Raw genomic sequence first — 56,778 nt, 5'->3', positions numbered from 1 at the left:
CAGTGGTCGCCACTGACCCCGCCGACGTAGCCCAGCGGCATGCCGTTGCCGTCCAGCAGCTCCTGGAACTGCTCGTTCGGGCCGACCCCGTACAGCTTCGAGATCAGCGGAGCGGCGAGCGCGATCACCATCAGCACCAGCAGCACCGCGCCGCTGACCACCGCCGTGCGGTCACGGCGCAGCCGCGCCCAGGCGAGCTGGCCGGGGGACCGACCGACGACCTCGCGCTTCGCGACGCCGTCGCCGTCGGTCGCCGGGGCGATCTCCGCCCGGACCTCACCCTCCACCGGGGACAGGCTCATCGCGACACCTCATTCGGTACGGCCACCGCGTCGCCGGTCGACGCCAGCGGCCCGGTCTCGGGGTGGTGGCAGGCGGTGGCCTGCCGGCCGCCCGCCCTAGGCACGAGGGCGGGGATCTCGGTGGCGCACCGGTCGGTCGCCTTCCAGCAGCGGGTCCGGAACCGGCAGCCCGACGGCGGGTCCAGCGGCGTGGGCACGTCCCCGGCGAGGCGGATCCGACCCTCCGCCCCCTGACCGCTCACGTCCGGCACGGCCGACAGCAACGCCCGGGTGTAGGGGTGCTGCGGGCGCTGGTAGATGTCGTCCCGGTCGCCGATCTCCACGATCCTGCCGAGGTACATCACCGCGACCCGCTGGCTGAAGTGCCGCACCACGGCCAGGTCGTGGGCGATGAACACGAACGCCAGCCCCAGGTCGCGTTGCAGCCGCCGCAGCAGGTTGACCACCTGCGCCTGGATCGAGACGTCCAGCGCCGAGACCGGCTCGTCGGCCACGATCAGCTTCGGTTCCAGGGCGAGCGCGCGGGCGATGCCGATGCGCTGCCGCTGGCCGCCGGAGAACTCGTGCGGGTACCGGTTGTAGTGCTCCGGGTTGAGCCCGACCAGTTCCAGCAGCTCCCGCACCCGGTTCCGGACCCCGCCGGGCGGCTTGATCCCGTTGACCTCCAGCGGCATCGCCACGATCCGTCCCACGGTGTGCCGGGGGTTCAGCGACGCGTACGGGTCCTGGAAGATGATCTGAAGGTCCTGGCGCAGTCGGCGCAGGTCGCGGCCCCGCGCGCGGGTGATCTCCTGTCCGGCGAAGGTGACGCTGCCGGCGGTGGGCTCCATCAGGCGCACCAGCATCCGGCCGGTGGTGGTCTTCCCGCACCCGGACTCCCCCACCAGGCCCAGGGTCTGCCCCGCCTCGACGTCGAAGTCCACGCCGTCGACCGCCCGCACCACGCCCGAGCGGCGCAGGCCCTCCCGTACCGGGAAGTGCTTGGTCAGCCCGGTCACGCTCAGCAGCGGCTCGCCCGGGCTGCTCGTCGGCGCGCTGGCCGGGCCGGTCGTCGTGCCGTTCGTCGGGGTGCTCATCGCGCCACCCCCACGCGCTCGGCCTCGTCGGCCCAGATCCGCGCCCGCTCGGTCGCCGACAGGTGGCACGCCACCCGGTGCCCCGACTCGTCCACCGGCACCAGCTCCGGCACCTCCGTGCGGGACCGGCCGTCGGTCCGGTCCGCCCACCGGCACCGGGGGTGGAACGCGCAGCCCGACGGCAGGGCGATCAGGCTGGGCGGGTTGCCGGCGATCGGCCGGAGGTCCGCGTCCGCGTCGCCGTGCAGGGACGGCACGCTGCCGAGCAACCCCCAGGTGTACGGGTGCGCCGGCGAGCGCAGCACCTCCGTCACGCTGCCGTACTCCACCGCCCGGCCCCCGTACATCACCAGCACCTCGTCCGCCACCTGGCTGACCACGCCGAGATCGTGGGTGATCAGCACGATCGCCGAGCCGAACTCCTGCTGGAGGTCGGCGAGCAGGTCCAGGATCTGCGCCTGCACCGTCACGTCCAGGGCGGTGGTCGGCTCGTCGGCGATCAGCAGCTGCGGGTCGTTGACCAGCGCCATCGCGATCATCGCCCGCTGCCGCATCCCGCCGGAGAACTCGTGCGGGTACTGCTCGGCCCGCCGCCCCGGCTGCGGGATCCCGACCCGGTCCAGCATCTCCACCGCCCGGGTCCACGCGGCACGGCGGCCCACCCGGGGATGGTGCACCCGGTACGCCTCGGCGATCTGCCGGCCGACCGGGTAGAACGGGTGCAGCGCGGACAGCGGGTCCTGGAAGATCATCGCCACGTCCCGGCCGCGCATCCGGCGGACCTCCGCCTCGGGCAGGCCCACCACCTGCCGTCCGCCGACCTCGATCTCTCCGGAGACGGTGGTCCGGCGCGGGTCGTGCAGGCCCAGGACGGCCAGGGAGGTCACGCTCTTGCCCGACCCGGACTCCCCCACGATGCCGAGGGTCCGACCGCGCTCCACCGCGAACGACACCCCGTCGACCGCCCGCACCACGCCGTCCTCGGTGTCGAACCGCACCCGCAGGTCGGTGACCCGCAGATACGGCCCGCTCGCGGTACGCTGCCGGGGCGCGTCGCGGCGGTCGCCCGGCTCCTCGGCCGGCATCGACTCGGGTCTCTTCACGACCGACCGCCCCCCTGGTTGACGAAGAGAACTTGCAGCGGTTCCCAGAGGGTGAAAATAAGCTACAAGCAGCCGTCCTGTCAGCGGTCGATCCCGTAACGAGTCGGCATCGCCCCCCGGACGACCCACGACGCGAGGCCGAGCGGCTCCCCCTCGGCGGTCCCGCCGACGCTTACGCCGAACGGGCTGCGCCGGCAGCAGCCTGCCAGCACAGCCCGTTCGCAGTTGGAAAGATCACCTCGTGGCGCACCCGGCCGGACGACCGGGAGTCACGCCAGGGTCACGGCTTCCGCCAGGGGTCGACGTAGGCCACCGTGGTGAAGTCGATCTCCGGCTCCCAGGGCAGCACCCCGCCGGTCACGCTCGACCCGGTCACGAAGATCCGGACCCCGGCGTCCGGAGTGCTGTCCACGACGACCCCGTACGCGTTGTCGGCGCCGCCGCCGGGCATGCCGTCGTACCGGCCGGTCCACGTCACCTTCCCGCTCGCGGTGTCGTACGCGATCGTCAGGTAGTCGTCGTCGACCATCACGGAGCCCGCACCACCGGTCTCGCGGTCGGCGCTGCCGCCGGTGACGACGACCCGGCTCCCGTCCGGGGTCACCGCCAGGTCCCAGGCGGCGTCCACGCCGTCGATCTGCCCGTTGTGGCGCTGCACCCACGACCGCTTCCCGGTGGCGGTGTCGTAGGCGAGCGTGACGAAGTCGGCCTTCGTCCCCTCGCCCTCGCTGTCACCGGTCACGAACAGCTGGCGGCCGTCCGGGGTGAGCGCGAGCGCGCGGGGGGTGTCCGTGCCGTGCCCCGGACCGTCGTAGCGGTCCGTCCAGAGCTCCCTGCCGGTGGCCGGGTCGTAGGCGATGGTGACGAGGTCGTTGCCCGTGTCCGTGGTGCCGCTGCTCCCGGTGACGAGGACCGCGGCGGGGGACGCCACGACCTTGCTCGGGATGTCGATGGCGTTCGACGTGCCGTTGTGCAGGGCCGTCCAGAGCTGCGCGCCGGTGCCGGCGTCGAACGCCACGGTGCCCCAGTCGGTCAGACCCGTGTCCACGCCGCTGGTCTGGCCGGTGACGAAGACCTTGGTGCCGTCCGGGCTCACCCCGATCGCCCTGGCGTCGTCGGCGAAGGGCCCCGGCCCGTCGTAGGTGGTCAGCCACTTCCGTTCGCCACTGTCGGCGTGGTACGCGATCGTCAGGTAGTCCAGCTCGTTGCCGGCCAGCGTCGTGTATCCGGTCACGTAGACGCTCTTCCCGTCCGGGCTGACCGAGATCGCGTTCCCGGTGTCCGCGCCGTTCGCCTCCGTGCCGGTGTACCGCGCCTCCCAGAGCTGCCGCCCGGTGGCGGTGTCGTAGGCGAGGGTGACGACGTCACTGCCCGACCCCTGCGCCTCGCTCACCCCGGTGACGAAGAGCTTGGAACCGTCCGGGCTCACCTCGATCGCCGTCGGCTCGTCGTACGTGGCGGCGGGTCCGGCGTAACTCGCGCTCCACAGCCGGGCCCCGGTGGCCGGGTCGTAGGCGACGGCGACCAGGCGCGGACTGGGCATACCCCAGAGCGCCTGGTTGCTCGCGCCGACCACGTAGAGGCGCTTGCCCTTCGGGTCCAGGGCGACGTGCTGCGCGATGTCGTCCAGGCCCTGGGCCCCGTAGCTGGCCGCCCAGGTCTCGGGCACCGGACGCACCACCACCGGGACGCGCACCCGGTGCCGACCGTCGGACCAGGTCAGCTGGCCACCCTGGAAGGTGCCCAGCGGCGCGCTGGTGCGGGTGAACGTGACCGTGAAGGACTTCGTCTGCCCCGACTTCAGCGTGAGCCGCTCCGGGCTGACGGTGGCCGTGACCCCGTCCAGCCCCGAGATGGCGGGGGTGTAGGTGGCGGTCGAGCGGCCGACGTTCGTCACCTCGCGGGTCACCGTACGGGTGCCGGACAGCCGGCCGACCGAGATCGAGGGCACGTTCAGGTCACTCGGGTCGAGGGACCGGCCCGACTTGGCGAGCCCGTCGCAGGTCTCGGTGGAGACGCCGTCGGTCGTGCCGCAGAGGAAGGCGAGCCAGTCCTCGGCACCGCTGTCGTAGACCAGGCCGGGGTCGGTGGCGCTGGTCGGGGTGACGTGCCCCGCCCCCTGCTTGAAGATCACGGACGGGTCGGTGTTGGGCCCGTCCCGGACGTCGGAACCGCTCGTCATCAGCGCCGACTTGATCGCCATCGGCGACCAGTCCGGGTGGAGGTCCTTCAACAGTGCCGCGAGCCCGGCGACGTGCGGGGCCGACATCGAGGTGCCGCTCATGATGCCGAACTCGGCCCCGTTGGCGGCGGGTGGCGCGGTGGCCGCCAGGATGTCCTGTCCGGGGGCGATCAGGTCCGGCTTGAGCAGGTTGCCGCCGCCGGCGTACAGCGGCCCGCGCGAGGAGAACTCGGCGACGTACGGAGCCGGGGCGTCGTACCGGAGCGTCGCCTGGCCGATCGACGCCGTCGCGCCGTCGCTGGCGGCGTAGGTCTTCACGGCCTGCCGGTCCGAGTCTGCGAGGTGCACGGTGGGCACCGCGTGCAGGTCGGCGTTGAGCGAGTTCGGGTCCACGTTGGTCAGGACCACGCCGACGCCGCCCGCCTGGGCGACGGCGAGACTCTTGTTGCCCCGGGCGTTCCCGCCCCGGTCACAGAGCACGATCCGGCCCTTGACCTTCGCCGGGTCGAGCACCGCCTTGCCGTCGTTGTCGCTGGCCGCCCGGCACTGTGCCACGGCCACCGGGTCGGCGCCGGGAAGCGCTGCCGCGGTGGCGTCGACGAGGGGCGCAGGACCGACCGGCGCCGACGCCAGCGAGGCCCCGGTGTACACAGCGCCGTTGCCGAGCGTCACCGACGCCTGTCCGGTGCGGTTGTGGGTGCCGGCCGCGACCGTGGTCACCCATGGGGACGGATGCGCCACGGTGGCGGTGGCCGGTCCGTCGTTCCCCGCCGAGGCCGCCACGAAGATGCCCGCCTGCGCGGCGGCCAGGAACGCCATCTCCGCCGGGTCGAGGAAGTCCGTGGAGGTCCCGGAGACCGAGTAGTTGATGACGTCCACGCCGTCCGCCACCGCCTGGTCGATCGCCGCGACCAGGTCGGAGTTGAAGCCGCTGGCGGTCGATCCGTCCCGGGTCGACCAGAGCGCCTTGTAGGCGGCGATCCGGGCTCCCGGCGCCACCCCGCTGACCGTCCCGAACATCTGCGCCGCCCCGGTCGCGGCGACGCCGTGGTTGCCCGCGGCCGTGGCGGCGGTGTGCGTGCCGTGGCCGTTGTAGTCACGCGGCGACAGGAACTCCCACGGCAGCTCCTGCTTCACCGCGTCGTCGCCGCCCCATCCGCCGGCGAAGTGCCGCGCCGCGACCACTTTCCCGTTGCACATCGTGCGGTCCCAGGAGCCGTCGGGGGCCGTCCCCTGGCAGCTGCCCTCGAAGCCCCGGACCGGCGGGAACGGCCGGCCCCGGCCGTCGGTGTCGGCGAAGCTCCCGCTGGTCGGCCAGATGCCGCTGTCGATCACGCCGATGACGATGCCGTCACCCACGCCCGTGCTCTTGCCCCGCCCCTTGACGCCGCCGAGCTGGTCCCAGAGGCCCCCGCGCGCGTCCAGGCCGAGGAAGGACGGCGTCGAGGACGTCTGCGTCGACACCTTCCGGTCCTCGGTCACCGAGACGACGTCGGGCATCGTCCGCAGCCGGGCGACCTGGGAGTCGGTCAGCTCCGCGGCGAACCCGTCGTAGGTGTAGACGTACTCGTAGAGCTTCCGGCCGCCGCCCACCTTGCCGAGCGCCTTGTCGTGCCGGCCCCGCAGGTGGTCGGCGTACTTCTTCACCGGGGCGGAACCCGGGTCGATCTTCTGGCCGCGCTGCGGCTTCGTGGCGGCCAGCCCGGCCACCTTCCCGTCGTACGTCGCGACCGGGTCCAGCGCCATCTGCACGAGGTAGGTCTTCCGCTCGTCCGTACGGCCCTTCTCCGGGGCGGCCCACGCGGCCGGGCCGTGCCACACGCCCCCGGCCAGCGTCAACGCGGCCACCGCCGTCGCCGCCGTCAATCGTCGCTGTCTCAGATCCATCCCCGCCCCTTACCGCGCTCGTGCATGTGGCGGTCGACGCTAGTGACGGCGGGCCGGACCGGGCTTCCGTACCGGATACCGATTTTTGACCTGTCGGTGTGGAGACCGGTAACAGAAGACTCAGTACCCTGAACCCGCAGGTGAATCGGGTTGACGCGGGCAGAGGGGGGTGGCCGGATGCCCTTGGGACCGCCGCACGTCGCCCGGTCGGACTCCCGGTCGGCGGTGCTCGTCGGCCGCCGGGCCGAGTTGGCCACGCTGCGCGCGGCCGTCGCCGCCCCGCCGTCCCTCGTCCTGGTCGAGGGCGAGGCGGGGGTCGGCAAGAGCCGCCTGGTGGGAGAGCTCCTCGCCACCCCCGACCTGGCCGGTGTGCGCCGCCTGGTCGGCCAGTGCGAGCTGCTCCAGGAGCCCCTGCCGCTCTCCCCCCTGCTCGACGCCTTCCGTCTCGCCGGCCCCGACCTCGCCCTGTCCCCGCCGGGCAACCCGGTGGTCGGGGCGCTCGCGCCGCTTCTCCCCGAGGTCGCCGAGCACCTGCCCGCGCCCCTGCCCGCGCTCTCCGACCAACTGGCGGAGCGGCACCGGGTGTTCCGGGCGGCCATCGCGCTGCTCGACCACCTGAGCCCGCTGGTCCTCGTCCTGGAGGACGTGCACTGGGCCGACGGCGGCACCCAGGACTTCCTCGCCTTCCTGGCCACGTACCAGCCGAGGGAACTCTCGGTGATCCTCACCGTCCGCAGCGGGGCCGGGCCGCTGCCGGTCCGGGAGGCCTTCGCCCGCGCACCGTCCGGGCCGGCGCGGTCGATCCGCCTCGCCCCGCTGCGCCCGCCCGAGGTGGAGCAGCTCGCGAGCAGCATCCTGCGGACGGACGTGCCGGCGGCCTTCGCCACCTCGCTGTACGAGAAGACCGGTGGCATCCCCTTCGTGGTGGAGGAGGTGCTCCGCACCCTCCCGGAGCACCTGCCCGCCGGCGAGATCCCCGGCCGGCCCGACGTGCTCGCCGACCTCGCCGTGCCGACGGTGCTGCGGGACGTGCTGCTCCAGCGCCTCTCCTCGCTCGACCACGGGGCACAGGAGATCCTCCGGGCTGCCGCCGTCGTCGGCATGACCCCCGACGAGGGGATCCTCGCGGAGGTCACCGGTCGCGGCCCGGCGGAGATCGCCGAGGCCCTGGCGCAGGCGCAGGCGGCCGGCCTGCTGCACGAGCACGACGGCGGATGCCGGTTCCGGCACCGGTTGGCCTGGCAGATCGTGTACGAGTCGGTGGCCACGTCCAGCCGGCGCTGGCTGCACCTGAAGACCGCGCGGGCCCTCCAGTCGGCGGGCGGGCCGAAACCGCTGGCCCAGCTCGCCCACCATTTCCGGCTCGCCGGGAGCGCCGCCGAGTTCGTGGCGAACGCGGAGGCGGCGGCGGACACCGCCCTCGCGCACGGCAACGACGCCACGGCGGCGCGGTTCCTGTTGCAGGCGCTCCAGCTCGGCGAGCCGGCCGGTGAGGTGCGGGTCAGGCTGGCCGTCAAGCTCGGCAAGGCGGCGGTCGACGGGCTGGCACAGACGCAGGCCGTACCGATCCTCGAACGCCTCCTGGCGACCGAACCGCTCCCCGCCGGCCTGCGCGGCGAGCTGCGCTTCGCCCTCGGACGCCTGCTGCGCCAGCACGGCGCGGCCCGGGCGGGCTACCTCCAGATCGAACAGGCCGTCCCCGACCTGGCCGACCGGCCCGGACTGCTCGGTCGGGCGCTCGCCGCGCTCGCCGCGCCGGAGACCGTGGTGGACCGGCACTTCAGTGAGCACGCCGTCCGGTGCGACCAGGCCGAGGAGGCCGCACGGCGCAGCGGCGAGCGGGGCGTCCACGTCGCGGTCCGCATCGCGCGGGCCTCGCTCCTGCTCGAACAGGGCGACCCGGCGAGCTGGCGGCTGATCGACGAGCTGCTGCGGGACGACGCCCTCCGGTCCGCGCCACGGGAACACGCCCGCGCCTGCCTCAACTGGGCACAGGGCGCCCTCCACATCGGGCAGCTACGGCGTGCGGAGACCCTGCTGGCCGAAGGACGCCGGACCGCCGACCAGGCTGAGTACCTCCGCCTGGCGGAGGTCGTCGAACTCGTGGCCGCCGCCGTCGACCACGCCCTCGGACGCTGGAAGGGGCTGACTGACCGCCTCCGCCGACTGAGCGGCTTCCACCCGGCCCTCCCGCAGCCGTCCCACGGCACGGCGTCCCACTTCGCCGCCGCCTCCTTCGACATCCGGTTGCTGCACGGCGCGTTGCTGGCGGCCACCGGCCCGGCCGAGGAGGCCACCGCGAGCCTGGGTGACGTGGTCGCGGTCACCGAGCGGGTCGGTGCCGTCTGGCCGCTGATCTCCGCCCGGACCACGCTGTCCCGGCTGTTGCTGACGCTGGGCGACGCCGAGGGCGCGGCCTCGGCCGCCACCGCCGCGCTCGCCGACGTACGCGCCAAGGGGAACTGGGTGTGGGGGGCCGAGTCGGTGCTGTGCCTGACGGACGCCCTCGACGCCGTGGGCCGGACCGACGAGGCGGGCCCACTCGTGGACGAGCTGGGCGCCGGGATCGGCGACGCCGACGCGCCACTCGCCCAGGCGGCCCTGCTCAGCGCGCGGGCTGTCCTGCTCCGCGCACGTGATGCCCAGCAGCAGGCCGATCGGCTCCTCGTCGCGGCGCACACCAGGCTGGGCGAGGCCGGGCTGCGCTACCAGGAGGCCACGGCCCGCGAGCGCCTCGGACGCTGGCGCTGCGAACGGGGAGCCGCCGACGGCGGGCGCATCCTGGAGGACGCGTTGCGCTCCTACGGGGAACTCGGCGCGGACCGGGACATCGCGCGGATCTGCCGGACCATGCGGAGCAACGGCGTGGCCATCCCGTACCCGTGGCGCGGTGGACGCCCGTCCCACGGCCGGGTGCTGTCGTCCCGGGAACGCGAGGTGGCGTTGCTGGCGGCGAACGGGCGGACGAACCAGGAGATCGCCGAGGAGCTGTTCCTGTCCCGGCGTACGGTCGAGAGCCATGTCGCCAGCGTGCTGCGCAAGCTCGGCTGCCGGTCCCGCCGAGAACTCCCGGCGATGATGCCGCTCCCGGTCGACGGCGACTGACCGCCCGACGTGGTGGCCGATGAGCCCAGCTCGTCGCACCCGAGGTGCGACGATGGGGCAGGCGATCACGAGAGGATTCCCGCCGGATCGAGATGGAGGTGACCATGATCGCAGCGCTGTTCGACCACCACGGACCGTGGACGGAGGAGGAGTACCTCGCCCTCGGCGAGACGCACCACCGCGTCGAACTCTTCGACGGGAGCCTCCACGTGACCCCAGCCCCCACGCCCCAACACCAGAACATCTCCGGTGAACTCCGCGCCGCCCTGCGCCGACCGGTCCGCGAGGCCGGACTGCGCGTGCTGGAAGGGGTGAACGTCCGGCTCCGCCCGGACCGCATTTCGATTCCGGACCTCGTCGTCACCGATCCGATCGACCTCGACGACCCCTACGTCGACGCGGGCGACGTACGACTGGTCTGCGAGATCATCTCGCCTGGCAACGCCGCCACGGACAAGGTGCTGAAGATGCACTACTACGCAGCCGCCGGGATCGAGTGGTATCTGCTGGTCGAGCAGAAGACCCTCGTCGCCCAGTTGTACCGACTACAGGACGGCCACTACGTGGAGCACTCGACCGCCGGCCCGGGTGGGGTGCTGAAGCTGACCGAGCCGGTGCACGTGACGATCCGGCCGGAGGCGTTGCTGGACTGACAAGTGTCGGCGGGCTCGCCTAGGGTCGAGTCCATGACCGAGTTCGACGCGGCGACGCTCGCCGTGCAGGCCGCGCTCGACGCCGGTGCGCGGTATGCCGACGTCCGGGTGATGCACCGCCGCTACGAGTCCATGTCGGCCCGCAACGGCGAGATCGAGGAGCTGACCCAGGACTCCGACCTCGGGCTCGGGGTGCGCGCGCTGGTCGGGTCGAGTTGGGGCTTCTACGCCGTCCCCGACCTGGCCGACGCCGCCGCCCGCGACGCCGGACACCGCGCCGCCCGGATCGCCGCGGCGAGCGCCCGGGTGCCCGGCCCACCGGTCGAGCTGGTGCCGTCGACGCCCACCACCGCCTCCTGGTCCTCCCCCTGTGAGGTCGACCCGCTCGGCGTGCCGCTCAGCGGCAAGGGCGACCTGCTGGTCGCCGCGACCGCCACGATGGCCGAGCACGGGGCGGATCTCGCCGAGGGGCTCTACCAGGTCTGGGACACCAGCAAGTGGTTCGTCTCCAGCGAGGGGCACCGCATCGACCAGCACATCCGTGAGTGCGGGGCGGGCATCTCGGCCACCTCGATCGGCGACGGCGAGACCCAGCGCCGGTCCTGGCCGAGCTACCGGGGCCAGTACGGCACCACCGGCTGGGAGCTGGTCGACTCGCTCGACCTGGTGGGCAACGCCGCCCGGATGGCCGAGGAGTCCCGGGCCCTGCTCACCGCCCCGCTCTGCCCGGCCGGCGAGACCGACCTGATCCTCGGCGGCGAGCAGCTCGCGTTGCAGATCCACGAGTCGGTCGGGCACGCCATCGAGCTGGACCGGATCCTCGGCTGGGAGGCCGCCTTCGCCGGCACCTCCTGGCTGGACCTGCGCCAGCTCGGCTCGCTGCGCTACGGCTCCGAGCTGATGAACGTCACGATCGACCCGACCATCCCGGGCGCGCTGGGCAGTTTCGGCTTCGACGACGAGGGCTCCCCGGCGGTCCGCCGGGACGCGGTCCGCGCCGGCCGTTGGGTGGGGGTGCTGGCCGGCCGGGACTCGGCTGCCGTCGCCGGTCTGGGCTACGGCGGCAGCGTCCGTGCCGACGGTTGGGCCCGGCTGCCGATGGTGCGAATGACCAACGTCGGCCTGGAGCCGGGACCGCACACCCTGGAGGAGATCGTCGAGGCGACCGACGACGGGGTGCTGATGGACATCAACCGTTCCTGGTCCATCGACGACAAACGCCTCAACTTCCAGTTCGGCTGCGAGATCGGGTGGGAGGTCAAGAAGGGCCGGCGCGGCCGGATGCTGCGCAACCCGACCTACACCGGGATCGGGCCGGTCTTCTGGCGTTCGATGGACATGCTCTCCTCCGAGATCGTCCCCTGGGGCACGCCCAACTGCGGCAAGGGCCAGCCGGGGCAGGTCGGGCACACCGGCCACCCGGCCGCCCCGGCCCGTTTCCGCAACGTCCGGGTGGGGGTGACCGCGTGAGCGCGAGGAATGAGCGAGCGCAGCGAGCGAGTCCCGCAGTCGCGAACGAAAGGGCCGCAGCGTGAGCGAGCAGGAGATCGCCGGGCAGGTGGTGGAGCTGGTGGGCCGGCTCGCCGGCGCGGGCGCGCAGGCCGAGGTGACGGTGACCCGGTCGGACGCGGCGCTGACCCGGTTCGCCAACTCGTTCATCCACCAGAACGTCGCCGAGTCGACGGTGTCGATACGGTTGCGGCTGCACGCCGACGGGCGTACGGCCACCGGCAGCGGCAGCCTGGCCAGCCCGGACGGGCTCCGTGAGCTGGTCGAGCGGACCCTGGTCGCGGCCCGGCTCGGCCCGCCGGACCCGGGCTGGCCGGGGCTGGCCCCGCCCGCCCCGGCACCGGCCGCCCCGACGCCCGACGAGGCCACCGCCCATGCCGAGCCCGACGAGCGGGCCGCCCGGGTCCGCGCCTTCGTCGACGCGGCCGGTGGGCTGGAGACGGCCGGCTACTGCCGTACCTCCCACCATGCCGCCGCGTTCGCCAACACCGCCGGGCACACCGCGTGGGGGCGGATGGCCGAGGCCGCCATGGACGGCATCGCGCGGACCGGCGGGGTCGACGGGATGGCCCGGCTCGCCGCCGACCGGCTGGGTGACCTGGACGGCGCGCTCCTCGGGGCGCGGGCGGCGGCGAAGGCCCGCTCCGGTGTCGACCCGGTCGAGTTGCCGCCGGGGCGGTACGAAGTGGTCTTCGAGCCGGCCGCCGTCGCCGACCTGCTGTCGAACCTCGCCATGTACGGCTTCAACGGCAAGGCGTACGCCGAGCGGAAGTCCTTCGCCGAGCCGGGCGCGGCCCAGTTCGACCGGACGGTGTCCCTGGTCGACGACCCGCTCGCCGCCTCCGGGCTGCCGGTGGACACCGAGGGGACCGCCCGTCGCGCGCTGCCCCTGGTGACCGCCGGCAGGACCGACGCGGTGGTGCACGATCGGCGTACAGCCGCCGCCACCGGTGCCGCCTCGACCGGGCACGGGTCCCTCGAATCGCCCACCTTCGGCCCGTTCCCGCACACCGTCCGGCTGCTGCCGGCGCAGGGGCCGGCACCGACGGGCACGGTGTCCGGGCCGGTGGTCGACCCGGACACGGCCGCCCTGGTGGCGGGGGTCGGGCGGGGGCTGCTGGTGAGCGACCTCTGGTACACGCGGGTGCTCGACCCGAAGGCCCTCACGGTGACCGGGCTGACCCGCAACGGGGTCTGGCTGATCGAGGACGGCGTGGTCACCCGCGCGGTCCGGGACCTTCGCTTCACCCAGGCGTACCCCCGGGCGCTGGCGCCTGGGGCGGTGCTGGGGACGGGTCGGGTCGCGCTCCGCCAACCGGACCGGACCGCCGGCGCCTGGTGGAGCACGCCCCCGCTGCGCCTCGCCGAGTGGAACTTCACGGGTGGCGCCTCCGGGTGAGCTGCACCGGGCCCCGGATCGTTGATCCCATGGGCCCGGATCCTCCCCCGACGTGAGGTTCTTAACATCGGACAGCGATCGGAGCGCCACAGCTTTCCAACCGGCCGCGTACAAGCGACACTCCCTGCGCGAACGGCTCGTACCGGGCGGCGTAACGTGTGTCACTTAGCTGCGTCGGTACGCCCCGGCGTGGTGGTGGGTGTGCGCAGGGGGACGTGGCTGCGAGGGGCGGTGCGCCGGCCCGCGTGCCCGGCCGGAACCGATCCGTGCCCGCGAGGGCCCCGTCAGGGAGACAACTGGAATGACTTCAACGGCAACGAGGCCGCGGGGTGCGCGAGCGCGCGCCGCCATCGCGGCGAAGACGTTGCGTACCGACCGCTGGTGGTTGGCGCCGCTGATCACGGTCATCGGCCTCGGCGCGTGGGTCACGTACGCGACGGTCCGGGTCTTCATGCACAAGTGGTACTGGGTCGACGACTATCACTACCTGACCCCGTTCTACTCGCCGTGTGTGACCGACCGGTGCGTCACGGAGGCATCGCACTTCGGGCAGTTCCTGCCCGGCTGGTGGATCATCCCGGACGCCGCGATGACCCTGCCGTTCCTGCTGTTGTTCCGGTTGACCTGCTACTACTACCGCAAGGCGTACTACCGGTCGTTCTGGCTCTCGCCGCCGGCCTGCGCGGTGCCGGACGGGCACAAGACCTACTCGGGCGAGACCCGCTTCCCGCTGCTCGGCCAGAACCTGCACCGGTACGCCTTCTACGCCGCCGCGATCATCTCCCTGATCAACACCTGGGACGCGATCCTCGCCTTCCACTCGCCGAAGGGCTTCGGCTTCGGGCTCGGCAACGTGATCCTGCTGGTCAACGTGATCATGCTGTGGGCGTACACGATCTCCTGCCACTCCTGCCGGCACATCATCGGCGGCCGGCTGAAGCACTTCTCCAAGAACCCGCTGCGCTACCGCGCCTGGACGGGCGTGTCGTGGCTGAACGTCCGCCACATGCAGCTCGCCTGGATCACCCTCGGCACCCTCGCGCTGACCGACTTCTACGTGATGGCGCTGGCCGCCGGCTGGTTCAGCGACCTGCGGTTCATCAACTAAAGGGCCCTGACACAGATGACTACGCGAATCGAACGACACCACTACGACGTCGTCGTGATCGGGGCCGGTGGCGCCGGCCTGCGCGCGGCGATCGAGGCCCGCCTGGCCGGCAAGAAGACCGCGATCATCTCGAAGTCGCTCTTCGGCAAGGCGCACACGGTCATGGCCGAGGGCGGCGCCGCCGCCGCCATGGGGAACGTGAACAGCCGGGACAACTGGCAGGTGCACTTCCGCGACACCATGCGCGGTGGCAAGTTCCTCAACAACTTCCGGATGGCCGAGCTGCACGCGAAGGAGTCGCCGCAGCGGATCTGGGAGCTGGAGACCTACGGTGCGCTCTTCGACCGCACCAAGGACGGCAAGATCTCGCAGCGCAACTTCGGCGGGCACGAGTACCCCCGGCTGGCGCACGTCGGTGACCGGACCGGCCTGGAGCTGATCCGCACCCTCCAGCAGAAGATCGTCTCCCTCCAGCAGGAGGACAAGAAGGAGTTCGGCAGCTACGACGCGCGGATCAAGGTCTTCGCGGAGACCACGATCACCGAGCTGCTGCTCGACGGCGACCGGGTCGCCGGGGCCTTCGGCTACTACCGCGAGTCCGGCGAGTTCGTCCTCTTCGAGGCCCCGGCGGTGGTGCTCGCCACCGGCGGCGTCGGCCGGTCGTACAAGGTCACCTCGAACTCCTGGGAGTACACCGGGGACGGCCACGCGCTGGCGCTGCGCGCCGGGGCGACCCTGATCAACATGGAGTTCCTCCAGTTCCACCCGACCGGCATGGTCTGGCCGGTCTCGGTGAAGGGCATCCTGGTCACCGAGTCGGTCCGGGGTGACGGCGGCGTCCTCAAGAACTCCGAGGGCAAGCGGTTCATGTTCGACTACGTGCCCGACGTGTTCCGCAAGCAGTACGCGGACAACGAGGCCGAGGCGGACCGCTGGTACAAGGACCCGGACAACAACCGGCGTCCGCCGGAGCTGCTCCCCCGGGACGAGGTCGCCCGCGCGATCAACAGCGAGGTCAAGGCGGGTCGGGGTACGCCGGCCGGCGGCGTCTACCTGGACATCGCCTCCCGGCTGCCGGCCGAGGAGATCCGTCGCCGCCTCCCGTCGATGTACCACCAGTTCAAGGAGCTGGCCGACGTCGACATCACCAAGGAGCCGATGGAGGTCGGGCCGACCTGTCACTACGTGATGGGTGGCGTGGAGGTCGACCCGGACAGCGGGGCCGCGTCCGGCAACGTGCGGGGGCTCTTCGCCGCCGGCGAGGTCTCCGGCGGCATGCACGGCTCCAACCGGCTCGGCGGCAACTCCCTCTCCGACCTGCTGGTCTTCGGCAAGCGGGCGGGCGGGCACGCGGCGACCTACGCCGACCAGCTCCCGTCCCGCCCCAAGGTGTCGGTGGACGCGGTCGAGGCTGCGGTGGAGACCGCGCTCGCCCCGCTCCAGCGGGACACCGGCGAGAACCCGTACACCCTCCAGCAGGACCTCCAGGCGGTGATGGGCGACCTGGTCGGCATCATCCGGCGGGAGGGTGAGCTGGCCGACGCGCTGGTCCGTCTCGCCGAGCTGCGCGAGCGGGTGGCGAAGGTCAGCGCGGCGGGTGGCCGGCGCTACAACCCGGGCTGGCACCTGGCCCTGGACCTGCGCAACATGCTGGTCGTCTCGGAGTGCACCGCGAAGGCCGCCCTGGAGCGGCAGGAGTCGCGGGGCGGCCACACCCGGGAGGACTTCCCGAAGATGGACCCGACGTGGCGCCGGGTGAACCTGGTCTGCTCGCTCGACGGCGACACCGTGCGCCTGGAGCACAAGCCGCTGCCGAAGATGCGCGCGGAGCTGATCAGCCTCTTCGACCGGGCCGAGCTGGCGAAGTACCTGACCGACGAGGAGCTGGCCGACTTCGACGCCCTCGTCGCCGACGCGCACGCCGAGGAGGCGAAGTAAGTGGGCTCGAAGCGCCAATTCCGCATCTGGCGGGGTGACGAGAACGGCGGTGACCTCCAGGACTACACCATCGAGGTCAACGAGGGCGAGGTCGTCCTCGACGTCATCCACCGCCTCCAGGCCACCGACGCGCCGGACCTGGCCTGCCGGTGGAACTGCAAGGCCGGCAAGTGCGGGTCCTGCTCGATGGAGATCAACGGCAAGCCGCGGCTGGGCTGCATGACCCGGATGTCGACCTTCGAGGAGAACGAGACCGTCACGGTCACTCCGCTGCGGACCTTCCCGGTGATCCGGGACCTGGTCACCGACGTCTCGTTCAACTACGAGAAGGCACGGGAGACCCCCGCGTTCGCACCGCCGGAGGACCTGGCCCCGGGCGACTACCGGATGCAGCAGGTCGACGTGGAGCGGTCGCAGGAGTTCCGGAAGTGCATCGAGTGCTTCCTGTGCCAGACGGTCTGCCACGTGATCCGGGACCACGAGGAGAACAAGCAGGCGTTCTCCGGTCCGCGCTACTTCATCCGGGCCGCCGAGCTGGACATGCACCCGCTCGACACCAAGACCGACCGCAAGGAGTACGCGCAGGCCGAACAGGGCCTCGGCTTCTGCAACATCACCAAGTGCTGCACCGAGGTGTGCCCCGAGCACATCAAGATCACCGACAACGGGATCATCCCGATGAAGGAGCGGGTGGTCGACCGCAAGTATGATCCCCTCGTGTGGCTTGGTAGCAAGATCTTCCGTCGGGGTCAGAACGAGCAGGTCAGGGCCGGTGCCCAGCCGCAGGTCGGGGTGCACCACGGCCTGCACTCGCACGCGGGCGGGTCGCACGACCCGGGTGCCGAGGCACAGGCGCAGCGCGGGCTCAACTGGAACCGCGAGGTGCCGCACCCGACCGCCCCGGCCGTGGACGAGCGGGGTCGGCTGCCGCTGAGCGAGCTCACCTTCGACCGGCCGGCCGCGCCGTCGCCCTTCGGTGACGACGTGACGTTCCCGCTCCCCACCGAGCACCTGAACTACGCGCACCCGGAGCAGGACGAGAAGAAGAAGCACTGAGCGACACAGCGAACGGCAACGGGGGTCGTGCGGCGCGAGCCGCACGACCCCCGTTTCGCTTCGACCGGCGGTGGTCAGAGCCGGGCGAGGAGGGGACGGAGAGCGGCCACGATGGGGACGTCCGCAGGAAGCCAGTCGACCGTGTCGAGTTCGTCGGCGGAGAGCCACCGCATCTCGGCGTGCTCCAGTGCCCGGGGCTGGTCGTCGCCGAGCAGCCGGGCCGCGTACACCCGGAGCACCGCGCGGCCGTGCGCCATCCGGACGTCCCGCCCGACCCGGTCGCCGACCTCGACGCGTACGGCGAGTTCCTCGGCGCACTCGCGGACCAGGGCGGCGGTCTCGCTCTCCCCCGGTTCGACCTTGCCGCCGGGGAACTCCCACCGGCCGGCGACCTCCGGCGGGGCGGACCGGGCACAGGCCAGCACCCGCCCGTCGGCGACGATGGCCGCGCCCACGACCACCTTCACGTCCCGGCGTTCGGCCTGCCCGTCACCACTAATCCGTTCGGTCCGCACGGCTGACCAGCGTGCCAGATCAATCGGCGGTTTGGGTACCGTCGTCAACCGCTAGGCCAGGAAGAGAGGGAAGTGTGGGCGTGGACACACCCCCCGCATGACGACAGACTAGGGAACACCAACGGGACACAGGATGGCGACGATTTGGCCACGAGCCGGCAACGACGCCTGGGAGGTGCGGTAATGCGCGCGCTGTTCCGCAGCCGAACCAAGCGCGACTACCTCAGCGACGCCCTCGCCCTGCTCTCCGGGTGGACCCGTGAAGGGGAGCAGATCCGGCGCACGCTGCTGATCGACGACTCCCAGCATGCGGCACTGACCGAGCGTGTCAAGGTCGTCGCGGACGCGCTGCACCTGCGCCCCGAGATCAGCCGATCGGCCGACCGCACTCTGATCCGGGTCGGGCACGGCGACGACGAGCCGCTCGGCGAGGGCGAGGTCCTGCTGGCCGCGCGGATCGAGGACGCGTACCGCGCCGTCACCGGCTCCTGAGCGCCCACGGAATTGCCGGACGACAAGTGTTTGCTCGGAAGGCCCCACGGGTAGCTAAAGCAGTACGGGCCGGACAAGCCCCTTGAAAACCCGCAAAGAACCAAAAAGCCGCTGACCCCCGGCGGCGAAAGGGCCCCGTCGACCGACCACACCTCCCCCGTGGTCGACCGGCGGGGCCCTCGCACGCCCGCCGACACCTCGGCGAGCGTCCGACATCCATACTCGTCGCATGCGGGTGCTGCACGTCGTCGTACCACTGCTGTTCGTGGTGTTGGCCGCTATCGCCCTGGTGGCGACCGTCCGGGGCAGGTTCTCGATCTTCCACGACCTGTCCCGCCCGTACTTCTGGCTGCTGGTCGCGCAGTGGTTCTTCCTGGCCGGCGACGCCGCGCTCGGGGAGAACCGGCCGACGTTCGAGCGCGCCTGGAAGGGCGCGATCGCGGTCCTGTTGGCCGCGAGCTTCGGCATCGACCTGTGGCGTCGTCGCCGCGCCCAGGCGGCCTCGCCCTCGCCAACCGACGCCTGAGCGGCGGGGCAGGCTGGCATGCCCCACCTACCGTGGGAATCATGGCGAACGCGACGTACGACCGGAAAGAGCAGTACAACCAGATCTCCAGCGGCCTGCTCCAGGGCGAGCAGATCATCGCCGTCTACGACGCCATCGGCACCGGCACCGGCTTCATCGGCCTGACCGACCGGCGCGTGATCATCCAGGACCGATCCTTCGTCGGGAAGAAGTTCGCGATCACCAGCATCCCGTACTCGAAGATCACCAGCGTCAGCGTGGTCAGCAACAAGTCGTGGGGTGGGCAGTTCTTCTCCACCGGGGCGATCGCGATCCACGTCGGCACGCACACGTACGAGGTCGAGTTCCGTGGCTCGGACAAGGCCCACCACGTGCACAACGTGATCCTGCACTACATCTCCTGACCCCGAGCAAGATCAGGTCTCGCCGCCCGCTGGAATACTGGATCACATGCGGCGACGGCTGGCGATGATGATCGGGACATGGCGGGCGGCGGTCCGGGCCGTACCGCGCTGGCTGCGCCTCGCCGTCGGCCTGGGGGTCGTCGGCGCGGTGCTGCTGACCGCCGGCACGGTGGCCAGCGTCAACTGGATCCGGCGGGGCGCGGACGGGCATCTCTTCACCGCGGCGACCGTGCCGGAGGCGCCGGTCGCCCTGGTGCTCGGCACCAAGGTCCAGCCGGACGGCGAGCCGTCGCCGTTCCTCGCCGCCCGCCTGGAGATCGCCCGGCAGCTCTACGCCTCCGGCAAGGTCGGTGCGATCCTGGTCTCCGGCGACAACATCCGCCCCGAGTACGACGAGCCGACCGCGATGCGACGCTGGCTGGTCGAGCGCGGCGTGCCAGCCCACAAGGTGGTGCGCGACTACGCCGGCCTGGACACCTACGACTCGTGTGCCCGCGCCAAGCGGATCTTCGGTGTGGACCGGGCGACCCTGGTGACCCAGTCCTTCCACCTGCCGCGCGCGGTGACGGTGTGTCGACGGCTCGGCGTCGATGCCAACGGGGTCGGTGACGAGACCGCCCGCGCGTACGAGCGGACCTGGCGGATCAGCTCCAGCCGCGAGCACGGCGCCGCCGTGAAGGCCGCGCTGGACGTCCTCTCCGGCCGCGATCCGGCCCACCTCGGCCGCCGCGAGACCGGCGTCGACGACGCCCTGCTGGCCGGCTGAGACCGACTGCCGCTTTGTCGGGACGGCCGGCCCGTCGGTCGGCCGTCCGCAGGCGAAACAGGAGGGTGCAGGCCGACAGCGCGCCGGGCGGCAGGAAGGCGTCGTGCGTCCTTTAGAGCTGCCCGCACAGACGGGGCAGCGCCGCCGGCCGGGCGTCCTTTGGAGCTGCCCCATCGGCGGGACGGGGATGCGGCTACGCGCTCCGGGAGCCGGTCCTGCGGACCAGCATGTACCCGTACGCGGGCTCCGACCCTTCCGGTGGGGTGCTGCCCTGGAAAATCGTCGCGAACCCGGCGGCGGCGAACCGGTCCTCCATCTCCCGGGCCGGCAGCCAGTACCGGTCGAAGTCGATGCCGAGGCTCTCGACGACACCGCCGGGGGCGTTACGGCGCGCGGTGCCGTCGCCGTGCTTGAAGGCCGTCACCAGGTAGCCGCCCGGCTGCACCACCCGGGCGAGTTCGGCGAAGGCGGGAACCCTGGCGTCCGGCGCCAGGTAGATCAGCGAGAACCAGCACACCACTCCGGCCAGCGATGCGTCCTCGAACGGCAGCTCGCGCAGATCGGCGACCTCGTACGCGAAGCCCGGGTTCTCCCGCCGTGCCACCTCGACCATCCCGGGCGAGAGATCCACGCCGCGAGGCGACAGACCCCGGCCCGCGAGGTACGGAAGAAGGCGTCCGGTGCCGCAGCCCACGTCCGCGACCTGCGTGCCGACGGCCAGGGTCATCTCGGCGAACAGGTCGAGCATCGCCCGCTCGACCGGCATGCTCTCCAGCACCCCGACCAGGTTCGTCGCGTACCACTCCGAGAGCACGTCGTGCGCGTCCCGCAGCTCCCTGGTCCCCGCGTCCATCCCCCGTCGCCCCCTCCGTCGGCACCGTTTGCGACGGCGAACCTACCCCCGCTGCCGCCCCGCCCACCCCCGACACGCGGGGCGGGACACGCCCCCTGCGTCGGGCTACCGGAGCAGCCGGCGCGTGCAGGGGCCGTCGTGACCGGCCCGGAGCAGGCAGCGGTGTCCGCCGGGCAGCCGGGTGTCGCAGAAGACCCGGTGGTGCACGCCCTGCTCGTCCTCGTACGACACGGTGGCCTCGCCCGGGTCGGTGCAGGGCAGGATGCTCGCCCACCGGGCCACCACCCGGGCCAGACGCACCGCCCCGGTCAGGTCGCCGGCCACCACCGGCAGGTGGATCACGAAACGTTCCCGGCCGCGCGTCACCGGTACGCCCGCTCGTTGGCCCGGGGCGCGTACTCCGACTGCCAGCGCCGCAGCGCCTCCTTGATCCGGCTGGTCTCCTCCCGGCTCTGGTTCAGCCTGTCGTCCAGTTCGGCCAGGTCGTCGGCGACCCGGTCGAGGAACTCGCGCACGTCCGCCGGGTCCAGCCCGCGCCGGAACAGCCCGACGCTGCGGAACCGTCGCCGCCGCACCTGCCAGGACCGCAGCGGCGCGTACGACCGGGACCGGTAGACACCCGGCTCCGCCGGACGTGCCGCTCCCCGGTCCCCGCCGCCCGGCCGGTGGCTGCCGCCGGTCGACCGCCGGTCGCCACCGGCCCGCCGGGAGAAGAACCGCATGCCCGCTCCGCCTTTCTGTCGCTCTCCGTCACCAGGTGTGGAAGGGGCGGCCCACCCGCCCGCCGCGCACGGGCGGACCACCCCGCCCTGCCGCCGCAGCTCCCATCAGCAGTACGACACCAGGGCCGACCAGCAGCTCGATCGGCTGAACGGCAGACCCGCGATCAACCGTTCATGCCCGAACACGAGCCGTGATTGCGAGACTACAAACATCCGGACAAGCGCACAAGACCTGTGGGACAGGGGCATGTTTGTGAGGGAGACAGGGGCGCGTTGGCACGTGCCCACAAGGCGATGAGGCTTCAGGGGTATGAGGATCGATCCCCGCTCGCACACGCCGATCTACATCCAGCTCGCAGACCTGCTGCGCGCGAAGATCGAATCCGGGGAGTTCGCTCCGGGATCGACGCTTCCCAGCGAGCTGCAACTCAGCCAGGAGCACGAAATCGGCAGGGAGAGTGTCCGCATGGCGGTGGCGCTCCTGCGGTCCGAGGGTCTGCTCAGGACGAGCCGGGGTCGCGGCACCTGGGTGCGGGAAGCACCACAGCGCGAGCATGTCGAGCTGACGCCGGGCAGCTCGGCGATCGCCCGGATGCCGTCGAACCGGGAGCGCCGCGAGATGGACCTGGACGAGGGCGTACCCGTGATCGAGATCCGGAGCGCGGAGGGCGACGTGACGGTCCTGCCCGGCGACCAGACGGAGCTGGTCCGTCCCTGACCTGTCCTCCGCAGACCGATGCCCATAGCTTGTCGCCACGCAGAGGGAGCCTGGCAGCACTGCCGACGGGGTTCTACGGTTGGTCCTGGATAAGGTGACGGGGTGTCGGCCGAACGGCGTCGGGAGTTGCGAGGCAAGTACCTGAAGCTCGGGACGGGAGAGCTTGCCGCCGCAGCCTCGTTCGCTGTGGTCGCCATCGCCCTCGTGATGCCCCGCCTCGCCGGGTCTGACGACTCCATGGCCCTGTGGTCGGCACTGGTTCCGCTGCTCGTGGTCCTGGTGCAGGCGGGGATCTACTGGCTGGCCGCCCGCTCCTGGGTCGAGCGGGCACCGATGCCAGCCGCCATCGCTGCCGCCTACCGGGTGTTCCGGATCGTCGACGCCGTTCTCCTGGGCGTCGGTCTGGCCGGAATCCTGCTGTGGTGGCCTGAGAGGATCGGCACCGCCCTGCTGGTGGTGGCGGTGTGGGTCTTCGGGGTGGTGGAATACCTGAACTACTTTGTCGTTCGCCTCGCCTACCCCCTGGCTCGGTGGTTGACCACGGTGGGCCAGTGGCGTCCCCCTCGGTTGGTGCAGGACATACGTACGTCAGCACCGGGCCCGGGATGGCAGGGTCGTTCGGAGCCGGATTGACCCACACGAGGGCCATTCGCAACGCAGGGTCCACCCATGTCTCGGGGCCTCCGGGCCAAGCTGCACATGGCCGCCCGCCGTCTCGGCCTCAAGCCCCGATCCTGCAACTCTTCCAAGCGGGGGCGAGCGGCTGATCGACGGCGGGTCGGCAGTCGAGTGACGGGGCACCGGCAGCGCTACTGACGTGCCCTGTGGGTCAGCAGTTCGGCGCGCGCCAGAACTGGGTGGACTTGTTGCCGACATGGACGTGGTCGTCGTGGTCGGGATAACCCGGTCCGAGGATTTCCTTGAAGCCGCAGTAGCGGGCCATCCGCCACATCTCGCAGAGGCTCGGCCGGCTCGACGTGCCGAGGTCGGCCGCCTTTCCGTACGTGTGCAGGCTGCCGCGTGCTCCCCCGACGCTGCTGTTGCAGGAGATGCTGCGGAACCCGGAGGAGATGACGATCGGCCGGTCGCCGAGCTTGTGCCGCAGGGCCTCCAGTTGCCACATGACCCGCAGCAGGTTCTCCCGCACGGTGGCGGCGTCGACCGCGCCACCGGTGAAACCGTTCTGCCCGCAACTGCCGTCGAATTCCGAGTACGCGAAGTGGATCGGCGTGCAGTCGTCGTCCTGGATGGAGTAGATCAGGTTGAATACCGCCGGGCCGGCGGTCTCCGACGTGTCCGACAGGCGGTAGCCGGCCTTGAAGCGCTTGACGGCGGCCCCGGTGGCCGGTCCGAAGACACCGTCGATCGCGAGGGTCTCGCCGTAGCCGACCCAACCGGCGATACGGATCTGGAGCTGTTTCACGTCGTTTCCGGTTACCCCCCGGCTGAGGGTACGGGTCCAGGTGAAGCACTTGGTGGTCATGCCAACTCCCGTGGTGAGGCGACAGATCTCCCACCGCCAGCCCGAGATTCCACGAGCGTCCACACGCGCGAATCCTTCTCATTCCCGGGAGTTACGCGTCCGGCCGAGAATGGGAAAGTTACCTCACTGTTCGGGTTTCCGTGCCGACGGGATTCCACGGTGGCGCGGGCGCACGGTCACGACCAATTCCGACCGGACAATCGGCAACTGGCGACATTTTGACGAAGTGGTGACGAGCGATGTGTCATTCTCGCCGTCGATCTCACCGCTGGCGGCCCCGGACCGGCAGCCCGGACGTGCTCAGTCCCACCAGAACGCCCAGCAGTTCAGACCCCGGATCTGCTTGGCGTAGGCGGCCAGCGTCCCGCTGCCCTGCCAGATGTTGTCCGGGCAGAAGGCGAAGTGCTCGGCGGCGACCCGTAGGGCGTGCTCGGATGAGGTCGGCGGGGCGGCCACGCTCAGGTAGAGGGTGTCGAATCCGAGGCCGATCACCCTCGCGCCGAAGCGATCCTCCCAACTCCGCACCACTGCCGCGATCTCCCCCGAGTCACCGGTGAAGTTCGTCGGGCCGGTCCAGCCGGTCACGGCCAGGGTGTCCGCGCTCCGGGCGGCCGGCACCAGACCCAGCCGTGTCTGCCCGTCCGCCAGGAAGGCCACGTACTCGTCGGCGAAGTCACCGGGCGACCCTTCCGGATGACCGGGGTCGGCCGCGCCGGGCCACCGCACACCGAGCGGCGACACCACCTCGGCGAAATCCGCGTCCTTCTCGTCCTCGCCCCACCACTGGGCGAGCAGCTCCGTCGGGTCGTGCCGGTCCGGCGACGACATCCTCGCCGGGGACACCTCGCCGACCACCCAGGGTCGCTCCTCCTCGCTGCGCAGACCACTCAGCAACAGCGGCCACAGCCCGGTCACCTGGTGGTTGCGCCGGAGCTGCGTCCAGCGGTAGGGCTCGGCCGGGTCGTCGCTCAGCCAGTACGGCGGCGGGCCGCCGTCCTCGGGCGTGACGAGTCGGCCGGGAGGCAACGTCCCGGCGGGCAGGGCGTCGAGCAGCCGGGGCAGGTCCGTGATCATGACGGGGAGCGTAGGCGACCCGTACGACGTGCCGGCCGGCGTCGACTCAGCCCGGGTTGGTGCGCAGGTAGGTGAGGACCGCCAGCACCCGACGGTTGGTGTCGTCGCTGGGCGGCAGGTCGAGTTTGGCCAGGATGTTGCCGACGTGCTTGCCGACCGCCGCCTCGGTGACGTGCAGCCTCGCCGCGATCGCCACGTTGGAGTGACCTTCGGCGAGCGACGCGAGCACCTCACGTTCCCGGGCGGTCAGGGCGGCGAGCGGGTCACGGGGGCGGTGCAGCAGGTGCCGTACCACGTCGGGGTCGATGGCCGTGCCGCCGTCGACCACCCGGCGCAGCGTCCCGGCGAACTCGGCCACGTCGGCGACCCGGTCCTTCAGCAGGTACCCGACGCGCCGGCCGTCGCCGCTGTCGAGCAGCGCGGAGGCGTACTCGGTCTGCACGTACTGGCTGAGCACCACGACCGCGAGTCGGGGCCGCCGCTCGCGCAGGGCGACCGCCGCGCGCAGCCCGTCGTCACGGTGGTGCGGCGGCATGCGGATGTCGGTGACGAGCAGGTCCGGCTGGTACGCGTCGACGGCGTCCCGCAGCGCCGAAGCCGAGCCGACGGCGGCGACCACCTCGAAGTCGAACCGGGTCAGCAGGGCGACGAGGCCCTCCCGGAGGAGGACCTCGTCCTCGGCGAGCACGACGCGGGTCACGGACGGCACGGCAGTTCCACGCGGACGAGCGTAGGGCCGCCGGTCGGGCTGGCCAGCAGCAACCGCCCGTCCACGGCGGCGACCCGGTCGGCGAGACCGGTGAGCCCGCTGCCCCGGGCCGGGTCGGCGCCGCCCCGGCCGTCGTCCTCGACCTCCAGGACGAGGTGCTGCTCGGTCTGGGAGAGTCGCACCTCGGCCCGGGTCGCCCCGGCGTGCCGGGCGACGTTGTTCAGCGACTCGGACAACACGAAGTACGCGGTGGTCTCCACCAGTTCCGGCACCGGGCGGGTCAGGTCGGCCCGGACGACGACCGGGATGGTGGCCTCGCCGGCCAGTTCCCGGGCGGCGCCGGCCAGGCCGAGTTCGGCGAGGTTCTGCGGGCGGATGCCCTGCACGATCTGCCGCAGGGTGACCATCAGGTCCTTGGCCTGTTCGTGCGCGACAGCCAACGGACCGGCGGCGGGAGAGTCGGCGGGCACGTCGAGGCGGGCCAGTCCGAGTTGCACGGTGAGGCTGGTCAACCGGGGTTGAGCGCCGTCGTGCACGTCACGCTCGATCCGGCGGCGTTCCGTCTCGTACGCGTCGACCAGACGGGCCCGGGAGCGGGCGACCTCCCGCAGCGCCGTCGGGTCGGCGGGCGGACCACCGAGCAGCCACCGGGCCACGACGGCCTGGCCCGCGACGAGCAGCCCGAAGAGATACCACAGCACGGGTACGAGCAGGAGCGCCACGATCGCGTAGGGCACCGCCTGGCGGGGCGTGTCCACCGTCGTCCAGAGCACGATGACGTCGTTCGCGTCGCGGACCAGCCAGGGGCTCGCGATCAGCATGGAGTCGATCAACGCCAGCAGCGTGAACATCCAGTACGCGACCGGCACCGCCCCGCCCAGCCAGAAGGTGTACGCGACCTCCCGCCACGCCGCCGCGCTGGTGTACCGCGCCGCCAGGCTCCGCAGGAGTTGGCCGGGCACCAGCCACCGGCCGGGCAGCGGACGCTGGTCGACGACGCCGAGCCGCCACCGCTCGACCGCGGCCACCGGGGCACTGACGACCGGCGCGAGGGCCAGCATGACCAGCCCGGCCACGGTGAGGAACACGACGATGGGCAGCTCGATCGGCCGGCCCTGCCGCGCCGCGTTGACCACCGCCACCGAGGGTGCCACGACGACGAGCAGCCCGAAGGCGAGCACGCCCGCGATCGGCACGGTGGTGACGGCGTACGCCAGCGCCCGCCAGGGCCACCACGAGATCAGATAGCGACGCCGTCTCAGCGCCGCCGGCAGGTGGAGGGGTGCGTTCGAGGTCATGGCATCACGCTAGGCACGACGCTCCGGCCGACCCAGCCGTCTGGCCCCACTCCTGCGGTATGCCCAGCCCTACCCGACGAGCGCCGAGCCGCCACCTTCCGGAGGTGGCGGCTCGGAATGGATCGCCGGCTACTTCATCGCGGCGATCTGGATCAGGTTGCCGCAGGTGTCGTCGAGGACGGCGACGACCACCGGCCCCAGGTCGGTCGCCTCCTGGGTGAACTCGACGCCCAGTCCCTTGAGCCGCTCGACCTCGGCGTATACGTCGTCCACGGCGAACTGGGTGTACGGGATACCGTCCGCGACCAGGGCGTTCTTGAACGGGCCCGCCGCCGGGTGGCCGTCCGGCTCCAGCAGCAGTTCGACACCGTCCGGGTCGGCCGGGGACACCACGGTGAGCCAGCGGGCCCCGCCGGCGGGCACGTCGGTCTTCTTGATGAACCCGAGCTTCTCGGTGTAGAAGGCGAGCGCCTTCGCCTGGTCGTCGACGAGCACGCTGGTGACGTTGATACGGATCACGAATTCGGTTCCTCTCGGTCGATGGGCCACCGCTCGACGATCACGCGTAGCGGGCTCGTGTCGATGTGGTGGAACTTGAACCGGCCCTGTCGCCGGGTGTGCACCAGGCCGGCCTGTTCGAGCACGGTGAGGTGCTGGGAGATGGCCTGGCGCGAGGAGGCCAGGCCGTGCTTCATGGTCAGCCGGCCGCAGATCTCGAACAGCGTCTGACCGTCCTTCTCGGTCAGCTCGTCCAGGATGATGCGTCGCGTCGCGTCACCGATGGCTTTGAACACATCGCCGTCTGCGTCCATCGGCACAGTTATAGGCAAGCGATGACTTGCCTGTCAAGCCGTACGACGGCGACGGCGTGGCGTCCGTCGGCCTGGACGGCCGGGGCGGCACCGCCCACCCGACAGAAAGCGCCCCCGGCTCGGACGGGACGTCGAGCCGGGGGCGCCTGGTGTGGGTGCTACGCCACGAAGCGGGTACGGCGGCGTCGGGCGATGAGGAAGCCGGCACCGCCGAGGAGCAGCAGTGCGCCGCCCACGCCGGCCACGGTCGCGGTGCCGGCACCGGTCACGGGCAGCCCGCCACCCTCGCCACCGGCACCCGCGCTCGCGGACGGAGCAGCGGTCGGCGCGACGCTCGGCGTGGCACTCGGCGTCGCCGACGGGGTCGGCGTCGCGGTCGGCTCACCGGTGGGCGGCGTGACGAGCCGGACACCGGCGAAGCCGAGCGGCCCCCCGATGCCTCCGAGTTCGCCGGCCGGGGCCGCCATCGGCAGCGCGTCGGCGGTACCACGCACCGCCTTGGTGCCCTGCCCGGCCCACTGGTCCGCCAGCGCCTGGATGCCCCCCTGCGCGTCGGCGTGCTGCTTGCTCATCCACCAGTACACGACCGACGAGATGTTCTCGGCACGGGCGTCCGCGCTGGTGGAGATGCCCGCTCCGGTCACGGCCAGGCTGGCGCCCGGCGCGAGGTCGGCAGCGAACTCGCACCAGGCCGTCTCCTGGTTGCTGTCCACGGCGTACCAGCAGTTCTCGTACTTCGTGGTGAGGTCGAGGTCGTTGAGGACGCGTACCTGGAGGACGAGGCCGTCGACCGGCGCCTCACCGACGTTCGTCACGCCGAGCACGACGGGCACGTCCTCGCCCTGGCCGGCCGGGTACGTACGGTTCTTGCCCGTCTCCGGGTCCTTCAACGTGCCGGCGGCGAGCTTGGCGCTGTCGGCCGCACTCGGCTCCGGAGCGGCCGAGGCGGGTGTGGCGGCAAGCCCGGCCACGAGGACGGCGGCGCTCGCGGCAAGGCCCGCGTACCAGCGGATCGTCATGGAAACCCCCGTTGATGTTGGCGACAACCGCGACACGATACAGCTCCCCACCAGCGCTCCCGTCCACCCGGGAGCGTCCTCCCGCCGCACCGGAGGTCGAAGCGTGTCGCCACGGTCTGATGGGATGGTTTGATGGAGCTGACGATCGACGCCGATGGTGTCGCGCTGCCCGCCTCGCTCACGGTGCCCGACGGGCACTGCCGCGGCGGTCTGGTCGTGCTGCACGGAGCTGCGGCCGGGCACCGCTCGTTCTTCCTGTACGAACACCTCGCCCGGGTGTTGCCGGCGATGGGCGTGGCCGTGCTGCGCTACGACCGCCGGTCGAGGGAACAGGGAGACGTTCCGTTGGCGGTGCAGGCGGCCGACGCCCGCGCCGCCCTTCTCCGGCTCTGCCAGGAGGTCGGTGAGGTGCCGACCGGCCTGTGGGGTGTCAGCCAGGGCGCCTGGGCCGCGCTCGTCACGGCCGCGACCCACCCGGCCGACGTGGCGTTCCTGGTGCTGGTGTCAGCCTGCGGCATCTCCCCGGCCCGGCAGATGCGCTTCGGTACGGCCGAGCAGCTCAGACGGGCCGGATTCGGCACTGCCGACATCGCGGAGCTGCTCGACGTGCGCCTGACGGTCGAGGGGTACCTGCGGGGCGACGTCAGCCGCTCCGTCGCCCAGGCGGCGGTCGACCGGGTCGCCGGACGTGCCTGGTTCCCGCTGAGCTACCTACGCCGGACCATGCCGGACCAGCCGGGCAGCTGGGTGGACATGGACGTCGACCCAGCGGTGTTCATGGCCGGGGTGCGGTGCCCCGCCCTGCTGTTCTACGGCGAGACCGACGACTGGATGCCCGTCGACGAGAGCATCGCCGCCTGGCGGCAGGCGAACACCCCCGACGGGACGCCGTCGCCTGAGATCTGCCGCCTGCCCGGCTGCGGCCACCTGCCCGGCCCCGACGGGAACACGACCATCGAGGGCATCAGCCCGCGGTACACCGAGACGATGTCGAGGTGGCTCGACAGCCAGCTCCCCCACCGCCACGGCCGACGACGTCCGGGCGCAGGATGACGGCGTGAGCTGGGTCGCCAACATCCTGCTGTCGGTGGACGTACGCGAGGACAGCGCACTGGTGCACGAGTTCGACCAATGGCTTCAGACACAGGCACCACGACGGAATCAGCCGCATGTGCACGGTGTCGGTTCTCTCCGTGCCCTCCATGACACCCCTGAGGCATGGGGCGGGCAGAAGCACCCCGAGGCCCTGGTCTGGGCCGGCGTGCTCAACCACGCAGACATCAGGGCTGTCGTCCAGCGATTCGGTGCGACCCGCTGGCGCATTCCCGACCTTGCCCAGCTCATGATCATGGACCAGGAACAGGGCGCTTTCCGGATATGGATGATCCGTGACGGGAACGCTCGCCAGTACCTGCCGCTCCCAGACTTCGGGGCAGACGATCAGGGCGTGAGTACGCCTTGAACGTCAGACGTTGAACCGGAACTCGACCACGTCGCCGTCCTGCATGACGTACTCCTTGCCCTCGATGCGGACCTTGCCCGCCGCCTTCGCCGCCGCCATCGATCCGGCCGCGACCAGGTCGCCGAAGGAGACCACCTCGGCCTTGATGAAGCCGCGCTGGAAGTCGGAGTGGATCACCCCGGCGGCCTCCGGCGCGGTCGCGCCGACCGGGATCGTCCAGGCCCGCGCCTCCTTCGGCCCGGCGGTCAGGTACGTCTGGAGCCCGAGCGTGCGGAATCCGACCCGGACGAGCTGGTCGAGGCCCGGCTCGGACTGCCCGATCGACTCCAGCAGCTCGCGGGCCTCCTCCTCGGGCAGGTCCACCAGCTCCGACTCGATCTTGGCGTCCATGAAGACCGCCTCGGCCGGGGCGACCAGGGCGCGCAGCTCGTCGAGGAACGCCGCGTTGGCCAACTCCTCCTCGTCGACGTTGAAGACGTAGAGGAACGGCTTGGTGGTCAGCAGGTGCAGCTCGCGCAGGTGCTCCAGCTCGATACCGGCGTCCTTGGCACCCGCGTAGAGCGTCGTACCGGCGTCGAGGACCTCGACCGCCTTCTTGGCGGCGGTGACGGCGGCGGCCCGGTCCTTGCGGAGCTTGGCCTCCTTCTCCAGCCGGGGCAGCGCCTTCTCCAGGGTCTGGAGGTCGGCGAGGATCAGCTCGGTGTTGATCGTCTCGATGTCGTCGGCCGGGGAGACCTTGCCGTCGACGTGCACCACGTTCGGGTCGGAGAAGGCCCGCACCACCTGGCAGATCGCCGAGGCGTCCCGGATGTTCGCCAGGAACGCGTTGCCCCGGCCCTGCCCCTTGGAGGCGCCCCGGACCAGCCCGGCGATGTCGACGAACGACACCGGCGCGGGAAGCACCTTCTGCGAGTCGAAGATCTCGGCCAGCTTGCCCAGCCGCTCGTCGGGCAGGCCGACGACGCCGACGTTCGGCTCGATCGTGGCGAACGGGTAGTTCGCCGCGAGCACGTCGTTCTTGGTCAGCGCGTTGAACAGGGTGCTCTTGCCGACGTTGGGCAGGCCGACGATCCCGATGGTCAGACTCACGACGAGCCAGCTTACGCCGCTTCCCCCGCCCCGCTCGCGCCGGGCGGGCTCCGGGGTGGGCGGAAAACCGGCGTCCGGGATGCCAGCCGCGTTGCTAGCCTGCGCTGTCGAGATCGACCGGGGAGGCACGATGGCACGGCGCGACCAGACGGAGCCACCCGAGCTGTACGTGGCGGTGGACGTGGAGGCCGACGGGCCGATCCCCGGGCCCTACAGCATGATCTCGCTGGGCATGGCGGTCGCCGGCCGTCCCGGGCTGACCTTCTACACGGAGCTGAAGCCGATCTCCGACGAGTACGTCCCCGAGGCGCTCGCCGTGTCCGGGCTGGACCGGGATCGACTGCTGCGGGAGGCGCCCGCCCCGGCCGTCGCGATGGCCGCCGCTGCCCGCTGGGTCGAGGGGTTACGCCGGATCGGCCGACCGGTCTTCCTCGCCGCCCCCGCCGTCTGGGACGGCATGTTCGTGCACTGGTACTTCGTCCGGTACCTCGGCCGGAGCCCGTTCGGGGCGACCGGCTCCGGGGTCGACCTGCGCAGCTACTACATGGGGGCGACCGGTCGGCCGTGGTCGCGCAGCCACAAGAGCACGGCCAAGCGGGAGTTGGGGCTGACCCACCTGCCGCACACCCACCACGCCGGTGAGGACGCCGCCGAGCTGGCCCAGGTCTTCGACGCCCTGCGCCGCTCCGGGCAACGGCAGGGGATCAGCCCAGCAGACGAGGGATGATCGTGGTCTCGGTGACCGTGCCCTCGGCGTCACGGCTCACCTCGTACGCGAGCGCCCCCGCACGGTCGGCGACCGCCTCGACCAGGGTGGTCCCCCGGTAGACCAGCCCGACCCCGTCGTCGGTGCAGTGGGCGGTGGGCGGCAGGGTGCCGTCGGCGACCAACTGCTGGATCAGCGGTCGGCGCTGCTCCTCGCTGTCGTAGTGCACCCCGTTGCCGTACGGCAGGAAGCCCAGTCCGGCGGTGAACGGACGCAGCGTCGGACCGTAGCTGTCGGTGGCCCCGCCCACGTGCCAGCAGACCGACCCGGCGGAGACCCCGCCCAGCACCACCCCGGCCTCCCAGCACTCGCGCAGGATCTCGTCGAGCCCGTGCACCCGCCAGACGGCGAGCAGGTTGGCGACGCTGCCGCCGCCGACCCAGACGACGTCCTGGGCGAGCAGGTGGGCACGGATGTCCTCGACGTTGGGCATCGGGAAGAGGTTGAGGTGGGACAGGCGGAACGGGGTGCCGGCGAACGCCCCGTAGAGGGCGGTCAACGTAGTCGGCTGGTCCCCCTCGGCCTGACCGAGGAAACACATCCTCGGTTCCGGTCCCGCCCCGGCCAGCTCGGCCGCGAGGTCGAAGACCGGTCCGGGTCGCCAGTCCCAGGGACCCCGGCGACGGCTGAAGAAGCCGATGCTGGTGGCGAGGATGGTGGGTTCGCTGGCGGGCACAGGCTCCCCTTCCGGTCCGGGTTACCGGGACCCGCTCATCCTGCCGTACCGCGACCGGTCCGGGTCATCCTCGCCGGATACGTCGAACCCGGGAAGGTCGACGTCGTCCAGTTCGGTCGCGGCGGCACGGGGCAGGGTGAACCGGTCACCGGCGGTCGGCGGGGCAGCGTACGACTCGCCGAGCATCCAGCGCACCTCGTCGACCGTCCAGCCGAGCCCGACGCGACCGGCGATCTCCCCGATCAACCGGCGACCGACCCGGGTGTCGTCGTCGTAGAACCGCAGGCACCAGTGGTGCGTCCACATGCCCAGTGCCCGCAGCGCGGCGTCGTCGAGCGACCGGACGAGCCGTCCGCACGCCGTGTCGGCGAACCCGCGCCCCGGATCGTCGGCGCGGTCCCGCTCGATCGCGCCGACCGCCGCCGGGGCGACCGCCCGCATCCGGTCGTAGAACCCCTGCACCACCGCCCGATCGAGCCCGGGACGCGCCGACCGCGCCTCCACCTGCCCCGGCCCGGCCACGCTCCCCATCGACGCACCCCTTCTTGAGTTGGCCCCGGACGGTACCCGCCCCCTCCGACACTTTCGACGCGGACGGGTCGCGGGCGGGCTGAGGTGGTTGCAAGGGCACCTTGCACGACAAAAAGCGGTAACAGGGGACCCCTGCTACCAACGACAGCGGGCGAGGTCCGATTTCCGCGAGCCGCGGGGCCGGACGGCGGGGCAGGATCGGTGGCGTGGAGTTGGACTTCGAGCGGTGCTACCGGGCGGTCGACAGCCGTGACCAGCGGTTCGACGGCTGGTTCTACACCGGCGTGACCTCGACCGGGATCTACTGCCGGCCGTCCTGCCCGGCGACCACTCCGAAACGGGAGAACGTCCGGTTCTTCCCGTCGGCCGCCGCCGCGCAGGGCGCCGGGCTGCGCGCCTGCCGCCGGTGCCGGCCGGACGCCGCGCCCGGCTCACCGGAGTGGGACGTCCGGGCCGACGTGGTGGGGCGGGCGATGCGGCTGATCGCCGACGGGGTGGTCGACCGGGACGGCGTGCCCGGGCTGGCGTCCCGACTCGGCTACACGGAACGACACCTGCACCGGATGCTCCGCGCCGAGCTGGGCGCCGGCCCGCTCGCCCTGGCCCGGGCGCAACGTGCGCAGACCGCCCGGGTGCTGATCGAGACGACCGGGCTGGGCATGGCCGAGGTGGCCTTCGCCGCCGGGTTCGGCAGCGTCCGGCAGTTCAACGACACGGTGCGGGAGGTCTTCGCGCTCGCCCCGTCCGAGTTGCGGGCCCAGAAGCGGGGACCGGTCTCCGGTGGCGCGGGCACCATCACGGTACGGCTGGCGTACCGGCCGCCGCTGCACGTGGGCTCCCTGCTGGAGTTCCTGGCGCTGCGGGCGGTCCCCGGCGTCGAGGAGGTGCGCGACGGGACGTACCACCGGGGGTTGTCCCTGCCGCACGGCCCCGGCGAGGTGGCGCTGACCCCGGCGGCCGGGTATGTCTCGGCCGCGCTCCGCCTGGCCGACCTGCGTGACCTGGCCCCGGCGGTGGCCCGTTGCCGCCGTCTGCTGGACCTCGACGCCGACCCGGTGGCGGTGGACGCCACCCTGGCGGCGGATCCGGCCCTGGCCGGACCGGTCGCGGCGGAACCCGGCGTCCGACTCCCCCGCACCCCGGACCATCCCTTCGAGGCGGCCGTGCGCGCCGTCCTCACCCAGCAGGTCTCCCTGCGCAGCGCCCGCCCTCTCCTCGTCCGCCTCCTCGCCCACTGCCCACCCCACCCGAACCCTGCCGCCGGTCACGACCGCGACGGCGGGTGGGGGCTGCGGGGGTTTCCGCAGGCCCGACAGGTGGCGGACGTGCCGGATGACGGATTCCGGGGGCCGGCGGGCCGGCGGGAGGCGGTCCGGGCGCTGGCGCGGGCGGTGGCCGACGGGGAGCTGTCCCTGGACGGGGACTGGGCACAGACCCGCCGGCAGTTGCTGGCGTTGCCGGGGATCGGCCCCTGGACCGCCGGATACGTCGCCATGCGCGGGCTCGGCGACCCGGATGTCTTCCTTCCCACCGACCTCGCGGTGCGGCGGGGCGCCCGCGCGCTCGGCCTTCCCGACGACCCGAAGACCCTCGACGCGCACGCCGAACGCTGGCGCCCCTGGCGCTCGTACGCGGTGGCCCGACTCTGGAGAGCAGCAGCATGACCGGAACGAACACGATCGACAGCAGCACGGTGGACACTCCGGCCGGACCGTTCAGTGTCCTGGTCACGCCCGGTGGGGCGGTCCGGGCGGCCGGGTTCACCAGCGACCTGGACGGGCTGCTCGGCCTGGTCCACCCCACGCTGCGCGGCGAGGTGCGCAGCCGGCCCGAGTTGGGGACGGTGACCAGGGCGGTGGCCGCCTACCTCGACGGTGACCTCGCCGCGATCGACGCGGTGCCGGTCGAGCAGCACACCAGCGGACTCTTCCTGGCGCACGCCTGGCAGGTGCTGCGGGACGTCAAGCCGGGCGACCCGGTCACGTACACCGCCTACGCGGGGCTGGCCGGCCGCCCGGCGGCGGTACGCGCGGCGGCGGCGGCCTGCGCGCGCAACGCCGCCGCCCTCTTCGTCCCCTGCCACCGGGTGCTGCGCACCGACGGGAGCCTCGGCGGCTACCGGTGGGGGCTGGACGTGAAGAAGTGGCTTCTCGGTCACGAGCGGCGGTTGACGGCAAGTTGACCGTCGTGGAAGTCACGATTACCGATACCGTCAGGGGGTGGCTGCGGACGGTGACCGCGTTCCCGCCACCAGGGGGAGCATGCACAACCTGTGGCGGCTGCGCGGTTACCTGCGCCCGCACGCCACCGAGTTCTGCTGGCTGCTGGTCGCCGGGCTGACGGCCACCGCGGCCGGGCTCGCCGTGCCGCTGCTGGTCCAGCGGGTGGTGGATGGCCCGCTGGCCCGGCGCGAACCGGCCGGGCTCGTGCAGCTCGGCGGCCTGGTCCTGCTGCTCGGCCTGGTCGAGGCGGTGCTGATCTTCGTCCGACGGTGGACGCAGACCTCCTCGTCGGTGGGCATGGAGGCGGCCATCCGCGCCGACCTCTACGCCCACCTGCAACGCCTGCCGGCGAGCTTCCACGACCGGTGGCAGTCCGGTCAGCTCATCGCGCGCGCCACCGGCGACCTGTCGATGATCCGCCGCTTCCTCTCCTTCGGGCTGCTGTTCCTGGTCCTCAACCTGGTCACCTACCTGGCCGTGGTGGTGCTGCTGATCCGGCTGCACCCGCCGCTCGGGCTGCTGGTCGCGGCGAGCGCCGTGCCGCTGTTCCTGATCAGCCGACGGTTCGCCCGGGCGTACCACATCGCCGCCCGACGGATGCGCGAGCAGCAGGGGGACGTCGCGACGCTGGTCGAGGAGACCGCGCAGGGGATCCGGACGGCCCGCGCGTTCGGCCGGGGCCCGGAGCTGGCCGCCCGGTTCGGTGCCGGCGCGCGGGCCCTGCACGACACCGCCGTCGGCAAGAGCCGACTGCTGGCCCGCACCTCCGCCCTGTTCGACCTGGTGCCGAACCTGACCCTCGGCGTGGTGCTGGTGACCGGGGTGGCCGCCGCCGCGCGGGGCACGCTCACCGTCGGTGAGCTGCTCGCCTTCGTCAGCCTGCAACTGATGCTGATCTGGCCGGTCAACTCGCTGGGCTGGATCATCGCCAACGGGCAGGAGGCGGCGACCGCCGCCGACCGGATCCAGGAGGTACTGGACACCCCACCGGCGATCAGGGACCGGCCGCACGCGGTGGCGCCCACGCGCGGCGAGGTACGCGGGCGGCTGCGCTTCGAGCGGGTCGGCTTCGGTTATCCGGGCAGCGTCACCCCGGTGCTGCGGGACGTCGAGCTGACCGTCGAGCCGGGCGAGACGCTCGCCCTGGTCGGCGCGACCGGCTCGGGCAAGAGCACGCTGCTCTCCCTCGTCCCCCGGCTGCACGAGGTGGGGACGGGACGGATCACCCTGGACGGTCACGACCTGCGCGACCTGCGGCTCGCCGCGCTGCGCCGACTGGTCGGGGTGGCCTTCGAGGAGCCGGCGTTGTTCAGCATGTCGGTCTGGGAGAACCTCACCCTGGGCCGTCCCGACGCCGACGAGGACGAGGTGCGCGCTGCGCTCACGCTGGCCCAGGCCGACTTCGCGTACGACCTGCCGTGGGGACTCGCCACCCGGGTCGGTGAGCAGGGGCTGTCCCTCTCCGGCGGGCAGCGGCAGCGGCTGGCGCTGGCCCGGTCGGTGCTCGGCCGCCCGGCCGTGCTGGTGCTGGACGACCCGCTCTCCGCTCTCGACGTGCACACCGAGGCGTTGGTCGAGCAGGCGTTGCGCCGGGTGCTGCGGGACACCACGGCCCTGCTGGTGGCGCACCGGCCCTCGACGGTCGCCCTCGCCGACCGGGTCGCCCTGCTCGACCGGGGCCGGATCACCGCCGTCGGCACCCACACCGAACTGCTCGCGACCGAGCCGGCGTACCGTGCGCTGCTACGTCCGGAGCCGACGGCGGCGGCGGTCCCGGCCGCAGGGCCGACGACGGCAGCGGTCACGCCCGATGGGCCGACGACGGCGGCGGTCCCGGCGGGGCCGACGACGACGACGGCGGCGGTCACGCCCGAGGGGCCGACGGTGGCCCGGACGACGACCGTCACGGCGGCACCGCCGTGACGGCACCGGAACCCGTCGGAGCGGAGCAACCGGTCGCGGTGGACCGGAACGCCGGGCCGGAGCCCGTCGGGACGGAGCGTCCGGCTGCGGCGGAACGGAACGCCGGGAGGGAGCCGGTGGACCTGGGGCGCTGGCGGGGACGCGGGACCGATCCGGACGCCGACCCGGGCCCGGCCGAGGAGAACGGTCCGGAGGCGGTCGCCCGGCTGCGGGCCCGCAGCCGCGCTCTCCTGGCGGACCTGTTACGACCGCACCGGGGCCGACTCGCGCTGGCCATCGCCCTGCTGCTGGCACAGAACGCCGCCGGGTTGGCGGGCCCGTTCCTGGTCATGTACGGCATCGACCACGCGATCGCGCCGCTGCGCGCCGACGAACCGGGGCCGCTGGTCGCCGTCGCGGGGGGCTTCGCGGCGGCCGCCGCCGTCGAGTACGCGAGCAAGCGCGGCTTCCTCACCCTCTCCGCGCGGATCGGCCAGGCCGTCCTGCTCGACCTCCGTCAGCGCGTGTACGGGCACTTCCTGCGCCTGCACGTGGCCTTCCACGAGCGCTACACCTCCGGACGGATGGTCTCCCGGCTCACCAGCGACCTGGACTCGATCGCGGAGCTGCTCGACGGGGGCGTGGACAACCTCGTGCTCGCCGTGCTGTCGATCCTGTCGGTGACCGGCGTGCTGCTCTGGCTGGACCCGCCGCTGGCCGTGGTGACCCTGTTCACCTTCCCCCTGCTGTTCCTGCTGTCCCGCTGGTTCGCGCGCGCCTCGGCCGCCGCGTACCGGCGCACCCGGGAGTCGGCGGCGCTGGTGATCGTCCACCTCGTGGAGTCGCTGCGTGGGATCCGGGCCGTGCAGGCCTACCGGCGGGAGGCCCGCAACCAGCGCATCTTCGAGGCGGTGAACGACGACTACCGGCGCTCCAGCGTGCACGCGTTCCAGTTGATCGCGGTGTACTCGCCGGGCATCAAGCTGGTCGGCAACGTCACCGTGGCGGGGGTGCTGACCTACGGCGGCTGGCGAGTGCTCGGCGACCGCCTCGACCTCGGCGTGCTCGCCGCGTTCCTGCTCTACCTGCGCCGGTTCTTCGAGCCGATGCAGGAGCTCAGCCAGTTCTACAACAGTCTTCAGTCCGCCACCGCCGGGCTGGAGAAGCTCGCCGGGGTGCTCGACGAGCGGCCCGGGGTGGTGGAGCCGGCCCGTCCCCGGCCGCTGCCGGTCGGCGGGGTCCGGGGCGCGGTGCGGTTCCGCTCGGTGACCTTCGGCTACCGACCGGGGGCACCGATCCTCACCGACCTCGACCTGGAGGTGCCGGCCGGGCAGACGGTCGCCCTGGTCGGTGCGACCGGGGCGGGCAAGTCCACGGTGGCGAAGCTGCTCGCCCGGTTCCACGATCCGGATGGCGGCTCGGTCAGCCTGGACGGGGTGGACCTGCGCGACGCGGCCGACGCCGAACTGCGCCGGGCGGTGGTCCTGGTCACCCAGGAGAACCACCTGTTCAGCGGCACGGTGGCGGAGAACATCCGGTTCGGCCGCCCGGACGCGGACGACGCGGCGGTACGGGCGGCGGCGCGGGCGGTCGGCGCGCACGACTTCATCGCCGCGCTTCCTGACGGGTACGCCACCGAGGTGCGCCGGCGGGGCGGCCGGCTCTCCGCCGGGCAACGGCAACTCGTCGCGTTCGCCCGGGCCTTCCTGGCCGATCCGGTGGTGCTGATCCTGGACGAGGCGACCTCGTGCCTGGACGTGCCCACGGAACGGGTGGTGCAGCACGCGCTCGGCACCATCCTGCGCGACCGGACCGCCCTGGTGATCGCGCACCGGCTTTCCACGGTGCGGATCGCCGACCGGGTGCTGGTGCTCGACCGGGGCCGGATCGTCGAGGACGGCCCACCCGACCGGCTCGTCACCGCCGACGGCCGGTACGCGCGGTTGCACCGGCAGTGGCGCGACTCGCTCACCTGAGCAGGTCAGGTCGTGCGTCGCAGCACTACCGGTTCGGGAGCGGGACGACGGCGGTCGACCAGCAGGCCGAGGCCGAACAACAGCGCGAGCAGCACGGCGGCGGCGACGGTGAGCAGCGGGAGGGCGAGCGGCGGGAGCAGTCCGGGCGGCGCGGCCTGCGACCGGATCGCCAGCGGGGTGGCGGCCTGCGCGGCGAGCACCCAGCCGGCCGCGCCGACCAGCAGCGTGGCGCTGCGCCAACCCTTGTCCACGTCGGCGCGGGAGACGGGACCGGGAGCCGGCGTGGGGCGGGAGACGGGCCCGGGGGCCGGCGCGGGAAGCGGCACCGACTGCCAGGCCAGGCCGGGTTCGCGGGTGACGACGAGGGTGAGGCCGGAGCCGAGCGCCAGGCCGAGGCCGAGAGCGGTAAGCACCACGCCGGCCCCCGCAGCCACCGGCAGTTCCAGGCGGACCGCCGGGGTGGCCAGCGGCAGCGCCACGGCGGTCAGCACGATCCCGAGGGCGTCCCAGGGCAGGATCCGTTCGGCGTACCGGGTCAGGGCCACGCCGCCCGCCACTGCGGCGAGCCCGGTCAGCGCGGCCAGGAAGGTCACCGCCGGCGCGACGACGCCGGTGGGCCCGCCGCCGGTCACGGCGATCGGGCCGGCCGCGACGGCGAGCACCACCCAGCGCGCGCCGACCACACCGAGCGCGCGGAGCGCGTACCCGAGCAGGAGCAGCCCGGCCACCACCGTGAGGGGCACGACCAGCAGCCGGACCGCGGTCACGGCGGCCTCCTCCAGTCCCTGGCCCGGCCGGAGCCGGGCCCGGACCACCGACCAGCGCACCGCGAACCCGGCGGCGACGAGCAGCCCGACGGCCGCCACCACCGGCACCGGGGTCCAGCGCAGCGAACCGCCGGCCGGCCCGGGGCCGCCCCGCCGCCAGGAGAGCAGCAGCGCGGCGGCGACCAACGCCACGGCCAGCCAGAGCGAGATCTGGTACGGCTGTACGCGGCCCGGCACCGGCAGGGCCGCCCGGAGCAGCGCGCTGCACGCCGGTTGCCCGACCAGGCCGGCGGCGAGCCCGACCGCCACCGGCACCCGCACCGCGCGGACCGACCCGCCAGCCACCAGGAGCACACCGCCGAGGGCCAGGCCGACCCCCACCGCCCCGACCAGGACGGCCGACACGTATCCGGCGGCGACCGCGTTGGCGGGCAGCAGCATCCCGCCGGCCGCGACCAGGTCGTTGACCCCGGCGAGCAGCAGCCCGGCGAGGGCGACCGGCCAGCCGCCGACCCGGTACGGCAGGGCACCGGCCGCCACCGCGAGGGCCAGCACCATCGGGGCGAGCACCCCGGCGCGCACCGGCGCGAACGGCGTCAGGTCGGTGTAGCCGGTGAGCATCGTCAACGCCGGCAGCGCGGCCCCGGAGAGCACTCCCACGGCGAAGGCCGCCACCGCCCCGACCACACCGGCCGGCTCGGGTGCCCGCCCGGCCGGCGACGGCCCGCTCCCCGGCGCTCCGGTGACCCGGTCGACCCGCACGCCCGCCTCCTCTCCGGCCGGCGGCACGCCACCGACGTCCGGTTGGCGACGTCGTCACCCGTCGTCGAGCGTCGATGCTGTCACAGGTCGGCCACCCGGCACCCCGGCCGTGGCGGCGGGGGCCTGGCCATCCACGCCCGGCCGGCGACCGGGGAGATTTACTCCCGGCGGGCGGAGCCGGTCCGGATCTACGATCGACCGATGACTGATACGGCGAGGACGGCCCGCGCCGGAGTCCCCGAGCGTCCGACCCTGGACGGCATCGAGGAGACCTGGGCGCGCCGCTGGCAGGAGGAGGGCACGTACGCGTTCGACCGCAGCAGGGAGCGGGCGGACGTATACGCGATCGACACCCCGCCGCCGACCGTATCCGGCGAGCTGCACATGGGACACGTCTTCTCGTACACGCACACCGACACGGTGGCCCGCTTCCAGCGGATGCGCGGCAAGGCGGTCTTCTACCCGATGGGCTGGGACGACAACGGGCTGCCGACCGAGCGCCGGGTGCAGAACGTGTACGGGGTGCGCTGCGACCCGTCGTTGCCGTACGACCCGGACTGGACGCCACCCGACGCCCCGGTGGACGACGCGGCCCGGAAGAACCCGACGTCGATCTCCCGGCGCAACTTCGTGGAGCTGTGCGAGCGGCTCACCGGCGAGGACGAGCAGGTCTTCGAGGCGCTGTGGCGGCGGCTCGGGTTGTCGGTGGACTGGTCGCTGACGTACACCACGATCGGGCGGGTGGCGCGGGCCACCTCGCAGCGGGCGTTCCTGCGCAACCTGGCGCGCGGCGAGGCGTACCAGGCGGAGGCGCCGACCCTCTGGGACGTCGGTTTCGCCACCGCCGTGGCCCAGGCGGAACTGGAGGACCGGGAACGGCCCGGCGCGTACCACCGGTTGCGGTTCCACGCAGCCGGCGGGCGGGAGGTGCTGATCGACACCACCCGGCCGGAGCTGCTGCCGGCCTGCGTGGCGCTGGTCTGCCACCCGGACGACGAGCGCTACGCCGACCTGGTCGGCACGGTGGTGCGTACCCCGGTCTTCGGGGTGGAGGTGCCGGTGCGCGCGCACCCGCTGGCGGACCCGGCCAAGGGCACCGGCGTCGCGATGGTCTGCACCTTCGGCGACCTCACCGACGTGACCTGGTGGCGGGACCTGGACCTGGACACCCGGGTGGTGGTCGGCCGGGACGGGCGGCTGCTGCCGGAACCGCCGCACGGCGTGCCGGCGGAGCCCTACGCGGCGTTGGCCGGGCAGGGCGTGAACGGTGCCCGTCGGGCGGTGGTGGAACTGCTGACCGGGGCGGGTGACCTGGTCGGCGAGCCCCGTCCGATCACCCACCCTGTGAAGTTCTACGAGCGTGGCGACCGGCCGTTGGAGATCGTCTCCACCCGGCAGTGGTACCTGCGCAACGGCGGTCGGGACGCGGAGCTGCGCTCGGCGCTGCTCGACCGGGGTGCGGAGCTGAACTGGGTGCCGGGGCACATGCGCCACCGCTACGAGCACTGGGTGGGCGGCCTGACCGGCGACTGGTTGGTCAGCCGGCAGCGGTTCTTCGGCGTGCCGGTGCCGGTGTGGTACCGGCTCGACGACGCTGGCGAGCCGGTCTGGACCCAGCCTCTCACACCGGAGGAGTCCACGCTGCCGATCGACCCGTCCAGCGATCCGCCGCCCGGCTTCGACGAGGCGCAACGCGGAAAACCGGGCGGTTTCATCGGTGACCCGGACGTTCTGGACACCTGGGCCACCTCGTCGTTGACCCCGCAGATCGTCGGTGGCTGGGAGACCGACCCGGACCTGTTCGCCCGGGTCTTCCCGATGGACCTGCGGCCCCAGGGACAGGAGATCATCCGTACCTGGCTCTTCTCCACCGTGGTCCGCGCCCACCTGGAGCACGGGGTGCTGCCCTGGCGGGACACCGTGCTCTCCGGCTGGATCCTCGACCCGGACCGGAAGAAGATGTCCAAGTCCAAGGGGAACGTGGTGACCCCGATGGCGCTGCTGACCGAACACGGCTCGGACGCGGTGCGGTACTGGGCGGCCAGCGGCAAGCCCGGCATGGACCTGGCCTTCGACCCGGCCCAGATCCGGATCGGGCGGCGGCTGGCCACCAAGATCCTCAACGCGTCGAAGTTCGCCCTCGGGCTGGGCGCCGCTGACGCGTTGCGCGCGCCGGCGACGGAACCGCTGGACACCGCCATGCTCGCCGAACTCTCCGGCGTGGTCGCCACGGCGACCACCGCCTTCGACGGGTACGACCACACGGCCGCCCTCCAGGCGACCGAGGCGTTCTTCTGGCGGTTCTGCGACGACTACATCGAGCTGGTGAAGGAACGCGCCTACGGCACCGGGCCCGGGGCGGACTCGGCCCGCGCGGCGCTCGCCACCGCGCTGTCGGTGCAGTTGCGGCTCTTCGCCCCGGTGCTGCCGTACGTGACCGAGGAGGTCTGGTCGTGGTGGCGGTACGGCTCGGTGCACCGTGCGCCCTGGCCCACCACGTACGAGGTCCAACGCGCGGTCCGGGGCACCGGTGACCCGGCGCTGCTGCGGCTGGCCGGGGACGCGTTGAGCCAGGTGCGGCGGGCCAAGTCGGAGCGGAAGCTCTCGATGCGGACCGAGGTGCCGCTGGCCGAGGCGCTCGCCCCGGCCGCCGTCCTCGACCAGCTCGCCCTGGTCGCCGACGACGTGCGCGCGGCCGGCCGGATCACCACCCTCGACCCGGTCCCCGACCGCACCACGGAACTCGTCATCGCCTGCGCCTTCTGACGACCGCCGACCGCCCGACCGGCGACGCTGGGCGGGCGGGTTGGTTGGTAGCAGGGGTCCCCTGTTACTCCTCTTTGATGAACAGGGGACCCCTGCTACCACCGGAGAAGGAGGAGGGGACCCCTGCTACCACCTCAGCTGGTTTCGCCGGCCACGCTGAAGGAGCGGAGCCGGTTGACGGCCAGCACGGTGAAGCCGACGACGACCAGCGTGGTCATCACCGCCGACACCGGCACGGTGACCGTGGTGGACAGCAGTGCGGTGGGGGCGATCCGGTCGGCCAGCGCGATCACGTACTGCTGGATGGAGAGCACCTTGGTGCCGCTCACGAAGTTGCCGAGCAGCCCCTCCCAGATCAGCACGTAGACCAGGCCGAGCAGCACCGGCCGCCGGGTGACCAGGCTGAGCGCCACGAACAGGGCGGAGTACGCCAGCGCGCCGATCGCCGACGCGAGCGCCAGCGCCAGGCCGAACCGGACCGAGTGGGCGAGCACCCCCGCGACGTACAGCGGCACGGCGCAGGACACCGCGGTGACGCCGGCCGCCACCCCGAGCTTCGGCAGCACGATCTGCCAACGGGGCAGCGGCTTGGTCAGGATGTGCACCACGGTGCCGTCGTCGATCTCGGCGCCCAGCACGCCGGTGCCGACGATCAGGGCGACCACGGGCAGCACCACGGCCAGACCGAGCCCGACCAGCACCGGAGGCGCCCACTGGCCGGGGTCGACGCCGAGCGCCCGGGACAGCACCGCCAACCCGACCAGGATCAACGGCAACGGGACGAGCATCAGGGACCGGCGGCGGCCGAAGAGGCCGCGCGCGGTGATCCAGGTGACGGTCGACATGTCAGTTATGCCTCCACCAGGTAGGAGAAGACGCTCTCCAGGGACTCGTCCTCGGGCAGCAGCCGCCGCACCCGGATGCCCTGGCCGAGCGCGATCCGGGGCAGCGCCCGGGTGAACGCCCCGTAGTCGCCGGCCCGTACGGTCAGGCCGGACCGGTCCAGCTCGACCCCGTTGACCGACGGCTCGGCCATCAGCGCCACGGCCAGCGCCCGGTCGTCGGTGGACTGGACGGCGAAGACGTGCGGCCGGTTGGTCATCAGCCGGCGGATGGTGCGGAAGTCGCCGGAGGCGGCCAGCCGGCCGGCCACCATCACCTGCACGGTGCCGGAGACCTGCTCGACCTCCTCCAGGATGTGCGAGCTGAACAGGATCGTCCGGCCGGCGTCACCGAGGCGGTGCAGCAACTGCATCATGTGCAGCCGCTGGCGTGGGTCCATGCCGTTGAACGGCTCGTCGAGCAGGAGCACCTGCGGGTCGTGCACCAGCGCCGCGGCCACCCGGGTCCGCTGCCGCATGCCCTTGGAGTAGGTGCCGATCCGTCGGTCCTGCGCGCCCTCCAGCTCGACCAGGTTGATCGCGCGGCGGGCCGCCTCCGCCGGGTCGGGCAGCTTGTGCAGCTTCGCGCTGGCCAGCACGAACTCGTAGGCGGTGAGGAAGGTCTGCACCGCCTCGCGCTCGCTGACCAGGCCGAGCCGCCGGTAGACGTCGGGGTGTCGCCAGGTCGGCTCGCCGTCGAGGGTGACCGTGCCCCGGGAGGGGGCGAGGAATCCGGCCATCATGTGCAGCAAGGTGGTCTTGCCAGCCCCGTTCGGACCGAGCAGGCCGGTCACCCCGGGGCCCAGGGACATGGTGACGTCGTTGACCGCCACCACGTTGCCGTACCAGCGGGAGACGCCGGTAAGGGTCAGTTCACTCATGCGGAGGCGACCTTCCGGTAGCGGGCGAGCAGCAGCGCGACGGAGCCGGCCACCAGGAGGACGGCGGCCACGGCGTAGAGCGGACCGAACCCGCCGATCGGCAGGGCCGTCGAGCCACCACCGGGCGAGGCGAGCAGGTCGCCGAGGGCCCAGCCGCCGATCCCCTGCACCAGGGTGGACGGGGAGGCCAGGAAGGCCAGCTCGTTGACCGTGTTCGAGGGCATCACCTGGAGCGTGCCGACGATCGGGGTGGTCATCAGGAACACCGCGACCACGCCACCGGCGGCGAACGCCCGCTTGCCGGTGAGCGAGGCGACCAGCAGCCCGACCGAGGCGAAGACCACCGCCCACAGCCCGGCGTAGAGCAACCCGGGCAGCAGGTCGAGCAGTTCGTCCCAGGCGCCCCGCCAGCCCTTGCCGGTGGTGAACGCGGCCCCGACGAACATCAGCAGTTGCGGCGCACCGAGCAGCAGCCAGAGCGCGGTCATCAGGGCGGCGAGCTTGGCCAGCGGGTAGTCGGAGCGGGGCAGCGGTCGGGAGAAGTAGAGCGGGAGCACGCCGCTGCGCAGGTCGCGGGAGACCAACTCGGGCGCGACCACCGCGACGAAGAAGATCACCAGCCAGCTCATCGCGTCGGCGAACTGGGCGTACGTCAGCACGACCTCGCCAATCTGGGTCCGCACCGCGGTCGCGCCGGCGGCGACCACGACGACGATCGCCACGATCAGCCACGGGAAGATCTTGGCCTTGGCGCTGCGACCGAGGCCGAACGCGGTCCGCAGTCCGTGCCCGTAGAGCGCGCCGAAGACCTGGCGGCGGCCGAGGCGGGGCCCGGCGTAGCGCTGGTAACCGATGTCGTGGATGACCCCGGTCGGCTCAGGCATTGATCGACTCCCTCGGTGCGAAGAGTTCGGCCACCCGGTGCCGGCGCTGGTCGAGCCGGTGCAGCGGCAGGTCCAGCTCGGCGACCGCGCCGAGGATCAGGTCGTAGGTCCGCTCGTCGGCGAGCGGGACGAGCAGCATCCGGCCGTCCCGGCCCACCGGCAGGTCGAGTGCGGCGAGCCGGGCCGCCAGCTCGTCCGTACCCTCGCTGACCTCGACGGCGAGGATGTCGGTGGCGGAGGTCATCGCGGAGATCCGGTCGGCGCGCAGTAGCCGTCCGCCGTCGATGGCGACCAGCGTGTCGCAGATCCGCTCGACCTCGCCAAGCAGGTGCGAACAGACCACCACGGAGATGCCGAACTCGTTGCCGATGCGGTGGACGAGGTTGAGCATGGCGTCCCGGCCGGCCGGGTCGAGGCCGTTGGTCGGCTCGTCGAGCAGGAGGAGGTCCGGGTCGTGCACCAGCGCCTGGGCCAGCTTGACCCGCTGCTTCATGCCGGTGGAGTAGCCGCCGACCGGCCGGTACCGCTCCTCGTAGAGGCCGACGTGGCGCAACGCCTCGGAGGCCCGTTCCCGGGCGACGGTGCGGGGCAGCCCGCTGATCCGGCCGAGGTGGGTGACGAACTCGGCGGCGGAGAGGTCCGGCGGGAGGCAGTCGTGTTCGGGCATGTAGCCGACCCGGGCCCGGACAGCGGCCGGGTCGGCGGTCGGGTCGAGGCCGAGCACCCGGACGGAACCGCTGGTCGGGGCGAGCAGGCCCAGCAGGATCTTGATGAGGGTGGACTTTCCGGCGCCGTTGGCACCGACCAGCCCGACGATTCCCGGTTCGACCGCGACGGTCAGGTCGGCCAGCGCCGTGACCCGTCCACCGTAGGTCTTGGTCAGCGACTCGGTCGCGAGCAGTGTCACGCCGCTCAGCCTAGGGAGCCGGCGCACCCCGGGACATCAGGTCCGCCCCTGATCCTCCGTGGCACGCTCCACTAGGGGGCGACCGCGCACGTCCCCGCAGGTCACACAGGGTGCGGACGATGAGACGAGGAGTCACGTACCGGCCGGCCGGCGCGTCCGGCGGCCCCACCGCGCCGGCCGGGGCGGTCGGGGTGACGGGTTCCCGACGGCGGACGTCTCACGGAGATCGACCGTACGACATCCGGACGGGACGATTCGGCCGGCCGGATGCGGCCCGTGGCAGACGGCACCGCGCTGACCAGCGTCGCTGTCCACGGCGAACGGTCCGCACCGGGGCACCAGACAGCAGCGCGGGGAGCCGTACGGCGGTCCGGGGAGCGTGATCGTGGGGTGGCACTCTCGACCGATCGCCGGTCGGCTGCGAAACTGTGTGCCGGTCAGCGAGTGGGGGGTGTGATGAGCAACGGCTGGGTGCTGCCCGACGACGTGCTCCGGGACGCGCCGGTGTTCACACCGCGCCCGGTCGAGCTCGCCGACCTGGAGCTGCTGCTGAGCGGGGCGTACGCGCCATTGACCGGCTTCATGACGCGGGCCGACCTGACCTCGCTCAGTCGCCGGGGACGGCTCGCCAACGGCACGCCCTGGCCGGTGCCGGTCACCCTCCAGGTGCCGGCGGCCGTGGCCGAGGGGCTGCGGCCCGACGACCCGGCGGGCCGGGTGCTGGTGCTCACCGACGGCGAGGGCGCCCCGCTCGCCGCGCTCGACGTGCGGGACGTCTGGTCCGGCCGGGACGGCACCGCCGGGCTGGGTGGCCCGGTCCAACGGATCGGCGACGGCGGCCATGCCCCGTTCCAGCGGTTGCGGCGCACCCCGGAGGAGGTCCGGGCGCTGCTGCCACCCGGGCGGGTGCTCGGGGTGATCGCCGACCGGCCGCTGCACCGGCCGCAGCTCGCCCAGATCGCGCACGCGGCCCGGACGCTCGGCGCGCACCTGCTGCTGATGATCCCGGTCGGCGAGGAGTCCACCGGCGGTCTGCCGTCCGAGGCGCTGGTCCGCGCGGTCTTCGCCGCCCGGGACCGGATGCCCCCGGCGACCCTGATCACGGTGCCGCTGACCCGGCGGCGGGACGAGATCAGCGACGCGCTCTTGCGGGCCCGGGTCTCCGCCGCCTACGGCGTGACCCACCTGCTCTCCACCGAGGAGACGCTCTCCGGCGCCGGGCTACGGGTGCTGGTGCCCCGGGAACTGGCCTACGACAACCGGGACGGGCAGTGGCGCTGGCGGGACGACATCCCGCCGCGTAACCGGCGGCTGGCCTTCAGCCAGGAGGAGATCGACGACCACCTGGACCGGGGCTTCCCGCTGCCGGAGTGGCACACCCCACCGGCGGTGGCGAAGGAGTTGGCCCGCGCCCGGCCGCCGCTGCGGCACCGCGGTCTGGTGGTCTTCCTGACCGGGCTCTCCGGGTCCGGCAAGTCGACGATCGCCAGTGGGCTCGCCGACGCGTTGCGGGAGGCCGGGGACCGGACGATCACCCTGCTCGACGGGGACGTGGTGCGGCGGGAACTCTCCGCCGGGTTGACGTTCAGCCGGGCGGACCGGGACCTCAACGTGCGGCGGATCGGCTGGGTGGCCGCCGAGATCGCCCGGCACCGGGGGGTGGCGATCTGCTGCCCGATCGCCCCGTACGCCCAGGCGCGGGCGACCGCGCGGGAGATGGCGGAGTCCGCCGGGGCGGGTTTCGTGCTGGTCCACGTCGCCACCCCGCTGGAGACCTGCGAGCAGCGGGACCGCAAGGGTCTCTACGCCCGGGCCCGGGCGGGACTGCTCACCGGGATGACCGGCGTCGACGACCCGTACGAAGAGCCGACCGACGCGGACCTGGTGGTGGACACCTCGGACATCTCGATCGAGGAGGCGGTGCAGCGGGTGCTGCACCTGCTGACCGAGGTCGGCTGGGTCGAGCCCCGCCTGACTCCGGCCTGACCTGACCGTCCGTCCTCCAGCACGGCCTCGGCCGCCACACCTCCGCCCACCGGCCTCGGGCCGGCCCGACCCGGGACTGTCCAAGCCGGGACCGCCCGACCCGGGAACACCCGGCGGTACGCCATGGTCGCCGGTGGTACCGGCCGGGGTGGGGCCTCCGACACACCGTCGGCGAACGCCGGCTGCCGCATGCCCGCCGGCCGCCTTCCGCATCGTGCACGCGCCGCGCTAGTGTTCATCTTTGTTGGAACACGTTCGGGAAAGTCGGACGGCACGGGAGCGGAGGCTGGAGATGCTGGCGCGGCAGCGACAAGCGGCCATCCTGGAGCGGGTGCGGGCGACCGGCGGTGTACGGGTCAGCGACCTCGCCGCCGAGTTCGGCGTCTCCGACATGACCATCCGCCGCGACCTGGACGCCCTGGACGCCCAGGGCCTGCTGGCCAAGGTGCACGGCGGAGCCACGGTGGCCGACCCCTCGGCAGCCGACGAACCCGGCTTCGACGCCAAGTCGGTACGCCAGCCGGCCGAGAAGGCGATCATCGCCGCGCACGCCGCCCGGTTGGTCCGCCCCGGCGCGGCCGTCGCCCTCTCCGCCGGTACGACCACCGCCGCGCTGGCCCGCCGCCTGGTCGACGTGCCGGCGCTGACCGTGGTCACCAACTCGTTGCCGGTGGCGGAGGTCTTCCACGCCGGCGGCCGACCGGACCAGACGGTCATCCTCACCGGCGGCATCCGGACGCCCTCGGACGCGCTGGTCGGGCCGCTGGCCGTGGCGGCGATCCGGTCCCTGCACCTGGACGTGCTCTTCCTCGGGGTACACGGCATCAGCGAACGGGCCGGCTTCACCACGCCGAACCTGATGGAGGCGGAGACCAACCAGGCGTTGATGTCCTCCGCCGACCGACTGGTGGTGCTCGCCGACCACACCAAGTGGGGGCTGGTCGGCCTCTGCTCGATCGGCGGGCTGGACTGCGCGGACGTGGTGGTGGTCGACGACCGGCTGACCGAGGAGGGCCGCCGGGTGCTCGGCGAGCGGGTGCGGGAGCTGATCGTCGTGGAGCGGTCGCCGGGCGGTCGCCCGGCGACGGAAGGGACACCGGCATGAGACGTACGGTCACCAAGCTGGCCGACGGTCGTGAGCTGATCTACTTCGACGAGCGGGACGACGTCGTCCGCGACGAACCGGACCGGCGGGAACTGCCCCCGCCCCCGCCCGCGTCGCAGCTACGCTACGACCCCCTGCTCGACGAGTGGGTGGCGGTGGCGGTGCACCGGCAGGCCCGCACCTTCCTCCCCCCGGCCGACCAGTGCCCGCTCTGCCCCTCCCGGGATGACCGGCGGAGCGAGATCCCGGCCTCCGGGTACGACGTGGTGGTCTTCGAGAACCGCTTCCCCGCGCTCAGCCAGCGGATCGCCGACGAGCCGCCGGGTGTCACCCCGTTCACCGAGATCAGACCGGGGCTCGGCCGCTGCGAGGTGGTCTGCTTCACCGACGACCACCACGCCGCGTTCGTCGACCTGCCGCCGGACCGGGTGCGGACCGTCCTCGACGCGCTCGCCGACCGGACCGCCGCCCTGGCCGAGCTCCCCGGGGTCGAGCAGGTCTTCTGCTTCGAGAACCGGGGCGTGGAGATCGGGGTGACCCTGCACCACCCGCACGGTCAGATCTACGCGTTCCCCTTCGTCACGCCCCGGACCCGGACGATGCTGGCCGCCGCCCGTCGGCACGCCGAGCGCACCGGCGGCAACCTCTACGCCGACGTGCTCGCCGCGGAGCGGGCCGCCGGGGATCGGGTGGTGGCGGAGAACGAGCACTGGACGGCGTACGTGCCGGCGGCGGCCCGCTGGCCGTTCGAGGTGCACCTGGCCCCGCACCGGCCGGTGCCGGACATCCCGGCGCTGACCGACGCGGAGCGGGACGCCTTCGGCCCGCTCTACCTGGACGTGCTGCGCCGGTTCGACGGACTGTTCGACATGCCGATGCCGTACATCGCGGCCTGGCACCAGGCCCCGGTCCGCGTCGACCGCGAGCTGGCCCATCTGCACCTGCAACTGTTCAGCATCCGGCGGGCGGCGGACAAGCTGAAGTACCTCGCCGGAACGGAGTCGGGGATGGGCGTCTTCATCAGCGACGTCGCGCCGGAACGCGCCGCGCAGTTGCTGCGCGAGGCCTGAGGCACCGGCCGTCACCGTCCGCGCGGGACCAGCACCCGACCCGTCGTCCGCTGCGGGAACAGGGCGCGGGGGGCCCGGGACAGGGCCCCCCGCTGGGAAGGGACGGCTGGCTGCGCACGACAGCCGGGAAGGCTGGCTGGTCGGCGCTCACGTGTCGCATGCGACCGTGGTCAACCTTCCTGGACGCGACTGGCATCACGTCCACCCTGTCAACGACCGGACGCCCCGTCCGGTGACGCGTCAGTGCGGCGCGTGGGTGTCTCCGGCAGGACGCACGGAGCCCGCCGGCTGTGGCCGACGGGCTCCGTGGTGGGCGTGATCAGGCGCCGAGACGGCGTGCCAGGTTCTCGTCCAGGGCGTTCATGAACTCGTCGGTGGTCAGCCACGGGGCGTCCCGCGAGATGAGCAGCGCGAGGTCCTTGGTCATCTGACCACCCTCGACGGTGTCGATGATGACCTGCTCCAGGGTGTTGGCGAACTCGGTGACCGCCGGGGTGTTGTCCAGCTTGCCCCGGTGGGCCAGGCCCCGGGTCCAGGCGTAGATGGAGGCGATCGGGTTGGTCGAGGTCTTCTCGCCCTTCTGCCACTGCCGGTAGTGCCGGGTGACGGTGCCGTGGGCGGCCTCCGCCTCGACGGTCCGGCCGTCCGGAGTCATCAGGACCGAGGTCATCAGGCCGAGCGAGCCGAAGCCCTGGGCCACGGTGTCGGACTGCACGTCACCGTCGTAGTTCTTGCAGGCCCAGACGAAGCCGCCCTCCCACTTGAGCGCGGCGGCGACCATGTCGTCGATGAGCCGGTGCTCGTAGGTGATGCCGGCGGCGTCGAACTCGGCCTTGAACTCGTTCTCGAAGACCTCGGCGAAGATGTCCTTGAACCGGCCGTCGTACGCCTTGAGGATGGTGTTCTTGGTCGACAGGTAGACCGGGTAGCCGCGGTCGAGGCCGTAGCGCATCGAGGCGCGGGCGAAGTCCCGGATCGACTCGTCGAAGTTGTACATGCCCATCGCGACGCCGCCGCCGGTGAAGTTGGCGACCTCCATCTCGACCGGGGCGCCACCGTCGGTCGGGGTGTAGGTGACGGTCACCTTGCCCGGGCCGGGGACGACGAAGTCGGTGGCCTTGTACTGGTCGCCGTGGGCGTGCCGGCCGATGATGATCGGCTTGGTCCAGCCCGGCACCAGCCGCGGCACGTTCGACATGATGATCGGCTCACGGAAGACGACGCCACCGAGGATGTTCCGGATGGTGCCGTTGGGCGAGCGCCACATCTTCTTCAGGCCGAACTCCTCGACCCGGGCCTCGTCCGGCGTGATGGTGGCGCACTTGACACCGACGCCGTGCTCCTTGATGGCGTTGGCGGCGTCGATGGTGACCTGGTCGTCGGTCTCGTCGCGGTACTGGATCGAGAGGTCGTAGTAATGCAGGTCGACGTCGAGGTAGGGCAGGATCAGCTGCTCCCGGATCTGCTTCCAGATGATCCGCGTCATCTCGTCGCCGTCGAGCTCTACGACCGGGTTGTTTACCTTGATCTTCGCCATCGGCCGGCGCTCCTCTCGGGGGACACGTGCTCAAGCAGTACGAGCGTACTGGAACTTGCCCGGTCCCTCGCAGCTGGCCCTCCACCTCCCCCGGACGAGCAACGATCCTCCGGTCCGCCGTGGCGATCGGAGATCGGCTCGGGAGGGCGGACCGGAGGATCAGCGCGTCGACCGGGCTGTGGGTGCCGCGCCACCGTCCCGGGTCGCCGGCCGGCCGTCAAGGGCTGGTCGGCGCGTCGGCGACCCGGACGGTCGCGTGACGTCACATGTTGGCGACGTCGGCCTGCTTGGCCCGGACCGCCTCGGCGGCCTCCTTCAGGCTGGCCAGCTCGTCGGCGTCCAGCTCGGTGGTGACGACCCGCTTCACGCCCTCGGCGCCCAGCTCCGCCTCGACGCCCAGGTAGACGCCGGAGATGCCGAACTCACCGTCGACCCAGGCGCAGACCGGCATGACCTCGCCGGAGTCCTCGGCGACCGCCTTGGCCATCCGGGCGGCGGCGGCGGACGGGGCGTAGTACGCCGAACCGGTCTTGAGCAGGGCGACCACCTCGGCACCGCCGTTGCGGGTCTTGACCACCAGGTCCTCGATCTGCTCGGCCGGCATCACGTCACGCAGCGGCTTGCCGTCGACGCTGCTGCGGGACGGGACCGGGACCATGGTGTCGCCGTGCGAGCCCAGAGTGAGCGTCGTCACCGACTTCACCGGTACGCCGAGCGCCTCGGCGACGAAGTTGCTGAACCGGGCGGTGTCGAGCATGCCCGCCTGGCCCAGCACCCGGTTCTTCGGGAACCCGGTGGCGATCTGGGCCAGCGCGGTCATCTCGTCGAGCGGGTTGGAGACGACGATGACCACGGCGTTCGGGGCGAAGCGGGCGACGTTCTCGGAGACCTGACGGACGATCTTGGCGTTGGTCTCCAGCAGGTCCATCCGGCTCATGCCCGGCTTGCGGGGCAGGCCAGCGGTAATCACGACGACGTCCGAACCCTCGATCGCCTCGTAGCCCTCGCCGTTGGGGCCGGTGGTCGCACCGACGATCTTGGTCTCAAAGCCCTCGATCGCCCGCGACTGGTTGAGGTCGAGGGCGAGGCCGGCGGGCTTCCCCTCGACGATGTCGGTGATCACGACGGTGTCGAAGATGTCGTACTCGGCCAGGCGCTGTGCGGTGGTGGAGCCGTAGAAGCCGGCCCCGACGACAGTGACCTTCTTACCCATGGTCGTCCCACTCCCTGCTACCAGTCGGTTTTCCGGACCGTATCAGTCATCCTGGCACCGGACCGGCCGGGTCGGACGGTTATGACGTAGTCGGCACCTGGCGCTCGGCGCGCTCGACCACGTTGGTCAGCAGCATCGCCCGGGTCATCGGCCCGACGCCACCGGGCATCGGAACCAGGGCGCCGGCCGTCTCGGCGACCTCGGGATCGACGTCACCGGTGTAGCGGCCCTTGCCGTCCGCCCCGATCACCCGGGTGATGCCGACGTCGACCACCACCGCCCCCGGGCGGACCAGGTCGGCGGTGAGCAGGCCGGGAACCCCGGCGGCCACGATCACGATGTCGGCGGCCCGGGTGTGCGCGGCCAGGTCGAGGGTGCCGGTGTGGCAGAGGGTCACCGTCGCGTTCTCGCTGCGCCGGGTCAGCAGCAGACCGAGCGGACGGCCGACCGTGTTGCCCCGGCCGACCACGGCGACGTTCGCCCCGCGCAGCGGCACGTCGTGCCGGCGCAGCAGCTCCACGATGCCGCGCGGCGTGCAGGGCAGCGGCCCGTCGTAGCCGAGCACCAGCCGGCCGAGGTTGACCGGGTGCAGGCCGTCCGCGTCCTTCTGGGGGTCGATCATCTCCAGCGCCCGCTGGGTGTCCAGGTGACCCGGCAGCGGCAGCTGGACGATGTAGCCGTGGCACGCCGGGTCCGCGTTCAGCTCGGCGAGCACCGCGTCCACCTGCTCCTGCGTAGCGTCGGCCGGCAACTCGCGCCGGATCGAGGCGATGCCCACCTCCGCGCAGTCCCGGTGCTTGCCGTTGACGTACGCCTGGGAGCCCGGGTCGGCGCCGACCAGCACCGTGCCCAGCCCCGGGGTGATGCCCCGCTCCGCCAGTGCCTTGACCCGCACCCGCAGCTCGTCCTTGATCTCCGCCGCGGTCGCCTTGCCGTCCAGGATCGTCGCCGTCACTCCCCGATCGTCTCACGCCCGGCACCCGTCGTTCCGCCGACCCGTTCCTTGTCCCCGTGCCACCCGCGCCGACCTGGGGCGATCCGGACCCGTGACACACGGTCGGGCCACGGGCCAGTGCTCACCCTCCGTCACCTCTCGGCCCGACGGGCGGGGCGCGGGGTGCCGGCTGGGGTGGTTGCGGGGGTCCCCTGCTCCGCAGAATCCGGTAGCAGGGGGCCCCTGCAGGCACCCGGAGAGCACGCCCGTCACCAGCGGCGCCGACGGGCGCCGGCAACCGTGCGCGACCGTGAGCGACCGCCGATGGAGCGCCGGCGTCATCGGCGGGGCGCCGACGCCTCCATCAGTGGGCGCGCCGGCGACCGCCGGTGGCGGGTCAGTGGAAGAAGTGCCGGGTGCCGGTGAGGTACATGGTCACGCCGGCCTCGGCGGCGGCGGCGATCACCTCGTCGTCCCGGATCGAACCGCCCGGCTGCACGACGGCGCGGACCCCCGCGTCGATCAGCACCTTGAGCCCGTCGGCGAACGGGAAGAACGCGTCCGAGGCGGCGACCGCGCCCCGGGCCCGGTCCGCCCCGGCGCGGTTCACCGCGAGGTGCGCCGAGTCGACCCGGTTGACCTGCCCCATGCCGACCCCGACGGTCGCCCCGTCGGCGGCGAGCAGGATCGCGTTGCTCTTAACCGAGCGGACCGCCCGCCAGGCGAAGGTCAGGTCGCGCAGGAGGTCGCCGTCGGCCGGTTCGCCGGCCACCAGCCGCCAGGCGGCGGGGTCGTCGCCGGGGGCGTCCACCCGGTCGGCCATCTGCACCAGCACACCGCCGCTGACCTGCCGCCACTCGGCCGGCGGCGGGGCCCAGGCCGGGGCACGCAGCAGGCGCAGGTTCTTCTTGGCCTGGAGCACCTCGACCGCTCCCGCCTCGAACTCCGGCGCCACCAGGACCTCGGTGAAGATCTCCGCGACCTGCTTGGCCAGCTCGACGGTGACCGGCCGGTTGACCGCGATCACCCCGCCGTACGCGGAGACCGGGTCGCAGGCGTGCGCCCGGCGGTGCGCGTCGGCCACGTCGGCGCCGACCGCGATCCCGCACGGGTTGGCGTGCTTGATGATCGCCACGGCCGGCTGGTCGGCGAAGTCGTTCGCCGCCCGCCAGGCGGCGTCCGCGTCGACGTAGTTGTTGTACGACATCTCCTTGCCGTGCAGCTGCTCGGCCTGGGCCAGCCCGACCGGGGCGTCCGGGTCGGTGTAGAGGGCGGCCTGCTGGTGCGGGTTCTCGCCGTAGCGCAGGGCCCGCTGGGCGCGGAGTCCCAGACCGGCGAAGGCGGGCCAGTCCGCCTCCTCCGGGTCGAGCTGCGCCGCGCACCAGTTCGCCACGGCGATGTCGTACTCGGCGATCTCGGCGAAGGCGCGGGCGGCGAGCACACGACGCTGCGCCAGCGAGAAACCGCCCGCATCGAGGGCGGCCAGCACCGTCGGGTACGCGGCCGGATCGGTCACCACGGCGACCGAGGCGTGGTTCTTCGCGGCGGCCCGGACCATCGCCGGCCCGCCGATGTCGATCTGCTCGACGCACTCGTCCACGCTGGCGCCGGAGGCCACCGTGGCCTGGAACGGGTACAGGTTGGAGACCAGCAGGTCGATGCCGGCGATGCCGTGCTCGTCGAGCTGGGCGGCGTGCGAGTCCTTGCGCAGGTCGGCGAGGAGGCCGCCGTGGATCTTCGGGTGCAGGGTCT

At 72.5% G+C, this 56,778-nt stretch carries 50 protein-coding genes and 1 pseudogene (2 of these 51 running past the window's edge); 24 read left to right on the top strand and 27 right to left on the bottom strand.

What is annotated here, in order from left to right:
- The 4 genes from GA0070618_RS15025 to GA0070618_RS15010 all read right to left on the bottom strand — a co-directional run.
- On the bottom strand, positions 1-302 hold the beginning of the coding sequence (locus GA0070618_RS15025; protein WP_088982191.1) for an ABC transporter permease. The gene continues 706 nt to the left of window position 1, outside the view; 302 of the gene's 1,008 nt are visible here — the first part of the coding sequence; it begins with the start codon at positions 300-302; the stop codon falls past the left edge of the window.
- Positions 299-1,378 carry an ABC transporter ATP-binding protein gene (locus GA0070618_RS15020; RefSeq protein ID WP_088982190.1) on the bottom strand — a complete coding sequence of 360 codons (1,080 nt, stop codon included), beginning with the start codon at positions 1,376-1,378 and terminating at the stop codon, positions 299-301. Before GA0070618_RS15020 ends, GA0070618_RS15025 begins: the two co-directional genes overlap by 4 nt.
- A complete protein-coding gene (locus GA0070618_RS15015) occupies positions 1,375-2,463 on the bottom strand; it encodes an ABC transporter ATP-binding protein (RefSeq protein ID WP_088982189.1) in 1,089 nt (362 codons plus the stop codon). Before GA0070618_RS15015 ends, GA0070618_RS15020 begins: the two co-directional genes overlap by 4 nt.
- A 298-nt stretch (positions 2,464-2,761) precedes the next feature.
- Positions 2,762-6,550 carry a S8 family serine peptidase gene (locus GA0070618_RS15010; RefSeq protein WP_088982188.1) on the bottom strand — a complete coding sequence of 1,263 codons (3,789 nt, stop codon included), beginning with the start codon at positions 6,548-6,550 and terminating at the stop codon, positions 2,762-2,764.
- 177 nt (positions 6,551-6,727) lie between these two features.
- Between GA0070618_RS15010 and GA0070618_RS15005 the strand changes: the two genes are divergently transcribed.
- The 7 genes from GA0070618_RS15005 to GA0070618_RS14975 all read left to right on the top strand — a co-directional run bounded on the left by GA0070618_RS15005 (position 6,728) and on the right by GA0070618_RS14975 (position 17,318).
- The gene (locus GA0070618_RS15005; protein WP_088982187.1) at positions 6,728-9,655 is read left to right on the top strand and encodes a helix-turn-helix transcriptional regulator; all 2,928 of its coding nucleotides are present in this window, start codon (positions 6,728-6,730) and stop codon (positions 9,653-9,655) included.
- Positions 9,656-9,759: 104 nt separating this feature from the next.
- On the top strand, positions 9,760-10,308 hold the full coding sequence (locus GA0070618_RS15000) for a Uma2 family endonuclease (RefSeq protein WP_088985540.1): 549 nt from the start codon (positions 9,760-9,762) through the stop codon (positions 10,306-10,308).
- A gap of 33 nt (positions 10,309-10,341) precedes the next feature.
- Positions 10,342-11,778 carry a TldD/PmbA family protein gene (locus GA0070618_RS14995; RefSeq protein ID WP_088982186.1) on the top strand — a complete coding sequence of 479 codons (1,437 nt, stop codon included), beginning with the start codon at positions 10,342-10,344 and terminating at the stop codon, positions 11,776-11,778.
- Positions 11,779-11,839: 61 nt separating this feature from the next.
- Positions 11,840-13,216 carry a metallopeptidase TldD-related protein gene (locus GA0070618_RS14990; protein ID WP_231931745.1) on the top strand — a complete coding sequence of 459 codons (1,377 nt, stop codon included), beginning with the start codon at positions 11,840-11,842 and terminating at the stop codon, positions 13,214-13,216.
- Positions 13,217-13,517: 301 nt separating this feature from the next.
- Positions 13,518-14,324, top strand: coding sequence for a hypothetical protein (locus GA0070618_RS14985; RefSeq protein WP_088982185.1), 807 nt, complete (start codon positions 13,518-13,520; stop codon positions 14,322-14,324).
- Positions 14,325-14,339: 15 nt separating this feature from the next.
- Positions 14,340-16,262 carry a fumarate reductase/succinate dehydrogenase flavoprotein subunit gene (locus GA0070618_RS14980; RefSeq protein WP_088982184.1) on the top strand — a complete coding sequence of 641 codons (1,923 nt, stop codon included), beginning with the start codon at positions 14,340-14,342 and terminating at the stop codon, positions 16,260-16,262.
- A complete protein-coding gene (locus GA0070618_RS14975; protein WP_088982183.1) occupies positions 16,263-17,318 on the top strand; it encodes a succinate dehydrogenase/fumarate reductase iron-sulfur subunit in 1,056 nt (351 codons plus the stop codon). It begins immediately after the preceding gene.
- A 74-nt stretch (positions 17,319-17,392) separates the two neighbouring features.
- On the opposite strand, the gene GA0070618_RS14970 is transcribed toward GA0070618_RS14975, so the two are convergent.
- Positions 17,393-17,833, bottom strand: a complete 441-nt coding sequence (locus tag GA0070618_RS14970; RefSeq protein ID WP_088982182.1) for a (deoxy)nucleoside triphosphate pyrophosphohydrolase — start codon at positions 17,831-17,833, stop codon at positions 17,393-17,395.
- A gap of 183 nt (positions 17,834-18,016) precedes the next feature.
- Between GA0070618_RS14970 and GA0070618_RS14965 the strand changes: the two genes are divergently transcribed.
- The 4 genes from GA0070618_RS14965 to GA0070618_RS14950 all read left to right on the top strand — a co-directional run bounded on the left by GA0070618_RS14965 (position 18,017) and on the right by GA0070618_RS14950 (position 20,021).
- Entirely contained in the window at positions 18,017-18,325 is a 309-nt protein-coding gene (locus GA0070618_RS14965; protein WP_088982181.1) for a 4a-hydroxytetrahydrobiopterin dehydratase, read from the top strand.
- Positions 18,326-18,554: 229 nt separating this feature from the next.
- On the top strand, positions 18,555-18,851 hold the full coding sequence (locus GA0070618_RS14960) for a hypothetical protein (protein ID WP_088982180.1): 297 nt from the start codon (positions 18,555-18,557) through the stop codon (positions 18,849-18,851).
- 41 nt (positions 18,852-18,892) lie between these two features.
- Entirely contained in the window at positions 18,893-19,255 is a 363-nt protein-coding gene (locus tag GA0070618_RS14955) for a PH domain-containing protein (protein WP_088982179.1), read from the top strand.
- 46 nt (positions 19,256-19,301) lie between these two features.
- Positions 19,302-20,021 carry a SanA/YdcF family protein gene (locus GA0070618_RS14950; protein ID WP_231931744.1) on the top strand — a complete coding sequence of 240 codons (720 nt, stop codon included), beginning with the start codon at positions 19,302-19,304 and terminating at the stop codon, positions 20,019-20,021.
- Between the two features lie 193 nt (positions 20,022-20,214).
- Here the strand turns inward: GA0070618_RS14950 and GA0070618_RS14945 are convergent, their stop codons facing one another.
- From GA0070618_RS14945 to GA0070618_RS14935, 3 genes are all read right to left on the bottom strand, one after another.
- The gene (locus GA0070618_RS14945; protein ID WP_088982178.1) at positions 20,215-20,874 is read right to left on the bottom strand and encodes a class I SAM-dependent DNA methyltransferase; all 660 of its coding nucleotides are present in this window, start codon (positions 20,872-20,874) and stop codon (positions 20,215-20,217) included.
- A gap of 105 nt (positions 20,875-20,979) precedes the next feature.
- Entirely contained in the window at positions 20,980-21,240 is a 261-nt protein-coding gene (locus GA0070618_RS14940; protein WP_088982177.1) for a hypothetical protein, read from the bottom strand.
- A complete protein-coding gene (locus GA0070618_RS14935) occupies positions 21,237-21,596 on the bottom strand; it encodes a DivIVA domain-containing protein (protein WP_088982176.1) in 360 nt (119 codons plus the stop codon). Before GA0070618_RS14935 ends, GA0070618_RS14940 begins: the two co-directional genes overlap by 4 nt.
- A gap of 310 nt (positions 21,597-21,906) precedes the next feature.
- Between GA0070618_RS14935 and GA0070618_RS14930 the strand changes: the two genes are divergently transcribed.
- Positions 21,907-22,314, top strand: coding sequence for a GntR family transcriptional regulator (locus GA0070618_RS14930; protein WP_088982175.1), 408 nt, complete (start codon positions 21,907-21,909; stop codon positions 22,312-22,314).
- Between the two features lie 102 nt (positions 22,315-22,416).
- A complete protein-coding gene (locus tag GA0070618_RS14925; protein ID WP_088982174.1) occupies positions 22,417-22,947 on the top strand; it encodes a hypothetical protein in 531 nt (176 codons plus the stop codon).
- A 196-nt stretch (positions 22,948-23,143) separates the two neighbouring features.
- Here GA0070618_RS14925 and GA0070618_RS14920 read toward each other — a convergent pair whose 3' ends face one another.
- From GA0070618_RS14920 to GA0070618_RS34695, 7 genes are all read right to left on the bottom strand, one after another.
- Entirely contained in the window at positions 23,144-23,797 is a 654-nt protein-coding gene (locus GA0070618_RS14920; protein WP_088982173.1) for a D-Ala-D-Ala carboxypeptidase family metallohydrolase, read from the bottom strand.
- Positions 23,798-24,097: 300 nt separating this feature from the next.
- Positions 24,098-24,871 carry a DUF4253 domain-containing protein gene (locus GA0070618_RS14915; RefSeq protein WP_088982172.1) on the bottom strand — a complete coding sequence of 258 codons (774 nt, stop codon included), beginning with the start codon at positions 24,869-24,871 and terminating at the stop codon, positions 24,098-24,100.
- Positions 24,872-24,917: 46 nt separating this feature from the next.
- Positions 24,918-25,580, bottom strand: a complete 663-nt coding sequence (locus tag GA0070618_RS14910; RefSeq protein ID WP_088982171.1) for a response regulator transcription factor — start codon at positions 25,578-25,580, stop codon at positions 24,918-24,920.
- Positions 25,568-26,878 (bottom strand): sensor histidine kinase, encoded by a 1,311-nt coding sequence (locus GA0070618_RS14905; RefSeq protein ID WP_088982170.1) that lies wholly within the window; start codon positions 26,876-26,878, stop codon positions 25,568-25,570. Before GA0070618_RS14905 ends, GA0070618_RS14910 begins: the two co-directional genes overlap by 13 nt.
- Before the next feature lie 129 nt (positions 26,879-27,007).
- Positions 27,008-27,394, bottom strand: a complete 387-nt coding sequence (locus GA0070618_RS14900) for a VOC family protein (protein ID WP_172900384.1) — start codon at positions 27,392-27,394, stop codon at positions 27,008-27,010.
- Positions 27,394-27,690 carry an ArsR/SmtB family transcription factor gene (locus tag GA0070618_RS14895; protein ID WP_088982168.1) on the bottom strand — a complete coding sequence of 99 codons (297 nt, stop codon included), beginning with the start codon at positions 27,688-27,690 and terminating at the stop codon, positions 27,394-27,396. The genes GA0070618_RS14900 and GA0070618_RS14895 overlap by 1 nt, the downstream gene beginning before the upstream one ends.
- 158 nt (positions 27,691-27,848) lie before the next feature.
- Positions 27,849-28,709 (bottom strand): LPXTG cell wall anchor domain-containing protein, encoded by an 861-nt coding sequence (locus GA0070618_RS34695; protein WP_231931743.1) that lies wholly within the window; start codon positions 28,707-28,709, stop codon positions 27,849-27,851.
- 132 nt (positions 28,710-28,841) lie between these two features.
- On the opposite strand from GA0070618_RS34695, the gene GA0070618_RS14885 reads away from it, so the two are divergent.
- Together GA0070618_RS14885 and GA0070618_RS14880 are read left to right on the top strand one after the other, a co-directional pair.
- Positions 28,842-29,762: an alpha/beta hydrolase family protein gene (locus GA0070618_RS14885; RefSeq protein ID WP_088982167.1), complete on the top strand. Its 921-nt coding sequence runs from the start codon at positions 28,842-28,844 to the stop codon at positions 29,760-29,762.
- Between the two features lie 4 nt (positions 29,763-29,766).
- Positions 29,767-30,171, top strand: coding sequence for a squamosa promoter-binding protein 15 (locus GA0070618_RS14880; protein ID WP_197701759.1), 405 nt, complete (start codon positions 29,767-29,769; stop codon positions 30,169-30,171).
- A 3-nt stretch (positions 30,172-30,174) separates the two neighbouring features.
- On the opposite strand, the gene ychF is transcribed toward GA0070618_RS14880, so the two are convergent.
- Positions 30,175-31,260: a redox-regulated ATPase YchF gene (gene ychF / locus GA0070618_RS14875; protein ID WP_088982166.1), complete on the bottom strand. Its 1,086-nt coding sequence runs from the start codon at positions 31,258-31,260 to the stop codon at positions 30,175-30,177.
- A 130-nt stretch (positions 31,261-31,390) separates the two neighbouring features.
- Here ychF and GA0070618_RS14870 point away from each other — a divergent pair, with 130 nt between their 5' ends.
- Positions 31,391-31,987 (top strand): exonuclease, encoded by a 597-nt coding sequence (locus tag GA0070618_RS14870; RefSeq protein WP_088982165.1) that lies wholly within the window; start codon positions 31,391-31,393, stop codon positions 31,985-31,987.
- On the opposite strand, the gene GA0070618_RS14865 is transcribed toward GA0070618_RS14870, so the two are convergent.
- Complete coding sequence (locus GA0070618_RS14865) at positions 31,965-32,702, bottom strand: Type 1 glutamine amidotransferase-like domain-containing protein (protein WP_088982164.1); 738 nt, start codon at positions 32,700-32,702, stop codon at positions 31,965-31,967. The two genes, GA0070618_RS14870 and GA0070618_RS14865, sit on opposite strands and share 23 nt — an antisense overlap.
- 21 nt (positions 32,703-32,723) lie before the next feature.
- Entirely contained in the window at positions 32,724-33,233 is a 510-nt protein-coding gene (locus tag GA0070618_RS14860; protein ID WP_231931742.1) for a hypothetical protein, read from the bottom strand.
- Positions 33,234-33,439: 206 nt separating this feature from the next.
- Here GA0070618_RS14860 and GA0070618_RS14855 point away from each other — a divergent pair, with 206 nt between their 5' ends.
- From GA0070618_RS14855 to GA0070618_RS14840, 4 genes and pseudogenes are all read left to right on the top strand, one after another.
- Positions 33,440-34,897: a DNA-3-methyladenine glycosylase 2 family protein gene (locus GA0070618_RS14855; RefSeq protein ID WP_088982163.1), complete on the top strand. Its 1,458-nt coding sequence runs from the start codon at positions 33,440-33,442 to the stop codon at positions 34,895-34,897.
- Positions 34,894-35,415 carry a methylated-DNA--[protein]-cysteine S-methyltransferase gene (locus GA0070618_RS14850; RefSeq protein ID WP_088982162.1) on the top strand — a complete coding sequence of 174 codons (522 nt, stop codon included), beginning with the start codon at positions 34,894-34,896 and terminating at the stop codon, positions 35,413-35,415. Before GA0070618_RS14855 ends, GA0070618_RS14850 begins: the two co-directional genes overlap by 4 nt.
- 79 nt (positions 35,416-35,494) lie before the next feature.
- Positions 35,495-37,213 (top strand): annotated as a pseudogene (locus tag GA0070618_RS14845) (ABC transporter ATP-binding protein); the annotation flags it as partial.
- A 203-nt stretch (positions 37,214-37,416) separates the two neighbouring features.
- Positions 37,417-39,333 carry an ABC transporter ATP-binding protein gene (locus GA0070618_RS14840; protein WP_414467606.1) on the top strand — a complete coding sequence of 639 codons (1,917 nt, stop codon included), beginning with the start codon at positions 37,417-37,419 and terminating at the stop codon, positions 39,331-39,333.
- 5 nt (positions 39,334-39,338) lie between these two features.
- Here the strand turns inward: GA0070618_RS14840 and GA0070618_RS14835 are convergent, their stop codons facing one another.
- Positions 39,339-40,862, bottom strand: a complete 1,524-nt coding sequence (locus tag GA0070618_RS14835) for a hypothetical protein (protein ID WP_143740248.1) — start codon at positions 40,860-40,862, stop codon at positions 39,339-39,341.
- A gap of 201 nt (positions 40,863-41,063) precedes the next feature.
- On the opposite strand from GA0070618_RS14835, the gene valS reads away from it, so the two are divergent.
- The gene (gene valS, locus GA0070618_RS14830; protein ID WP_088982159.1) at positions 41,064-43,628 is read left to right on the top strand and encodes a valine--tRNA ligase; all 2,565 of its coding nucleotides are present in this window, start codon (positions 41,064-41,066) and stop codon (positions 43,626-43,628) included.
- A gap of 134 nt (positions 43,629-43,762) precedes the next feature.
- Here the strand turns inward: valS and GA0070618_RS14825 are convergent, their stop codons facing one another.
- The 4 genes from GA0070618_RS14825 to GA0070618_RS14810 are packed head-to-tail and all read right to left on the bottom strand — an operon-like array spanning position 43,763 to position 47,181.
- Positions 43,763-44,473, bottom strand: coding sequence for an ABC transporter permease (locus tag GA0070618_RS14825; RefSeq protein ID WP_088982158.1), 711 nt, complete (start codon positions 44,471-44,473; stop codon positions 43,763-43,765).
- A 5-nt stretch (positions 44,474-44,478) separates the two neighbouring features.
- Positions 44,479-45,390, bottom strand: a complete 912-nt coding sequence (locus GA0070618_RS14820; protein ID WP_088982157.1) for an ABC transporter ATP-binding protein — start codon at positions 45,388-45,390, stop codon at positions 44,479-44,481.
- Positions 45,387-46,274 (bottom strand): ABC transporter permease, encoded by an 888-nt coding sequence (locus GA0070618_RS14815; protein WP_088982156.1) that lies wholly within the window; start codon positions 46,272-46,274, stop codon positions 45,387-45,389. Before GA0070618_RS14815 ends, GA0070618_RS14820 begins: the two co-directional genes overlap by 4 nt.
- Positions 46,267-47,181 carry an ABC transporter ATP-binding protein gene (locus tag GA0070618_RS14810; protein ID WP_088982155.1) on the bottom strand — a complete coding sequence of 305 codons (915 nt, stop codon included), beginning with the start codon at positions 47,179-47,181 and terminating at the stop codon, positions 46,267-46,269. The genes GA0070618_RS14815 and GA0070618_RS14810 overlap by 8 nt, the downstream gene beginning before the upstream one ends.
- A gap of 456 nt (positions 47,182-47,637) precedes the next feature.
- Here GA0070618_RS14810 and cysC point away from each other — a divergent pair, with 456 nt between their 5' ends.
- From cysC to galT, 3 genes are all read left to right on the top strand, one after another.
- Complete coding sequence (gene cysC / locus GA0070618_RS14805; protein WP_088982154.1) at positions 47,638-49,167, top strand: adenylyl-sulfate kinase; 1,530 nt, start codon at positions 47,638-47,640, stop codon at positions 49,165-49,167.
- 292 nt (positions 49,168-49,459) lie between these two features.
- Complete coding sequence (locus GA0070618_RS14800) at positions 49,460-50,272, top strand: DeoR/GlpR family DNA-binding transcription regulator (RefSeq protein WP_088982153.1); 813 nt, start codon at positions 49,460-49,462, stop codon at positions 50,270-50,272.
- Positions 50,269-51,342 (top strand): galactose-1-phosphate uridylyltransferase, encoded by a 1,074-nt coding sequence (gene galT / locus GA0070618_RS14795; protein ID WP_088982152.1) that lies wholly within the window; start codon positions 50,269-50,271, stop codon positions 51,340-51,342. Before GA0070618_RS14800 ends, galT begins: the two co-directional genes overlap by 4 nt.
- Before the next feature lie 319 nt (positions 51,343-51,661).
- Here galT and GA0070618_RS14790 read toward each other — a convergent pair whose 3' ends face one another.
- The 4 genes from GA0070618_RS14790 to purH all read right to left on the bottom strand — a co-directional run.
- Positions 51,662-52,879: an NADP-dependent isocitrate dehydrogenase gene (locus tag GA0070618_RS14790; protein WP_088982151.1), complete on the bottom strand. Its 1,218-nt coding sequence runs from the start codon at positions 52,877-52,879 to the stop codon at positions 51,662-51,664.
- A 262-nt stretch (positions 52,880-53,141) separates the two neighbouring features.
- Positions 53,142-54,092, bottom strand: a complete 951-nt coding sequence (locus GA0070618_RS14785) for a malate dehydrogenase (RefSeq protein WP_088982150.1) — start codon at positions 54,090-54,092, stop codon at positions 53,142-53,144.
- Between the two features lie 79 nt (positions 54,093-54,171).
- On the bottom strand, positions 54,172-55,047 hold the full coding sequence (locus GA0070618_RS14780) for a bifunctional methylenetetrahydrofolate dehydrogenase/methenyltetrahydrofolate cyclohydrolase (protein ID WP_088982149.1): 876 nt from the start codon (positions 55,045-55,047) through the stop codon (positions 54,172-54,174).
- 376 nt (positions 55,048-55,423) lie between these two features.
- Positions 55,424-56,778, bottom strand: partial view of a bifunctional phosphoribosylaminoimidazolecarboxamide formyltransferase/IMP cyclohydrolase gene (gene purH, locus GA0070618_RS14775; protein ID WP_197701789.1) — the 3' portion only. It continues 217 nt past the right edge of the window; only the last 1,355 of its 1,572 coding nucleotides appear in the window; the start codon falls outside the window, past its right edge; it ends in the stop codon at positions 55,424-55,426.

Origin of the sequence: Micromonospora echinospora (genome assembly GCF_900091495.1) — a bacterium.
Classification (GTDB): Bacteria; Actinomycetota; Actinomycetes; order Mycobacteriales; family Micromonosporaceae; genus Micromonospora; species Micromonospora echinospora.
Note: the sequence above shows the minus strand (reverse complement) of the source record. Positions and strands in the feature narration are given on the sequence as shown.

Excerpts from the sequence above, each read along its gene's own strand:
- GA0070618_RS15020 (WP_088982190.1), bottom strand. The coding sequence starts at position 1,378 with ATGAGCACCCCGACGAACGGCACGACGACCGGCCCGGCCAGCGCGCCG.
- GA0070618_RS15015 (WP_088982189.1), bottom strand. The coding sequence starts at position 2,463 with ATGCCGGCCGAGGAGCCGGGCGACCGCCGCGACGCGCCCCGGCAGCGT.
- GA0070618_RS15010 (WP_088982188.1), bottom strand. The coding sequence starts at position 6,550 with ATGGATCTGAGACAGCGACGATTGACGGCGGCGACGGCGGTGGCCGCG.
- GA0070618_RS15005 (WP_088982187.1), top strand. The coding sequence starts at position 6,728 with ATGCCCTTGGGACCGCCGCACGTCGCCCGGTCGGACTCCCGGTCGGCG.
- GA0070618_RS15000 (WP_088985540.1), top strand. The coding sequence starts at position 9,760 with ATGATCGCAGCGCTGTTCGACCACCACGGACCGTGGACGGAGGAGGAG.
- GA0070618_RS14995 (WP_088982186.1), top strand. The coding sequence starts at position 10,342 with ATGACCGAGTTCGACGCGGCGACGCTCGCCGTGCAGGCCGCGCTCGAC.
- GA0070618_RS14985 (WP_088982185.1), top strand. The coding sequence starts at position 13,518 with ATGACTTCAACGGCAACGAGGCCGCGGGGTGCGCGAGCGCGCGCCGCC.
- GA0070618_RS14980 (WP_088982184.1), top strand. The coding sequence starts at position 14,340 with ATGACTACGCGAATCGAACGACACCACTACGACGTCGTCGTGATCGGG.
- GA0070618_RS14965 (WP_088982181.1), top strand. The coding sequence starts at position 18,017 with ATGCGCGCGCTGTTCCGCAGCCGAACCAAGCGCGACTACCTCAGCGAC.
- GA0070618_RS14960 (WP_088982180.1), top strand. The coding sequence starts at position 18,555 with ATGCGGGTGCTGCACGTCGTCGTACCACTGCTGTTCGTGGTGTTGGCC.
- GA0070618_RS14955 (WP_088982179.1), top strand. The coding sequence starts at position 18,893 with ATGGCGAACGCGACGTACGACCGGAAAGAGCAGTACAACCAGATCTCC.
- GA0070618_RS14950 (WP_231931744.1), top strand. The coding sequence starts at position 19,302 with ATGCGGCGACGGCTGGCGATGATGATCGGGACATGGCGGGCGGCGGTC.
- GA0070618_RS14945 (WP_088982178.1), bottom strand. The coding sequence starts at position 20,874 with ATGGACGCGGGGACCAGGGAGCTGCGGGACGCGCACGACGTGCTCTCG.
- GA0070618_RS14935 (WP_088982176.1), bottom strand. The coding sequence starts at position 21,596 with ATGCGGTTCTTCTCCCGGCGGGCCGGTGGCGACCGGCGGTCGACCGGC.
- GA0070618_RS14930 (WP_088982175.1), top strand. The coding sequence starts at position 21,907 with ATGAGGATCGATCCCCGCTCGCACACGCCGATCTACATCCAGCTCGCA.
- GA0070618_RS14920 (WP_088982173.1), bottom strand. The coding sequence starts at position 23,797 with ATGACCACCAAGTGCTTCACCTGGACCCGTACCCTCAGCCGGGGGGTA.
- GA0070618_RS14915 (WP_088982172.1), bottom strand. The coding sequence starts at position 24,871 with ATGATCACGGACCTGCCCCGGCTGCTCGACGCCCTGCCCGCCGGGACG.
- GA0070618_RS14905 (WP_088982170.1), bottom strand. The coding sequence starts at position 26,878 with ATGACCTCGAACGCACCCCTCCACCTGCCGGCGGCGCTGAGACGGCGT.
- GA0070618_RS14895 (WP_088982168.1), bottom strand. The coding sequence starts at position 27,690 with ATGGACGCAGACGGCGATGTGTTCAAAGCCATCGGTGACGCGACGCGA.
- GA0070618_RS34695 (WP_231931743.1), bottom strand. The coding sequence starts at position 28,709 with ATGACGATCCGCTGGTACGCGGGCCTTGCCGCGAGCGCCGCCGTCCTC.
- GA0070618_RS14885 (WP_088982167.1), top strand. The coding sequence starts at position 28,842 with ATGGAGCTGACGATCGACGCCGATGGTGTCGCGCTGCCCGCCTCGCTC.
- GA0070618_RS14870 (WP_088982165.1), top strand. The coding sequence starts at position 31,391 with ATGGCACGGCGCGACCAGACGGAGCCACCCGAGCTGTACGTGGCGGTG.
- GA0070618_RS14860 (WP_231931742.1), bottom strand. The coding sequence starts at position 33,233 with ATGGGGAGCGTGGCCGGGCCGGGGCAGGTGGAGGCGCGGTCGGCGCGT.
- GA0070618_RS14850 (WP_088982162.1), top strand. The coding sequence starts at position 34,894 with ATGACCGGAACGAACACGATCGACAGCAGCACGGTGGACACTCCGGCC.
- valS (WP_088982159.1), top strand. The coding sequence starts at position 41,064 with ATGACTGATACGGCGAGGACGGCCCGCGCCGGAGTCCCCGAGCGTCCG.
- GA0070618_RS14825 (WP_088982158.1), bottom strand. The coding sequence starts at position 44,473 with ATGTCGACCGTCACCTGGATCACCGCGCGCGGCCTCTTCGGCCGCCGC.
- GA0070618_RS14820 (WP_088982157.1), bottom strand. The coding sequence starts at position 45,390 with ATGAGTGAACTGACCCTTACCGGCGTCTCCCGCTGGTACGGCAACGTG.
- GA0070618_RS14815 (WP_088982156.1), bottom strand. The coding sequence starts at position 46,274 with ATGCCTGAGCCGACCGGGGTCATCCACGACATCGGTTACCAGCGCTAC.
- cysC (WP_088982154.1), top strand. The coding sequence starts at position 47,638 with ATGAGCAACGGCTGGGTGCTGCCCGACGACGTGCTCCGGGACGCGCCG.
- GA0070618_RS14800 (WP_088982153.1), top strand. The coding sequence starts at position 49,460 with ATGCTGGCGCGGCAGCGACAAGCGGCCATCCTGGAGCGGGTGCGGGCG.
- galT (WP_088982152.1), top strand. The coding sequence starts at position 50,269 with ATGAGACGTACGGTCACCAAGCTGGCCGACGGTCGTGAGCTGATCTAC.
- GA0070618_RS14790 (WP_088982151.1), bottom strand. The coding sequence starts at position 52,879 with ATGGCGAAGATCAAGGTAAACAACCCGGTCGTAGAGCTCGACGGCGAC.
- GA0070618_RS14785 (WP_088982150.1), bottom strand. The coding sequence starts at position 54,092 with ATGGGTAAGAAGGTCACTGTCGTCGGGGCCGGCTTCTACGGCTCCACC.